This window comes from Cypionkella sp. PAMC25878, assembly GCF_058135695.1.
Map to the genome: position 1 here is coordinate 1603727 of NZ_CM176871.1, position 55078 is coordinate 1658804.

Here is a 55078-nt window from a genome sequence, read left to right on the forward strand (position 1 = left end):
CCTTATCGAAGCCCGACAGCAAGGAGGGCGACAGCATATCGCCGTCAAAAAGGTAAAGCGTGTTGGGGTTGGCGGCGCGCTCGGCCTTTGCCACCGCGTTCAGGCGGGCAAAGCCGCCCCGACCGTCTTCCTCGGTGAAGTTATAGACATCGCCGACACCCAGCAGGGTGAGTTTCACGGTTTCGGCTTGTGCGCTCAGCGGCAACAAGGCGGTGGCGGACAACAGGGCGGCACGGATGCTTTGCGACAGGGGCATGGCGATCTCCACTTCGGGATTGGATGCGGGTACAGTGCAACCTGAGCTTGAGTCTGTCAAAGCCCGGATTTCTGGAGCATTGGGCTTGGCGGTGACGCGCTGATGACAGATGCTTGACCGAAAGCTTAGGGCAGGGCATGAGGCGGTCATGCTGATTTACAAGATATTCCTGCGCGTCGAATGGGACGCTTTTCGCGACGCTGGCGAGACGGCGGGTGCGCCTGTTGATCTGGCGGATGGCTTTGTGCATTTCTCGGCCGCCCCGCAACTGGCCGAGACGGCAGCGAAGTATTTCGCGGATGTGTCTGATCTGGTGCTGGTGGCTTGTGATGCCGACCGGCTGGGGGCGACGCTGAAATGGGAAGCGTCGCGCGGCGGATCGCTGTTTCCGCATCTCTATCGGCATTTGGTTTTGGCCGATGTGGTGTGGGACAAATCGCTGCCTTTGGGGGCGGCGGGGCATATCTTCCCGGAGGGCGTGTTTTGAGCGTGATTGAGGCTTTGGGGCTGGCGGTTTTGCATCGGTTTGACCCCGAGCGCGCGCATGGGTTGTCGTTGAAAGCACTGTCGGCGGGGCTGGTGCCTTTGCCGGGGGTGATTACGTCGGATCGGTTGCGGACGACGGTTGCGGGGTTGGATTTGCCCAATCCGGTCGGGCTGGCGGCGGGGTTTGACAAGAATGCCACGGTGGTGGGGCCTTTGTCCCGCGCGGGGTTCGGCTTTGTCGAGGTGGGGGCTGCGACGCCGCGCCCGCAGCCGGGCAATCCGCAGCCTCGGCTGTTTCGGCTCACGGAAGATCGGGCGGCGATCAATCGGTTTGGCTTTAACAATGAGGGAGCCGAGGCGATTGGGGCGCGGCTTTCCGCAAGGGTGCGGGGGCCGGTTCCGGTGGGGCTGAACCTAGGGGCGAATAAGGATTCGGCGGATAGGGCGCAGGATTTCGCGCGGGTGCTGGCGGTCTGCGGACCGCATGTCGATTTTGCGACGGTGAATGTGAGCTCACCGAATACCGAGAAACTGCGGGATTTGCAGGGGCGGGCGGCCTTGTCGGCGCTGCTGGCGGGTGTGATGCAGACGCGGGCGGAATTGGCGCGGCCAATCCCGGTGTTTTTGAAGATCGCGCCGGATTTGAATGAGGATGAACTGGCCGAGATTGCCGAGGTTGCGCTGGCGTCGGGGGTGGCGGGGATCATTGCCACCAATACGACTTTGTCGCGCGAAGGTTTGGTAAGCGCTGATAAGGCCCAGATGGGCGGACTTTCGGGGGCGCCGTTGTTTGAAAAGTCGACGCGGGTGCTGGCGCAACTCTCGGCTCTGACCGAAGGCAAGCTGCCGCTGATCGGGGTCGGCGGCATTGCCGGCGCCGAGGAGGCGTTTGTGAAGATCCTCGTTGGGGCCTCGGCGGTGCAATTTTATACCGCGATGGTGTATCAGGGGATTTCCTTGGCGGCGAAGATCGCGCGGGGCTTGGATGCGCTGCTGGAACGGGAGGGTTATGCCTCGGTCGCCGATGCGGTGGGCAAGGGGCGGGCGCAATGGCTGTAAGCTTTCGAGACGCTATTCGTGCAGATGTGGCGGCTGTGGTGGCGCTGCTGGCCGATGATCCACTGGGGCAGGCGCGGGAAAGTGGGGATCTTGCGCCCTATCTCGCGGCTTTCGATGAGATCGCGGCCAATCCAATGCATCAGTTGATTGTGGGCGAGAGCGACGGGCGGATTGTCGCGACCTGCCAGTTGACGACTTTGGCGGGCCTGTCACGGCAAGGGGCGAAGCGGGCGCTGGTGGAAGCGGTGCGGGTGGTGGCCGATCTGCGCGGGCAACGCATTGGCGAGGCGTTGATGGCGGAATGTGAGGTGCGGGCACGGGCGGCGGGGGCGAATGTGATCCAGCTGACCACCGACAAAACCCGGCTGCGGGCGCATGCGTTTTATGATCGGCTTGGGTTTTTGCCCTCTCATATCGGCTACAAAAAGACCCTCTAAGCCCATCCTCTGCGCTCAAATATCCTCGGGGGTGAGCCCGATAGGGCGAGGGGGCCGGAAGGCCCCTTTTCCCCGGCGATCAAGGGCGCTACACCCTTTGCAACAAACGGGGAGATCAGCGATGGAAGACGGCATCAACAGCTTTATGACCGGGCCGGATGAACAGGGCCGCTTTGGCAAGTTCGGCGGGCGGTTTGTGTCGGAAACCCTGATGCCGCTGATCCTTGATCTGGAAGAACGCTACGAATTCGCCAAGACCGATCCGACGTTCTGGGCGGAAATGGATGATCTGTGGAAGCATTATGTCGGGCGGCCCTCGCCTTTGTATTTCGCACCCCGGCTGACCGCGCATCTTGGCGGCGCCAAGGTCTATATGAAGCGCGACGAGCTGAACCACACCGGCGCGCATAAGATCAACAACGTGCTGGGGCAGATCATTCTGGCCCGCCGGATGGGGAAAACACGGATCATCGCAGAGACCGGCGCTGGGCAGCATGGCGTGGCGACGGCGACGGTTTGCGCGAAGTTCGGGCTGAAATGCGTGGTCTATATGGGCGCGCATGATGTGGAACGGCAGGCGCCGAACGTGTTTCGGATGCGGCTGCTCGGGGCGGAGGTTATTCCGGTGACTTCGGGCCGTGGCACGCTGAAGGATGCGATGAACGATGCGCTGCGCGATTGGGTGACCAATGTGCGCGACACGTTCTATTGCATCGGCACGGTGGCGGGGCCGCATCCCTATCCGGCGATGGTGCGGGATTTCCAAAGCATCATCGGCAAGGAAGTGCGTTGGCAGTTGGCGGAACAAGAGGGCGAAGGCCGTTTGCCTGATACTTTGGTGGCGGCGATTGGTGGTGGTTCGAACGCGATGGGGCTGTTCTTCCCGTTCTTGGACGATCCGTCGGTGAATATCATTGGCGTCGAGGCGGGCGGCAAAGGGGTTGACGACCGGATGCAGCATTGCGCTTCACTGACGGGCGGTCGCCCCGGTGTGCTGCATGGCAACCGCACCTATCTGTTGCAGGACAATGACGGGCAGATTCTGGAAGGCTTCTCGATCTCGGCGGGGTTGGATTATCCGGGGATCGGGCCGGAGCATTCTTGGCTGCATGACATGGGTCGGGCGCAATATGTCAGCATCACCGATGCCGAGGCTTTGGAGGCGTTTCAGCTGTCTTGCAAGCTGGAGGGGATCATCCCGGCGTTGGAGCCGAGCCATGCCCTCGCGCATGTGATGAAGATCGCGCCGACGCTGCCGAAGGACCATATCATTGTGATGAACATGTGTGGGCGCGGCGACAAGGATATCTTCACCGTCGCCAAGCACCTTGGCTTTGATATGAAGATCTGAAGCCGGATTGAACGTTGAAGGGCCGCGCCGATGCAGATTGGCGCGGCTTTTCGTTGTGCTGCCCGAATCACTCTGCTGCCCGGTCAGACCATGGTCTTAGTATGGGCGCGGAAGCTTCAGACCAATGTCTTAAGCATTTGATATAGGCTTATTTTTCTGGATTTTCGAGGATAGTTTTCCGCTATGCTTCTGGCGCTGCCTTTCGCCATAACCCGCGCTTACGTCGGGTTTTGCCTAAACTGCGGTTTATATCCGCAAACTCTGGGCTGATCTGATCGGGCTAAACTCTGCGCCAATAGGCAGCGGCGGTTTGGGCTGTCATCGCTGAACCTGTCGCCGGATGCGGCTTCGTTTGGCAGTTCAGCAAAGTTAGGAACACAGGATGATACGGACAGCGAAACCCTTGATTTTCACGGTCATACTCGGCTTTTCTGCCAGCATGGCGCATGCGATCACCGTGGCGGATGTGGTGAAAACCTATCAGGACCAAGCCTATTCGGCCATCGAGGTCAAGGAAAGCCCGAACCAGATCAAGGTTGAGGCCGCCAAAGATGGCGTCAAGGTCGAGGTGGTTTATGACAAAGCCACGGGTGAGGTGATCAAACACGAATCCCAAACCGTTGGGGCGGGTGAGACGAATAGCGGTTTGGAAGTATCGAGCACCGATCACGATTTTACGGGTGACGACAGTGCCGATGACAACAGCGCGTCGGATGATGGCCCGGATCATGATGCAGGCGACGACAATGGCGGCACCGGCCACGACGGCACCGGCCACGACGACAGCGGCCATGACGACAGCGGCCATGATGGTGGCGGCGAGGGCAGCTCAGACGATTGAGACCGGTTTTGCATGGACTAAGCCCCCCGGCCTTGCCGGGGGGCTTGGCATGGGTGATAATGTGGGTGCAGCCGGGGCAGGTTTAGGCCTCGAAGGGAAACGGGATGAACCGCAGAGTTTTCTTAGGGCGCAGAGCTTTCTTGGGGCAGTGCGCTGGCGGCGTGCTTGGCGCTGTCTTTATGGCCAGCGCCGCGCGCGCGGACAGCTTTCAAAGCTCGGTGGTGGCGCAGTTGCGCGGCCAAGGCTACCGCGAGATCAATGTGGAAACCACGATGCTGGGGCGGGTGCGGATTGTCGCTGCGCGCGGTGGGGCCTCGCGCGAGATCATCCTGAACCCGCGCACAGGTGAGATTTTGCGCGATGTTTTGCTGGCCGAGGATGGTCGGGTGGTGCCGGAGATTGCGGGCGGCGATAATTCGGGCAAAGGCAGCTCGCAGGGTGATGGGTCGGATAGCAGCGGATCAGGCGATGACGGGTCAGATGATAATGGCTCTGACAGCAGCGGGTCAGGCGATAACGGATCAGGTGATAATGGCTCGGAGGATCATGACTCGGGCGATGATGGTTCGCAGGATCACGGCGATTCCGATAACAGCGGTTCGGGCAAAGGTGGCAACGAGAACTAAGTTGCGCGGGTCGGTGACGGGGCCGCGCAGAATAATTTATCGTGGAAAATTTGGAGCGTAAGTGAGACATCCGGCTTTCGTCTTTGCGATCTTTCTGTTGCAGGCGGCTTGCGCGATTTTTTTCGTGTCAGATATTTTGTCGTCTTTTGTCGGCATCACCACCACGCCGCTGCCGTGGGAGCTGCGCGAGATCATGGAGATCTGGGCGGCGTTTGGGCTGATTGTCGGCGTGGTTTTGGGCGCGATCCTGTTGCGCCGGGCGATTGTGGATCGGCGTGAGGCTGAAACCCGGCTGCGGCGGGCCTCGGGCGCGTTCATGGTGCTGTTGGCCGAGCGGTTTGCCGAATGGGGACTGACCCCGGCGGAAAAGGACGTGGCTTTGTTCGCGATCAAGGGCATGTCTACTGGCGAGATTGCGGCTTTGCGCAGCACGTCTGAGGGCACTGTGAAAGCACAGACCAATGCGATTTACCGCAAGGCGGGGGTCAGCGGGCGCTCGCAACTTCTGTCGCTGTTCATCGAGGATCTGATGCGGGATGAAGATGGCACCTTGCGGCTGCCAGTACCGCAAACCGCTGCGTGATCAGTCGGCAGGCCAATCAGTCGGCGGCGTAGGTTTGCAGGATTTGCAAGGCCACCACATCCAGCGTGCGTTGGTGGGTGGATTTCAGCAAGATTTGCGGGGCGACGCCTTCTTCATGTGCTTGCAGGAAGCGGCCCGCGCACAGGCACCATTGATCGCCCGGCTTGAGGCCCGCAAAGCCGTATTCGGGGCGCGGGGTGGACAGATCATTGCCTAAGTATTTGGAATAGGCCAGAAACTCTGCTGTCATCAGCGCGCAAACGGTGTGCAGGCCTTGGTCCATCGGTCCGGTGTTGCAGCAGCCATCGCGGAAAAACCCGGTGACGGGGGCAGTGGAGCAGCTTTCCAAAACGCTGCCAAGCACGTTGAGAGAGGGGTCACGCATCGGGTTTCCTTTGTCTGTAGCCTAGCGCGCTGGCTGCTGCTGTCCAGCGGTTTGCGGCCAGTGCATCCCGGCGACGGCGGGTAGCATGGTGCCTGAGACCAGCGCCGTCAGCATCCGGTTGATCGGCCACAGCGTCGCCATTGGAGCCAGCAGGTGATCGCGCAGTAGCGGCTGGGTGGTGCTGGCGGATTGATACATCGGCGTGAAGGCGGCGGACATCGCCTGATAGGCGCGGACATGCCAGCGGCGCATTTGGGCGTAGCGGGGCAGGGCCTCGCTCAGCGGCAGGCGCAGGGCTTCGCGCAGCGCGAAGGCATCCAGCAGCGCCATATTGGCCCCTTGGCCAAGTTGAGGGCTGGCGCGGTGGGCGGAATCGCCGATGAACGCCAGCGCTTCGCCGTAGGGGCGGCGCAGGGTGCCGTGGCTGTAGCGGGCGGGGGTGAGGTCGGCGGGGGAGCGCAGGGTGGTGAGGAACGGGGCCATTTGCGGCCAAAGCTGGGTAACTTCGGCTTTCCATTGTCTCAGGTCTTGGCTGGGCCAATCGTCCAGCTTGGCGCGGGGCAGTGACCAGAACACGGCGGCATGCTGCGTCGGGTTGCCGTGAAGTTGGCCGATCGGCAGCACGCCAGCCATGTTGCGGGCGGCTTGGTAGCGTTGCGTCAACTGATCGCGCGGCAGGTCGGTGTCTGTCGGCCAAGGCACGGTGCCCCAGACCGCGCCGAAGCTCAGTGGGCGGGCCTGCATCGGCGAGAGTGTCGAGCCCGCACCTGAGGCGTCGATCACCAGATCGAACGGGCCGAGTGGGTCGGCATTATCCCGCAGGATCAGGCGTTTGCCGTTGGAAAGCGGGGCGTCATGGCAGGCCGCGCCTGTTTCCATGCTGATGCCTGCGGCGGTGGCGGCCTGCCAGAGCAGCGAGAACAGGCTGGCGCGGTGGATGGCAAGGCCGGGGGCATCGGGTTTGTAGGCGACATCGAGGACTTTGCGTTTCCGGCGTGGCCCAGCATTTGGGTGATGGATGCCCCGAACGCGCGGACGTCTGCGCCGATTGTCTCCAGCACCGCAAGGCCTACGGGTTGCAGCACGAGGCCGGAGCCGAGCGGCTGGGGGGTGGCAAAACGCTCCACCAGCGTGACGCGGTGGCCGGATTGGGCGCAAAGGGCGGCTGCGGCCAAACCGCCGATGCCTGCGCCGACGATGCCGATGGTTAGCGGGGGGAATTGGCTGCTCATAGCCGCATTTGTGCGGGTTATTTCAGCGGCGGCAAGGCCTTATCGGGTGGGATATTCCCCACTGTGCAGAGCGGTTGGCTGCGGCTAGTGTACCGAAAACGTGTGGGGGATCGCGGATGGACGGGTTGCTGGTTCTGCTGGCCTTGGTGGCGCTTGCCATTCCGGTGATGATTATCGTGCTGCTGGTGGGGCAAAGCGGCTTGCGCAGGCGGGTTGGTGATTTGGAACGGCAGTTGGCGGCGCAAGGGGCGCGGTTGCAGGCGATGCTGGGCGCGGGGAATGTGGCGCAAGCGCCCGCGCCGGGTGGGGTTGCGGCTGCGGTGATGGCTGAGACGGCAGTAGCTGAGACGGTTGTAGCTGAGACTGTGGCGGTTGATCCGGTTGTGAATGAAGCGGGCTCCGCTGAGGTTGACGCGGCTGCGCCTGTTGTCGAAGGCGAGGCTGCGGGGGTGGATGCCGTGCGCCCGATGACGCCGTGGGAGCGGGCGGCTGCGCGTGGTGTGGCCGCGACACCTGCCGCGCCTGCGCCTGTGGCTGTGCTGTTGCCTGCGGGGCCGAGTGTGTTTTCGCGTCTGGCGGATTGGTTAAAGGCGAATTGGGTTTACGCGATCTCGGCGGCCTCGCTGGCGTTGGCGGGGGTGTTTTTTGTGCAATATGGCATTGAAAACGGGCTGTTGCCGCCGGGGCTGCGGGTATTGGCGGGGATTGCCTTTGGTCTGTGTCTGATCGGCGCGGGCGAGTGGCTGCGGCGCAGGTCGGGCGATGGTGAGGACGTCTCGACCGCCTATCTGCCCTCGGTGTTCGCAGGCGCTGGGCTGGTGTCGGTGTTCGCCGCCGTGCTGTCGGCGCGGCTGATGTATGGGCTGATCGGGCCACAGATGGCCTTTGCGGGGCTGGGGACGACGGCGGTGTTGGCGCTGCTGCTCGGGTGGTTCTATGGGCCGTTGCTGATCGCGGTGGGCCTGCTGGGCGCGTTTGCAGCACCCTTTGTGGTGGCGGGCGGGGCAGAGGCGGGGCCGTGGCTTTATGGTTACTTCGCTTTGATCGCGGCTTTGGGGCTGGGGGTCGATACTTTGCGGCGCTGGGCTTGGGTTTCGGTGCTGGCGCTGGTGCTGGGCTACGCGGGCGGCTGGATGTCGATGGTGGCGGGCGCGGGGGTGCCGGGCTGGGTGGCGCTGCTGCTGGGGCTGGCGCTGCTGGCGGTGGCTATCCCTGAGCGCGGCTTGGTGCCACGGCAAGACGGGCCGTCGGTGCTGCTGGCGGGGATGCTCGGCAAGCTGCGGCCACCGTTCCCGGTGCTGTTGGCGGCGGGGGCGGCTTTGGCCTCGACGGCTGGCTTGGTGCTGCTGGCGGGGGCGACGGGGGCCGAGGCGATGCTGGCTTTGGGCGGGCTTGCGCTGTTGGCGCTGGCTTATGTTGTGTGGGCCGAGAAGGCCGAGGGGCTGGCCGATCTGGGTTTTGTGCCTGCAGTGGGATTCTGGTTGATGCTGGTGCAGATCGGCTCGGCGCGGATGCCGCTGTTTTGGGATTTTCTGGGCGCGGCGGATCGCGGGCCTGAGGTGGCCGCGCCGATGACGATCACTTGGTTGGTGGGGATGGCGGCGCTGATTTCGGGCGCTTTCGCGTGGAGATCGCGGCAGGAGGGGGTGTTGGCCTTGCTGCACGGGGCGGCGGCGGCCTTGGTCGCACCTGTGGCGGTGGCGATTTTGGCTTTGCTGTGGATACCTGAGAGGGTGATTGGGGCCTATCCTTGGGCGCTGCATGTGATGGCGGTGGCGGTGGGCATGGTCGGGCTGGCGGTGCTGTTCGCGCGCGGTGCGGATCGCCGCCGCCCGGCCTATGCCACGTTGTCGGCGCTGTCGCTGATCGCCTTGGCGCTGTTTCTGGTCACCACGCATACCGCGTTGACGCTGGCTTTGGCTTTGCTGGCGCTGGTCGCGGCTGGGTTGGATCGGCGGTTTAAGCTGCCGGAAATGGGCTGGTTCATTCAAGTGGCGGTGGCGGTTTTGGGTTATCGCTTGCTGGCCGATCCGGGCTTGGATTGGGCGTTTGAGGCACCTTTGGGGCAAGTGGTGCTGGCGTTTGGCGGGGTGATTTTGGCGCTGATCGCAGCGTTGCAGATCCTGCCCGAGGGGCGGATTTTGCCGAAGGGTGTGCTGGAATCGGCGGCGGCGGGACTGGCGGCGATCTTGGCCAATGTGTTGATCATGCGGTTTATTTTGCCTTCACAGGCTCCGAGTGATGTGGAAACCCATTGGTCGGCGGGGCTGAATGCGCTGCCGTGGCTGGTGCTGATGCTGATGCAGATCTACCGCGCTCGGCTGGGCGGCGTGCTGGTGCGGTTGCGTCAGGCGATTGCCGTGGTGGCGGGGCTTCTGGCGGTGGCGGCTTTGGCGCTGGCGGTGGGGCCGTTCAACCCGCTGTTCAGCTATTCCGCCGGCGATCCGGGGGCCTTGGTGCTGGGGCCGCTGGTTTTGGATACGCTGCTGCTGGCCTATGGTGTGCCGGGGCTGATCCTGCTGGCGGCGGTGTGGAAGCTGCTGGGGCTGGGGCGGCGCTTGCGGTTGGGATTCTTGGTGGTGGGCTTGGCACTAATCGCGCTTTACCTCGGGCTGGAGATCCGGCGGTTCTGGCAGGGTGATTGGCTGGGTGCCTATGGCACCGTGCAGGGTGAGCTTTACAGCTATACCGTCGCGCTGATGCTGCTGGGGGCCGGATTGTTGTATCAGGCGATTGCGCGGCGCTCGGGTCTGCTGCGGCGGGTGGCGATGGCGGTTATTGGGTTGACGATTGCCAAGGTGTTCCTGCTGGATGCAGCGGGCCTGACGGGCCTGACACGGGTGGTCAGCTTCCTTGGGTTGGGGCTGTGTCTGGCGGGGCTCGCGTGGCTGAACCGCTGGGCGGGCGAGGTTTCAACGCAGAAACGGGACGCCTGAGTCGGTCTTGGCGCTATCGACCAGCCCATAGCGCAGGCCCCGGCCAATGCGATGGGCAAGGGTGGACCATGCTTTGGCGGTTTCGGGCGGCAGTTCGCGCGCAAGGGTGGCATCGAACTGCGCCAGCCAGGGATCGAACATGCCGGGGCGGACGTTGCCTGCGGCCTTATGCACGGCCATTGGGTTGCCGTCATAGCCGCCCTCTAACAGGATGGCGTTGCGCCAAAAACGGGCGATTTTCGCCTCGTGTGCCGGCCAGTCGGTGATGTGAGAGGCAAAAATCGGGGCCAAGGTCGGATGCGTGCGGACGGCTGCATAAAACGCCGATACAACGGCGTCGATCTGGGCGGGCGTGATCGGAAAACGTGCGAGGGGGGACATATCAGGCTCCTATCCGTCTAGGGTGCGGGTTTTCCTGCGGCGCTGCAACAGGGCGCGCTGACGCAGGGGCTTTGACCTTTCCGCGCGAGGTTTCTATAAGGCCCGCATGGACCGCATATTCGTGAGCATAATCCGAATTATCGGCCCGGCGCTCTGACGTTTCAGACGCCGGGATTCTGGTGCATTGCACCCCTCCGATACCCTCCTTCCTAAGGCCTGCGACCAAGGCCCACCTTCCAAGGACTGCCGCGATGTGCGCTGATACGACTGACTATTCCAACACCGTTTTTCTGCCCGAAACCGATTTCCCGATGCGGGCGGGCCTGCCTGCCCGCGAGCCTGATTGGCTGGCGCGTTGGGAGAAGATCGGGGTTTACGACCGCCTGCGCGAAAAGGCCGTGGCGGATGCCCGCACGCCGTTCACCCTGCATGACGGCCCGCCCTACGCCAACGGCCATCTGCACATCGGCCATGCGCTGAACAAAATCCTGAAGGATATGGTGGTGCGCTCGCAGCAGATGATGGGCAAAGACGCCCGTTATGTGCCGGGTTGGGATTGCCACGGCCTGCCGATTGAGTGGAAGATCGAAGAACAATACCGCGCCAAGGGTCTGAACAAGGACGACGTGGATGTGGTGGCCTTCCGTCAGGAATGCCGCAAGTTTGCCGAGGGCTGGATCGACGTGCAACGCTCGGAATTCAAGCGGCTGGGCGTGACGGGGAAGTGGGAAAAGCCATATCTCACGATGGATTACCACGCCGAGGCGGTGATCGCGGATGAGTTTATGAAATTCGTGAGCAACGGGTCTTTGTATCAGGGGTCGAAGCCTGTGATGTGGTCGCCGGTGGAGAAAACGGCCTTGGCCGAGGCGGAGATCGAGTATCACGATCATACCAGCCACACGATCTGGGTGCGGTTTAAGCCGCATTCAGTTCCACAGCACAATGACACCGACTTGCGGACGCACGAAGATTTGCGTCAGGCATCTGTCGTGATCTGGACGACGACACCTTGGACCATCCCTCAGAACCGGGCTATCGCGTTTAATCCTACCATTCAATATGGCCTTTACGAGGTTGCCGAAGTTGCCGAAAACTCGACGGCCAAAGCTGGAGAACTTTTAGTTCTCGCAAATAAACTTGCTGAAGGCGTGATGTCGGCTGCAAAAGTTACGCAATTTGTTAAGCGTCGGGACGTTCCAGCAGTTCAATTGGAGCAGATGGACTTTGCCCATCCCTATCGCGGCATTGAAGGCGGAGATAGCGAGTGGGATTATAATGTCCCGATGATCGCTGGCGATCATGTCACTGACGACGCAGGCACGGGCTTTGTTCACACCGCCCCCAGCCACGGCGATGACGACTATCAGATGGGCCTCAAGTTCCAGCTGCCGATGACCTATAACGTCGAAGCCGATGGATCATATCGCGCCGATCTGCCGCTGTTCGGCGGCCAGTTCATCATCAATGCCGAGGGCAAAGAGGGTGCGGCCAACGTCAGCAATATCAAGGCCCTGCACGCGCAAGGGGCGCTGCTGGCCAAGGGTAAGGTCAAGCACTCCTACCCGCATTCCTGGCGATCGAAGGCTCCGGTGATCTACCGCAACACGCCGCAGTGGTTTGTCGCCATCGATAAGCCGCTGGACGACGGCATGTCGACTTATGGCGATACGATCCGCAAACGGGCGCTGAACTCGATCAATCAGTTGGTGACGTGGACGCCGATTGCGGGGCGGAACCGTTTGCATTCGATGATTGAGGCGCGGCCGGATTGGGTGCTGTCGCGCCAACGTGCTTGGGGCGTGCCGCTGACCTGCTTTACCAAAGTGGGGGCGAAACCGACCGATGCGGACTTCCTGTTGCGCAATCAAGACGTGAATGCGCGGATCAAGGAGGCGTTCGAGGCTGAAGGCGCGGATGTTTGGTATGTGCAAGGATTCAAGGAAAAGATGCTGCATGGCATCGTGGGTCCGTCGCAATATAACCAAGTGTTCGACGTGCTGGACGTGTGGTTTGACAGCGGCTCGACCCATGCTTTCGTGCTGCGCGACCGTGAGGATGGCTCGGCTGACGGCATTGCCGATCTTTACCTTGAGGGCACCGACCAGCACCGCGGCTGGTTCCATAGCTCGATGCTGCAGGCCTGTGGCACCAAGGGCCGCGCGCCGTATCGCGGTGTGCTGACGCATGGGTTTACGCTGGACGAGAAGGGCATGAAAATGTCCAAATCGGTAGGCAATACGGTCGCCCCGCAAGCGGTAATTGATGAGTATGGCGCGGATATTCTGCGGCTTTGGGTGGCGTTGTCGGATTACACCGTCGATCTGCGCATCGGCAAGGAAATCCTGAAAGGCGTCGCCGACAGCTATCGCCGTTTACGCAATACGATGCGGTTTTTGCTGGGGAATTTGGCGGGGTTTACCGAGGCCGAAAAGGTCGCCCATGCCGATATGCCAGAACTGGAGCAGTGGGTTTTGCACCGTCTGGCCGAGTTGGATGCTGAGGTGCGGGCCGGTTATGCGCGCTACGATTTCCAAGGCGTGTTCCAGAAACTGTTCACCTTTGCCACCACCGATCTGTCGGCGATCTACTTCGATATCCGCAAGGATTGCCTCTATTGCGACCCCGCAGACAGCCAACGCCGCCGCGCCGCCCGCACGGTGTTGGACATCGTGTTCCACCGTTTGACCACTTGGCTCGCCCCAGTGCTGGTGTTCACGATGGAGGAGGTTTGGCTTTGCCGCTTCCCCGGGGATCAATCCTCGGTGCATCTGGTGGATATGCCGGAAACTCCCGTCGAATGGCTGAACCCAGCGCTGGCCGCCAAGTGGGAAGGTATCCGCATCGCCCGCCGCGTGGTCACCGGCGCGCTGGAAGTGCAGCGCACGGCGAAGGTGATTGGGGCCAGCCTTGAGGCCGCGCCCGTGGTGCATGTGGCGGATATGGCGATCTTAGCGGCGTTGAAATCGCTGGATTTTGCGGAACTTTGCATCACCTCGGATCTGCAACTGACCGCCGATCCTGAACCGGCTGAGGCGTTCCGGTTGCCGGATACGCCGGGCATCGGCGTGGTGTTTGAGCGGGCGGAGGGTGAGAAATGTCAACGTTGCTGGCGGATTTTGCCAGACGTGGGCAGCCACAAACACCCCGGTACCTGCAAACGGTGCAACGACGCGCTGGGCTAAGCAAACCGCCGCCGCCTTGGACTTGATCCGGGGCGTTGTGGGTTTTGGGGTTGAACACTTGATGCAAAAAAACGGGCAGAGGTGGTGCCTCTGCCCGTTCAAGTTGCCAGGGTTGGGAAATCTTAGGCGTGAAACGGCGCGAAATAGCCGGATTTCGGCTGGGCAGGCGCGCTGCCAGCGATCAAACCCTGCACTTCACAACGGGTCAGTCCGATATCCTCCAGCAAATGATCATCGGCGCGGCGCAGCAGGCTGCCGATGGACTGACGCAAAGCATGGCGCTGGCGCAGGGTGGCGAGGGTGGAACGGATCATGGCGGACTCCTTCATGGCGCGGTTTTGATCGGACGGCTTCGTTTCGGATAAGCCTGTTTTGCCCGAATCCTTGACATAAGACAAACGAATAGAAATGATGCCAGCCATCGGTTTCATAGATGGCGATGCGCAATGGTCCCCCTTGATAGCGATTTGATGCGGGCGTTTCTGGCGGTGGTGGATACGGGCTCGGTGACGGCGGCGGCAGACCGGGTTGGGCGCACGCAATCGGCGGTGTCGATGCAAATTCGCAAGCTGGAGGAGAGCCTTGGTCAGCCGCTGTTCACCCGGCTGCCGCGCGGGGTCGTGCTGACGCCTAGGGGAGCGCAACTGTTGCCTTACGCGCGGCGTGTCACCAGTTTACTGGAGGAAGCGGCGACGGCATTGCGGGAAAAACCGCTGGCGGGGCCGGTGCGGATTGGCATCCCGGATGAGTATGCGGAAACCATCCTGCCGCGCGCTTTGGCTGCGTTTTCCGAGCGTCATCCGGGCGTGGAAGTCACCGTGCGCTGCGATTTCACCGCACCCCAGCAGGCGGCTCTGGACGAGGATCATCTTGATCTGGCAGTGATTTATGACAGCAGCCATACCTCGGGTGATGAGGTGTTGTGTCTGGACCCGACGGTTTGGGTGACTTCCATCGCTCATGCCCAACACCTGCAACAGCCGGTGCCGGTGGGGGTGTATTTCCGCTCTGACTGGTGCCGGGATTTTGCGCTGCGGTCGTTGGATCAGCAAAGCATTCCGTGGCGGGCGGCGTTTGAATGTGACACCTCGGCCAGCCTGCGGGTGGCGGCGCGCACGGGGCTTGCGATCTCACCCCTCTCACGCAGCACGATCCCGCCGGGGTGTCGCGAGTTAACCAATGCAGATGGCTTCCCCATCGTGGATCGGGCGCGTGTGGTGCTGAAACGCAATCCGCGCGGCGGATCGGCGGCGATTGAGGGGCTGGCCGACATGCTGCGCGAGGCGTTTCGGCCTTTGGCTTCAGGGGGGGCGGTGGCGTGATGCAGGCGGGGATGCAAAGCCCGCTGGGGCCGATCAGTGTGACGGAAACGGACGGTGTGATCACGGCACTGCGGTGGCACGCGGGGCCTGCGCCCGAGACGCCGCTGCTGATCGAGGCGATCCATCAACTGACCGCCTATTTTGACCGCCGCCTGACCACGTTTGATCTGCCCTTGGACTTTGGCAGAGGTTTCGCCGAACAGGTGCGCCGCGCGATAGCGGCGATTCCTTATGGCGAGACGCGGCAGTATGGTGATCTTGCGCGGGAAATCGGGGCACCTGCGCCGGCGATTGGGCAGGCTTGCGGGGCAAATCCGGTCCCGGTGCTGATCCCCTGCCACCGGATTCTGGCCGCCAAAGGCTTGGGTGGATTCTCGGCGAAGGGCGGGGTGGAGAGCAAAGTGTTCTTGCTCAAATTGGAAGGCGCGGCCAGTCTTTTAATTTGATCGGGCCTGCTGATTTGAGCGGTCAAATGGCCAGAGGTGTCTGTTGTACAGGGCAAAAATTGCACCTAGTCTCTGGTGAAAGATCAGCTCTGCAGTGGAGAGACGCGACTATGGATGACGAGAAACAGCGCGTCAAACTGTTTGCAAAGCCGGGGCATTACTACAGCCCGGTTGGCAATCAGGCGGAATTGCAGGCCTTTTGGCAGTCAGAGCATCACGCCCGGCAATATGACCGCGTGGATGCGCTGTTGGACTATGACGCAATGCGAGCGCTGTACGAAAAGATTGCGCCGCTAGTCGTGGCGTTTCCCTTTAAACCCACCGAAGGTTTTCGGTACTATGGCCGCAACACACAGTTTATGTATTACGATGCCTCTATCCTGTCCGCGATGCTGCGCTGGCTGAACCCACGCCAGATCATTGAAATCGGTGCGGGCTATTCCTCGGCGGTGATGTTTGACACGCTGGATCGGATGACCGATGCCAAGTTGGAAAAATTCACCACGATCGACATCGACTTGACGCGCATCAAGGGACTGAACCCGCCCGACAGCTCTTGTCTGATCGAAGCGCCTGTTCAATCGTTGCCGCTCGAAACCTTCACGGCATTGGAGGCGGGTGACATCCTGTTCATCGACTCGTCCCATGTTTTGAAGACCGGTAGCGATGTGCATTACGAATACATGCATATCCTGCCGGCGCTGAAATCCGGCGTGATCGTGCATATTCATGATATATTTTACCCGTTCGAGTATCCCGAGCGTTGGGTGTTTAACGACAACAGATCGTGGAACGAGGTCTATCTGGTGGATGCCATGCTGACCCATGGCAACGCTTTTGAGGTGCTGTTCTTCAACGATGCCGTGCTGCAAAAGCTTGGGCCCAGCCTGAAAGCTAAGGGCGACATGTTTGAGCGGTTCGAGCGGATGAAAACCAATCAGATGGAGCGCAACAACGGCTCGATCTGGCTGAGAAAGCGGTAAGTCCAGTTTGCGCCGGACCTTGCCTATTCAAGGCCGCTCTGTAACAGTTTGGTAACACTTACAGGCGGGATTGATCTTGAGCTTTGCTATTCTGCTGGCCGTCCTCGGCTCGGCCTTCCTGCACGCCCTCTGGAACGCGCTGATCAAGACCGGAACCTCTCGGATGGGGGCGATGATCATCCTGTCGATTGGCGAGGTGCCGATTGGCCTTGCGGTTGCCAGTTTCTGCCCGCTGCCCGCGCCCGAGGTGTGGAAATGGGTGCTGATGGCGGGCTGCGCGCATTTCTTCTACAAATCCTTCCTGACCTATGCATATGAGCACGGCGATCTTTCGCGCGTCTACCCGATTGCGCGCGGATCGGCCCCTTTGATCGTGGCGCTGTTGGGGCCGGTACTGGCGATGCTGTGGCCAAGTGCGATGCCAGCGGATGCGCTGAGCTTGCATGAATATGCCGGGATTTTCGTGCTGGGCTGCGGAATTTTGCTGATGGCGCAGGGGATTTTCTCAAATGGTGAAAGCCGCAAGATGCTGCCGTTTGCGCTGGGATCAGCTTGCGCGACGGCGAGCTACACGCTGCTGGACGGTCACGGCGCGCGGGTGGCGGGCGACGCGATTGCCTATGTGGCGTGGGTTTTTGTGGCTGACGGGCTGATGTTTGCGACGGGCATGCTGGCTTATCGGGGCCTTGACGTGCTGCCGCGCGACCGCAAGGCCTGGGGCGTTGGCATGATTGCGGCGGCGGCGTCTTATGGGGCTTATGGCGTGTCGGTCTGGGCGATGACGAAAGCGCCGATTGCGGTGGTGGCGGCGGTGCGCGAAACCTCGATCCTGTTCGCAGTGCTGATCGGCTGGCTGGCGTTTGGCGAGCGGATGACGAAAGGCAAGGCGATAGCCTCGGCGGTGATCGTGGCTGGGGTCATCCTGACACGGCTTTGACCGTTACAATTTGACTAAAATTTGTTTCATCTTGGCAAAAATATCCCGGGGTCCGGGGCTGGCCCCGGCTTGGCCTGCCCAAAACGCCACGCCAGACTTAGTGCGCCGAGCGATCCGGCACGATCTGCTGCACGATCCCGGCCAAACACAGATACAGCGAGGTGATCACCAAGCCCCAATGCGCCAATGATCCTTCGGCGAAGTTCATCCAAGCCGCCCATCCGGCGAAGATCACCCAAGCCAGTGACATCGGCAGGGTGATCCAACGCCAGCGTTTGGTGCGGGTGGGGTGGACGAATTTCAACCGCAGGAACATCGCCACGGTCAGCAGGATCACCGCGATCAGGATCACCCATTGCGAGGGCGCTACGGCGAACAGCACCAGCACCACCATGTTCCAGCAGGCAGGAAAGCCCGAGAACGACTTATCCTTGGTTTTCATCCGGGTATCGGCGAAATAGATCACCGAGCCATAGCAGATCGCGATGATCGCCAGCCAGCCGGTCCAGCCATCCAGCATGCCGGATTTGAACAAAGCATAGGCCGGAATGAACACATAGCTCAGGTAATCGACGATCAGATCCATCAACACGCCGTCGTAGATCGGAAAGTTGTTCGGCGTGTCGTAGCGCCGCGCGAGGGGGCCGTCGATGCCATCGACGAACAACGCCACCACCAACCAGAGGAACATCACGCGCCAGTTGCCTTCAACCGCCGCGAGCATCGCGAACATTGAAAGCACCGCGCCAGAGGCGGTCAGCAGGTGGACGGAAAGGGCTTTAAGGCGAATATCCATGCGTTGTGATCGCTCAAATTGGGATTCGGGGCAAGGCTTGGGGCGGAAATCAGGCGCGGGGATGGGCTTTTTCGTAAACTTCCATCAGGCGGGCGGCATCTACCGCCGTATAGGCTTGGGTTGTCGACAGCGAGGCGTGGCCAAGCAATTCCTGAATGGCGCGCAGATCGCCGCCCGCCGACAGCAGATGGGTGGCAAAGCTGTGGCGCATCGCGTGCGGGGTGGCCGATGACGGCAGGCCAAGTTGCATCCGGGCTTTCTCCATCACCAAGGCGATCAGGCGGGGGTTCAAGGCACCGCCGCGCGCGCCCCGGAACAGCGGTTCGGTGCGGGTCAGATCGTAGGGGCAGAGCCGGGCATATGCGGCCACGGCATCACGCGCGGCGGGGAGGGTCGGGACTAAGCGCTCTTTGCCGCCTTTGCCCAAGATGCGCAGGGTGTCGGACAAAGGGTGTGCGGCTCCGGTCAGGCCCAAAGCCTCGGATATCCGCAAGCCGCAGCCGTAGAGCAACGTCACCACGGCGATATCGCGGGCGGCGATCCAGTCTTCACGGGCTTGCTCGCCGACTTGGGCGATCATATCGCGCGCACCATCGACGCTCAGCGGGCGCGGCAGTTTGCGGCGGAATTTTGGGCCACGCAGGGAGAGGACGGCGGTTGCGTCTATGTTTTCGCGGTCGGCGACCCATGCGATGAAGTTCTTCACCGCAGAGAGTTCGCGGGCCAGACTGCGCGACGAGAGTTTGCGCTCACGCTCATACGCCATCCAGGCGCGCAGGTCGGACTGATCGATCTGCGCGATGACTTTCAGGCCTTCGGATTCGCCGTGATGGATAGCGAGGAAGCCTAGAAATCCTGTCACATCATGCGCGTAGGCGGTGAGGGTGTTCACTGCCACCGCATCCAAAGCCCGCAGATGATCCAGCCAGCGCGCGAGCGCGTCGCGTTGCGCGGGCGGGATGGCGAGGCTGTTCAAGACAGCCAGCGGCGCATCGTCCGCTCAAACACACCTGCGAAGAAGGCCAAAAGGTCGGTGCCATGCGTCGGTTTGAACTGATGCGGGTCTTCAGCGCCCAACACCAACATGCCGGGTAGGCGGCCTTTACCGAAATCGAGTTTCATCAGGGCTTCTGACCTAACCCAGCCCGCGCGTTCGCCATAAAGCGCGTCCGATTGTGGCAGCACCTGCCGCAGCACGACCGGGCGCAGCGGTACATTGCGCCCGCCTGAAATATATTCGCCGACGAAGCCCGGCTCGGCCACATAAAGCACGTCGCCCAGTTTGCGCAGGGCGGGGTCTTCGGCGTCTTGCACCGATTCCAGCACCAAGCGCACGCAATCCACCCGCAAGGTGCCCGCCACGTCCGAAGCCAAAGTCTTGAGAAACTCCTCAAAACTCAGCGGGTCCATCATCTGCAAAATTGCGCGATGCACCTGATTGGTGCCCGCGAGATTTTCATAGGCTGCCGCGATCACGGTGCGATGGGTGTCTTCCAAACGGTCCAGCCGTCCCTCAAGACGCTCCATCGCGATGCCGCGCAGATCGACGATATTGCTGCCCATCAACCGCTCATTCGCGCCGATCAGCGCGTTCATCACATCGCGGTCTTCCAGCAGAACCTCGGGTTCCGCGAGGATTTTGTCGCGCAGCTCTTGGTCGATCATGCTTGGCCTATCTTGGTTTTTTGTAACTATAGCAGATTGGGGTGGGTTGCGGTGGCTTGGGTGGGGGTTTACCTCAAAACCACATAACAAGGAAAGAGTGGATGCTGGTCGAGCGGGTCTATCAGGCAGGGGATTTGGTCGGCGTGCTGACCACCGAGCCTTTGGGCCGCCTGCTGGATTACAAGGCGCCCGAGGGCGGTTGTGGCGATGGCGATTTTGTCGAGGTGCCGTTGGGGCCGCGCAAAGTCATTGGCGTAGTTTGGGGCAAGGGTGAGGGCAAGTTTGATCCGGCGCGTATTCGCAGCGTCTACCGGGTACTGGATGCAGCCCCGATGCGCGCCGAGTTACGCTCGTTCCTGACCCGTGCCGCCGAATACACCCTGACGCCGATGGCTGCGATGCTGCGGCTGGCGACGCGTGCGCCGGGGTTGGGCGATCCGCCGTCGATGAAGAAGACCTATGCTTTGGGTCCGGTGATCCCGAACCAGATGACCGAGGCGCGGTTTCGGGTGGTGGAGGCGTTGCGGCGGTTTGGAAGCGCCCCGGTGACGTTGGGCGAGTTGGCCGAGGAAGCCGCTTGTGGACCTGCGGTGGTGAAGGGCTTGGTGAAGCTGGGCGTGGTGCTGGAGCAAGACGCGCCGCGCGATCTGCCCTATCCAGCCCTGAACCCAGTGACGAACACGCGGCTGGCGGGAGATCAGGTTGTTGCCGGGGATGCGCTGGTCGCTTTGGTCGCCCAAGGGGGGTATTCGGGGACGCTGTTGAAGGGCGTCACGGGGTCGGGAAAGACGGAAGTTTACTTGGAGGCCGTGGCGGAATGTCTGCGCAAGGGGCGGCAGGCGTTGGTTTTGCTGCCTGAAATCTCGCTGACGGCGGATTTCCTGACGCGGGTGCAGGCGCGGTTTGGGGCGCGGCCTGCGGAATGGCATTCGGGCGTGACGATGACAGAGCGGCGTCGATTGTGGCGGATGGTTGGGCAGGGTGAAGCCAGCTTTGTGGTCGGCGCGCGCTCGGCCCTGTTCCTGCCGTTCCGCGATCTGGGGTTGATCGTGGTCGATGAGGAGCACGACACCTCGTACAAGCAAGAGGAGGGCGTGTTCTATAACGCCCGCGATATGGCGGTGCTGCGGGCGGCGATTGTGGGGGCTCCGATTGTTTTGGCTTCGGCTACGCCGTGTCTGGAGACTTGGGCGAATGTCGAGGCGGGGAAGTATGGTCGTCTGGACCTAGGTGCGCGGTTTGGCGCGGCGGAGCTGCCGGATATGCAGGCGATTGACATGCGCAGCCAGAAGCTGGCGTCTAACGCATGGATTTCGCCGAAGCTGGCGGCTGAGATTAAGGTGCGGATCGCGCGCAAAGAGCAATCTTTGCTGTTTCTCAATCGGCGCGGGTTTGCTCCGATTACTTTGTGCCGCGCCTGTGGCCATCAAGTTGGCTGCGACGATTGCGATGCGCGGATGGTCGAGCATCGGTTTCTGAAGCGGCTGGTGTGCCATCAATGCGGCGCGACCAAGCCGATCCCGACCGAATGTCCGGCGTGCAAGGTCGAGGGCAAGATGGCACCGGTTGGTCCCGGCGTTGAAAGGCTGGCCGAGGAAGTGGTGGCTTTGTTCCCGGATGCCCGTGTGGCGGTGCTGTCGTCGGACCTGTTTGGCTCTGCCCGCGCGCTGAAAGAGCAGATCATGGCGATTGCCGAGGGGGCTGCGGATATCATCATCGGCACGCAGATTGTGGCGAAGGGGCATAACTTTCCGCTGCTGACTTTGGTGGGGGTGATTGACGCTGACCTTGGCTTGCAAGGGTCAGACCTGCGCGCCGCCGAGCGGACGTTTCAACTGATGCGGCAGGTTGCGGGGCGTGCGGGGCGTGCGGATAAACCGGGCACCGCGCTGTTGCAGACATTTCAGCCCGAGCATCCGGTGATCCGCGCTATCCTTGGTGGCGATGAGGAAGCCTTCTGGCGGGCCGAGGCCACCGAGCGGCGGATGGCCGGGGTGCCGCCCTATGGCCGGATGGCGGGGATTATTCTATCGTCGCCCGATGTAGCGCAGGTGTTTGATTTCGGCGCTGAACTCGCTCGCCGCGATGGGCCCTTGCGCAAGGTTGGCGCGCAGGTTTACGGGCCGGCGCCTGCACCGGTTGCGCGGGTGCGCGGGCGGCATCGTGTGCGGTTGCTGATCAAGGCCGAGAAAACCGCCCCGCTGCAAGCTGCGATTGCCGAATGGGTGGGCCAGTTCAAACTGCCGAACAATCTGCGGCTTTCCATCGACATTGACCCGCAAAGCTTTTACTAGGCGCGCAACCCTAGAACGGATCATCCCATGCCCACCTACACCGCTTTGACCACCCTGATGGGCGAAGACGCCGCCAATGCGCTCGCCGAGGCCATTGAGAAGATGGAGCCAGAGCCCACCGGGGTTGGCGTCTTTGAGATCGAGGACGACTCGGGTCTGTGGGAGGTTGGCGCTTATTTCCTAGAGGCCCCGTCCGAGGCGGTGCTGGAACTGCTGGCGATGGCGTTTGATGCCAAGCCCTTCGCGCTGTCGGAATTGCCGGAAATCGACTGGGTCGCCAAAGTGCGCCGCGAACTCTCGCCTGTCGAGGCGGGGCGGTTTTTCGTCTTTGGCTCGCACGACGCCGACAAAGTCCCCGCTGACAAGATCGCGCTGCAAATTGAGGCGACCGTCGCCTTTGGCACTGGCCATCACGGCACCACCTTGGGATGTCTGCGGGCCTTTGATCGGCTCTATGGTGAAGGCTTCCGCCCAGCTAAGGTCGCCGATATCGGTTGCGGCACCGCCGTTCTGGCGCTGGCCGCCGCTGCCGTGCTGCCCGATGCCTTGGTCATTGCCAGCGATATTGACGAAGTCGCGGTGGACGTCGCCGAAGCCAATGTTGCCATCAACCATATGGAAGGCCGGATTGAGACGATGGAGGCCGCAGGTTTCGCGCATCCGCGTCTGGCCGAGGCGGCACCCTATGATCTGGTGTTCGCCAATATCCTGAAAGGTCCGCTGGTCGAACTTGCGCCGGATATGGCCAAGCATCTGGCAAAGAACGGACTGATTATCCTGTCCGGTCTGCTGGTGGTGCAGGCCGAGTCGATCACCGCCGCCTATGTCGCCAATGGCTTCACCCCAGAGGCTCGCGAAGATCTGGGTGAGTGGTCCTGTCTGGTGATGCGGCGGAACTAAGACGGTTAGCACAAGATTAACGGCGAAATGACGGCAGCTTTTACACATTGCCCAAATTTTGCCATAATCTGTGGGTAAAAGGTGCGAAGGCGGGGGCCAGTGAATACGGAGTTATTCGGATGGCCGACCCGAATCTGGTAGATTTCTACAACAATGTCGCGCGCTTTGAGAAAAAGCGCGCCAAAGGCTATGGCTTTGATGCCGCCGGAACGCTCGGGCGTTCCTATTTCAACCCTCCTGCCCGCAAACGCCGCTCTTGGCTGGTGCCGATGATCATGGTGTTTTGCGCAGGCATTGGTCTGAAAGGCATGATTTATCAAGCGGTTGGCGCGAAAGCCTATGATCAACGCGTGCAGGCGTTACAGGTCGGCGAAGGCTTTGACCGCTTGGGTGGTTGGCTGATGCAGGCTGATCCGGCGACGGTGTTCGTGGCAGGCAAAATCAGCGAAGGCCTGAAGGCATTCAAATAATCCATTTTCATGTGGACGATTTTTAGCAGAACGCAGGCGGGCCACGGCGGCCTTGCCTGCGTTTCTATTTGTTCAACACCACAAACGCAAAGGGCCGATGCCACGCGGCACCGACCCTTTTTACATCCGATAAGATCAGGCGCCTGCGTATGAACTGATCTGATTTCAGATCAATTCAAAAGCAGTTAGCGACCGATCAATTCCACATCACCACGGCACAGACCGATATCATCAAGCTCACGGTCAGACAGTTTGCCCAGAGCGCGACGCGTGATGCGTGCATCATTCCAAGCAGCGAAGCCGTTCGCGAACGTCGAAACGAACTGAACAGAGCGGAAAATCGAGATGGCACCAAACGGCGCCGCGCGGGACGACTCATAGGCGGCCATAGCGGTTATCCTTTACAAACTTTATCTCCGGCAAGCCCCTTGCTTCCGGTGAGGCCTATCTAGCTATGCTGCAAGTGCGAAGCAATGGGTGCGCTAGCATGTCTGCATTGCGCCCATTGCATAGCCATCCGGCACCGATATTTCTTTAATTTATAGGCGATTTGAAAACAACGACGGGATTGGTCGTTTTTCATGCGCCGGATGTCGCTTTGCTGCGTCTGCATAGTCTCGGGTTGCATCTGCGGCAAGATTTAATTGCCCCTTGGCGGATGTTCTCTTTTCGTGCTAATTCTGGGGGAAGCAGAAAATCTGCGTAAAAACAAAAGAAAAAGGGGCGGGGATGCGGGTTTTGGGAATCGACCCCGGTTTGCGCAACCTCGGCTGGGGGGTGATTGATGTGGTGGGCTCTAAGCTTACCCATGTCGCCAATGGCATTTGCCACTCAGCCCCCGGTGACGGAGAAGGCGATTTGGCGCAAAGATTGTTCTCCTTGCACGGTCAGTTGACGGAAGTTCTGCGACAATATGGCCCCGATGCGGCGGCGGTCGAACATACGTTTGTCAACAAAGACGCGGTGGCGACGCTAAAGCTGGGCCAAGCGCGCGGCATTGCCTTGCTGGTGCCCGCGCAATTTGGCCTGACGGTGGGCGAATATGCCCCGAACGCGGTGAAGAAAACCGTGGTGGGCGTGGGCCATGCCGATAAGGGGCAGGTCGATCATATGGTGCGGGTGCAACTGCCCGGTGTGAAAATCGCAGGCCCCGATGCGGCGGATGCGCTGGCCATCGCGATCTGTCACGCGCATCATCTGCAAAGCGCGGGCCGTTTGCAGGCGGCGATGAAAAGGGCGGTTGGATGATCGGGAAGCTTTCGGGGCGGCTGGATTGGCGCGGGTCGGATCAGGTGCTGATCGACGTGCGCGGCGTGGGCTATATCGTCTATGTCAACGACCGAACCTTGGCCGCGATGCCATCGGTGGGCGAGGCGGTGTCTTTGTATACCGATCTGCTGGTGCGCGAAGATCTGTTGCAACTCTTTGGTTTCGCAACACTTCTGGATAAGGAATGGCACAAGCTGCTGACCACGGTGCAAGGGGTTGGCGCGAAGGCCGCAATGGCCATCATGGGCACTCTGGGTGCCGATGGTGTGGCCCGCACGCTGACTTTGGGCGACCAACGGGCGATACAGGCGGCTCCGGGCGTGGGGCCGAAGCTGGCGCAGCGGATCATTCTGGAGTTGAAATCGAAAGCCCCGACTATCATGGCGATGGGGGCGAATTTGGCGGTCGCGGCTGAGGCGGATGAAAGCGTTTTGGAACCTGTGACGCCGATGGCCCCGCGCAAAGTGGCGGCTCCGACGGCTGCGCAAAATCGCGCCGGGTTTACGGCGGATGCATTGTCGGCGCTGGTCAATCTCGGCTACGCGCATGGTGAGGCGGCGCAGGCGATCTCGACTATTGCCGTTGATCAGCCCGAAGCTGACACCGCCAGCCTGATCCGGGCGGCGTTGAAACTGCTGGCTCCGAAGGCGCGCTGATGCAATCTGACCCTGATCTGCGGCCCGAAGCCTTGCCCGAAGACCTAGACCGCGCCCTGCGTCCGCAGGTGCTGGAGGATTTCGTAGGCCAACAAGAAGCCCGCGCCAATCTTCGGGTGTTTATTGAATCTGCGAAAATCCGTGGCGAGTCGATGGATCACACGCTGTTTCACGGGCCGCCGGGTTTGGGCAAAACCACCCTCGCGCAGATCATGGCGCGCGAATTGGGGGTGGGGTTTCGGATGACCTCCGGCCCGGTTCTGGCGAAACCCGGCGATCTGGCGGCGATCCTGACCAATCTAGAGCCGCGCGATGTGCTGTTCATCGACGAGATTCATCGGCTGTCTCCGGTGGTGGAAGAAGTGTTGTATCCGGCGATGGAAGATTTCGCGCTGGATCTAGTGATAGGCGAAGGCCCTGCGGCGCGGACGGTGCGGATTGAGTTGCAGCCGTTCACGCTGGTGGGGGCGACGACGCGGTTGGGGCTGCTGACCACGCCGCTCAGGGATAGGTTTGGCATTCCCACGCGCTTGCAGTTTTACACCGAGGATGAGCTGGATTTGATCGTCACCCGTGGCGCGCGGCTGATGGGGATACCGTCCGATCCTGAAGGCACCCGAGAGATCGCCAAGCGGGCGCGGGGGACCCCTCGGATCGCGGGGCGGTTGTTGCGGCGGGTGGTGGATTTCGTGACCGTTGAGGGCGATGGGCGGCTGACGCGGGCGATTGCGGATCGGGCGCTGACGCGGCTGGGGGTGGATGAGATCGGGCTGGATGGCGCGGATCGGCGGTATTTGATGCTGCTTGCCGAGCATTACGGCGGCGGGCCTGTGGGGGTTGAGACGATCGCTGCAGCGCTTTCGGAGGCAAGGGATGCGGTGGAGGAGGTGATCGAGCCTTATTTGTTGCAGCAGGGCCTGCTTCAACGGACCCCGAGGGGGCGGATGTTGGCGGCTCGGGCTTGGCGGCATTTGGGGTTGGATGCGCCGAAGCCACCGGGGCAGCAGGATTTGTTTGAGGGCTAGTGTCCACGCGTGGACAGGCTGTTGGTTTATATGAAATCAAGAGGTTATGGGGGCCTTGTTCATAGATTATTAAGGTTTGATGTGGGGCGTTTGTTGATCCCTAAGAGCCTCCGGCGGGGATATTTAGGCCAATGTGAAATGGGCAGGCGGAGGCTCTTAGGTCATCCTCTGCGCTTAAATATCCCCGTCGGAGACGCAGCTTTCCACGGGATCCGCGCCACATGGTTGAGCCTGCACCAAAGCCGCGCTATCGGAGGGGCGCAAGAGGGAGGCCCGCATGACGCCGGAACAGGTTCAGACGTTTTTCACCCGCTCGGATGGCAGCTATCTGTTCGCGCGCTGGGGGCGGCCGATTGTGCCGGTAGTATTTGGGGTCGAGGACGCGACGTTAAGCGTGGTCAAGGGCGCGATTGAGGCGGTTGTGACTCTGGCGGATCACAAGATGGCCGAGCATGACCCGGAACTGGGCGCGAACCTGATGGTGTTTTTCTTCCGCGATTGGGCGGAGTTGCCGCAGGTTCCTAATCTGGAACGCTTGGTGCCGGATTTGGGGCCGCTTTGCGCGCGGCTGGAGCAGGCCGGGGCCAATCAGTATCGGTTTTTCCGCTTTGACCCCGATGGCGCGATCAAGGCGGCGTTTGTGTTCTTGCGCATGGATGATCATTTGCAGGCGATTGCGGCGGCGGATTTGGCGCTTGCGCAGGCGGCTCAGGTGATTTGCTTGTGGTCGGACCTCGCGTTTGCCGAGGTGTCGCCGCTGGCGTTGATCGACGGTCAGGTGATTTTGCGGCCCGATGTGGCGGGGCTGATCCGGGCGGGCTATGCGCGGCATATGCCAGCGGTGGGGCGGGATGCGTCCCACGCGTTCCGTTTGGCGGCGCGGCTGTGAAAGAGGCGGATCTTTACCCGGACCTGAAGGCCTATCTGGAGGCGCAGGGTTATGTGGTGAAGGGTGAGGTTGGCGCTTGCGATATTCTGGCGCGGCGCGGCGATGAGCCTGCGGTGGTGGTCGAGATGAAGCTGTCCTTCAGCCTCGCTTTGGTGATGCAGGGTGTGGCGCGGCAGGCTCTGTTTGACGATGTCTATCTGGCGGTTCCGGTGACGGAAAAAGGTTGGAAGCTGCGCTATAAGGATATTGTGGCTTTGTGTCGGCGCTTGGGGTTGGGGCTGCTCGCGGTGAAGCCGGGGCTGGTTGAGGCGCATCTGGACCCCGGCCCGTATAGCCCGCGCAAGAACACGCTGCGGGCGGGGCGGTTGTTGCGCGAGTTTGAGCGGCGGGTGGGCGATCCGAATTTGGGTGGCACCACTGGGATCAAGCGGGTGACGGCGTATCGGCAGGATGCGTTGCGGTGTTTGCTGGCACTGCAGGCGGGGGCAGTGAAACCCGCCGCCATCGCCAAAGTTGCAGGTGTTGCACGGGCAGGCGATATTTTGCGCGCGGATCATTATGGCTGGTTTGAGCGCGTCTCGGTGGGGATTTACGCTTTGACGCCGCAGGGGCAGGCGGCGATTGTCTCTGAGGCTGCCGAGATTGCGCGGCTTGGGGGGCAAGATGCATCAGTTTGATTTGCGGGTGTATTATGAGGACACCGATCTGGCGGGCATCGTCTATTACGCCAATTATCTGAAATTCATCGAACGCGGGCGCTCAGAATGGGTGCGGGCTTTGGGGGTGGATCAGGTCGCGCTGAAAGCCGCACAGGGCTTGGTGTTTGCGGTGCGCAGGGTCGAGGCCGATTATCTGAGGCCCGCGAAGTTTGACGATGCGTTGCAGGTGACGACGGAATGTTTGGCCGTTTCCGGTGCGCGCATTGAGCTCAGTCAAGCGGTTTTGCGCGCGGGTGAGCGGCTGTTTGTGGCGTTGGTTACATTGGTGTGTCTGACGGAAACGGGCCAGCCTGCGCGGATTCCCGTGGATATCCGCGCTAAGCTATTGCCAGAGCGGCATTAAAGCCGCGCGGCAAATTTAAGTACCTGTTCACGCAATCGAACTTTAGGGGCGGTTTGTTGCTTGGATCGCGCCATTGTGTTGGCAATAGGGTTCAATTCTTGTTAAGATTAGGGCAATAAGCGGCCAAAGAGCCCCGATAACAAGAGCAGGCATAATGAACACGGAAGCCGTCGGCATGGCGCAAGAGATTGATTTCTCTATGCTCGCCCTATTTTTTCGCGCAACCCTCACGGTGAAGCTGGTGATGATGTGCTTGATTATCATGTCGTTTTGGTCATGGTCGATCATCATCCAGAAACACATCCTGTTCCGCAAATCGCGCGGCGAAGCGACGGTGTTTGACCGCGAGTTCTGGTCGGGAGAGCCTTTGGATGGCTTGTTCGAGAAGATCGGCGGCGATCCGCAGGGTCCGTCCGAGAAGATTTTCGCTGCCGGGATGCTGGAGTGGCGACGCTCACACCGGCAGGATGGCGGCTTGATCGCGGGCGCGCAGGCGCGGATTGACCGGGCGATGGATGTGGCGATTGCGCGCGAGGCCGGCGTGTTGAACAAAGGCCTGTCGTTCTTGGCGACCGTGGGGGCGACAGCGCCGTTCATCGGGCTGTTCGGCACGGTGTACGGCATCATGCACGCGTTTACCCAGATTGCGGCGACGAAGAACACTGACCTTGCGACGGTGGCTCCGGGCATTGCCGAGGCTTTGATGGCGACCGGGATTGGTCTGGTTGCGGCTATTCCAGCGGTTATTTTCTACAACAAGCTGAATGCGGATAGCGAGCATATCACCAGTGGATATGAGGCGTTTGCCGACGAGTTTGCGACGATCCTGTCGCGCCAGTTGGACGCTTGATATGGGCGCGGGGGTGGTCAAGAAATCCGGTGGCGGTGGGCGCAGGCGGCGGCGGGGTTCGTCGGCGGCGATGGCCGATATCAATATCACGCCGTTTGTCGATGTGATGCTGGTGCTGCTGATCATCTTCATGGTGACAGCACCAATGCTGACGGTTGGGGTGCCGCTGGAGCTGCCGAAGACGGCGGCGGCCAGCTTGCCGACCGAGCAAGAGGAGCCTCTGACGGTGTCGATCACCAAGGAGGGTGTGTTGATGATCCAGACCTCGGAAGTGGCGGACGCCGATCTGATCGCCAAGCTGCAAGCGATTGCCTCGCAGCGCAAATCCGACAAGATTTTCCTGCGCGCCGATGGGGCGCTGCCTTACACGCGTGTCGCCGAGGTGATGGGCGCGCTTTCAGCGGGCGGGTTTAGCAATATTGGGCTGGTCACCGATGCGGGCGGGCCGAAGATGGACGGCAACTAGGGCGCGATGGACAAGAGCCAGATCCTTTCCGGCATCGGCCATGCGGTCGTCATCACCTGGGTTGTCCTCGGCGATTGGCTGTTTGCGCCGCGTGAGTTACCGCCACCGGATTCGGTGCAGGTCTCGATGGTGTCCGAGTCGGATTTGAAGGCGATGCAGGATGCGGCGGCTAAATCCGTCAAGCCGAAGGCGGATAAGCCTGAAGTGAAGCCTGCCAAGCCTCCGTCCAAACCGCAGGTTGAAGCGCCTGCTCCGGTCGAGCCTGAGGTGGCGGTGGCGGAACCTGCTCCGGTGAAGCCTGCGCAGCCCTCGCCCGATATTCCGGTGGCCGCCGATCCGCAGCCGAATGAAGCGCCGCCGGTGGTGGCCCCGATTGCCGAGGCAGAACAGCCGATCCCGGTGCCGACGGTGAATGAGAAACCGAAGCCCCGGCCTGCGACGCGGATCACCGATACGCCGGTGGTCAGCCCTGAGAAAACCCCGGAAGTGGCCGATACAGCCACGCCGGAGGTGACGGATCAGCCGACCGATCAGCCGGTGGTCGAGGAGCCGAAACCCGCAGCCGCCCCGGAAGAGGCCGCAGCCCAGACTGCACCGGATGCGGTGGTGACGGATGCGCCGGAACTGGCCCCGACCTCCAGCCGTCGCCCGCAGACCCGGCCGGACAAGCCTGTGGTCGAGACGCCTGTGGAAGACCCGCAGGTTGCGCTGGATGCGCAGGCCGAGAAGGATGCCAAGGCCAAGGCTGACGCGCAGGTCAAGGCGGATGAAAAGGCGGCGAAAAAGGCCAAAGAGAAGGCCGATGCGCAAGCCAAGGCTGATGCTGAGGCAGCGGATCAGGCGGCGATTGATGCGGCTTTGGCCGATGCGGCCTCGGATGCTCCGGCGACCGATGGCGGTCAGACCGATATTCCCGAAGGCCCGCCGATGACGGCGGGTGAGAAAGAAGGCTTGCGGGTCTCAATCAACCAATGCTGGAACATCGGCACGCTTTCCACGGCGGCGCAGCGGATCAAGCTGACCTTGCGGGTTGAGATGAAGGAAGACGGCACGCCGGATAGCAATGGCATCACCATGACCACCTTCTCGGGTGGCGATGAGGCGACAGCGAGCCAAGCCTTTGAAGCCGCCCGCCGCGCCGTGATCCGGGGTGTTAAGGGCTGTGGCGGCAAGGCTGGCTACGACCTTGACCCTGCCAAATACGCCGAGTGGAACGTGATGAACCTGAATTTCGACGCTTCGGGCATGAGGTTGAGATGATTTTCTTAACTTTCCCCTGCAAACTCCGCGACAAACCCACAGACTTACAAGGCCAGAGCAGGCCACATAATTCGCCCTTGAAAAACGAGGACAAGATGCGCCCTTTCAAATCCCTGACCGCCGCCCTGCTGATTGGGCTTTCCAGCCTGACCACAACCGCCCATGCCGAGATCACCATCGACATCAACTCTCCGGTGATCGAACCGATGCCCTTCGCGGTGCCGGATTTCATTGATGAGGGCGGCGCGGGGGAACTTGCGGCGAATATCTCGCGGGTGGTGGCGGCGGATCTTGCTGGCACGGGCTTGTTTATTGAGACGCCGAAGGATGCTTATATCAGCCGTGTGACCTCGTTTGATGCGCCGATTTCCTACCCGGATTGGCAGGCAATCAACACGCAGGCGCTGATCACCGGGGCGGTGCAGGCGGGCGGCGACCGCATCGTCGTGAAGTTCCGTTTGTTCGACGTGGCCTCGGGTCAGCCGTTGGGCGAGGGGCTGCAATTTGCGGGCACGCCGGCCAGCTGGCGGCGGATGGCGCATAAGGTCGCGGATGCGGTCTATAGCCGGATCACCGGGGAAGGCCCATATTTCGACAGCCGCGTGGTCTATGTCGCGGAAAGTGGGCCGAAAAACCAACGCCAGAAACGCCTCGGCGTGATGGATTATGACGGCGCGAATGTGAAATATCTGACCGACAGCAGCAGCATCGTACTGGCGCCGCGGTTCTCGCCGAATGGCGACCGGATCCTGTTCACCTCGTATGCCTCGGGCTTTCCGGCGATTTATGTGATGAACGTCGGCAATCTGAAAACCCGCAATCTGGGCGAAGTGCCCGGCACGATGACCTTCGCGCCGCGCTTCAGCCCCGATGGCAATACCGTGGTGTTCAGCCTAGAGAAGGGCGGCAATACCGACATTTACTCGATGGATATCAACTCGGGCGCGATGAGCCAGCTGACCAATGCGCCGTCGATTGAAACCTCGCCCAGCTTCAGCCCGGATGGGTCGCAGATCGTGTTTGAGAGCGACCGTTCCGGCAGTCAGCAAATCTATATGATGCCCGCGGGCGGTGGCGAAGGGGTGCGGATTTCCGGCGGCAAGGGACGGTATTCGACCCCGGTGTGGAGCCCACGCGGCGATATGATCGCGTTCACCAAGCAAAACGAGGGCCGCTTCCACATTGGCGCGATGTTGACCGATGGCACCGAAGAACGTCTGCTGACGGCGTCGTTCCTCGATGAAGGCCCGACCTGGGCGCCGAATGGCCGGGTGATCATGTTCACCCGTGAAGGTGCGGGCGCGGGCGGTCAGGCGGGGTTGATGTCGGTGGATGTCTCGGGACGGAACCTGAAGGCGATCCCGACCGAAGGCCCGGCCTCGGACCCGTCCTGGTCGCCGATGTTGCCATAATTCTTCAAGCGCGGCTGATTCCCTTAGCCGTGCAAAGCTGATATAACGGGCGCAATCGAGCCCATAAGAAAAGGATAACCCCTGATGACCCTGCTTCCGAAAGCCCTTCTGATCGTCGCTGCCCTTGGTTTGGCCGCCTGTAACAACCCCGACCGCTATAAAAATGGCGCTGGTGCCGATGGCATGAACAATGGCGCGGGCTCTGGCATCAACACCAATGGTCTGGGTGATCCGAGCAATCCGCGCTCCATCGCCTATTTCAACCAATCGGTGGGCGACCGGGTGCTGTTCCCGGTGGACACCTCGACCCTGACGCCGGAAGCGCGTGGCGTGCTGGCGGGGCAGGCCGCGTGGCTGGCGACGAACGGCGATTACGCGATCATCATCGAAGGCCATGCCGATGAGCAGGGCACCCGCGAGTATAACCTTGCACTCGGCGCGCGTCGGGCGGCTTCGGTGCAGGATTTCCTGATCAGCCAAGGCGTGAAACCCAGCCGGATGCGGACGATTTCCTACGGCAAGGAACGCCCGATTGAAGTGTGCTCGGAAGAAGCCTGCTATGCCAAGAACCGCCGCGCTGTGACGGTGTTGTCGATGGGAACCGGGGCCTAGTTCCGGCGCTTAAACTGACGACTTGAAATGACGGGGGGCTTGCCACAGGGCGAGCCCCGCTCTGAAACGGAGACTGATCTGATGCGTTGGCTGGTTCTGTGTCTTGCCCTGCTGCCCTTGCCCGCGCTTGCGCAGGACAAGGCGCAGACCCTTGCGGATCTGAAGGCCGAGTTGGGCCAGTTGTCGGCTCAGTTCAATGGCTTGAAGGCCGAGCTGGTGCAATCGGGGGCGGCCTCGACCGGGGCTGCGGGCGGTGACGCGTTGCAGCGGATGGATGCGATGGAAGCCGAGCTGACACGGGTGACCGCGAAGGCCGAGGAAATTGAGCTCAAGCTGAACCGGGTGATCAGCGATGGCACCAACCGGATTGGCGATATCGAGTTCCGGTTGTGCGAGCAGACCGAGGGCTGCGATCCGTCGAATATCCCGGAGACGCCGGTTTTGGGTGGGAATACGGCAGCGGCAGCTCCGGCGGCGACGGCTCCGGCTGCTCCGGCCAGCGATGCGCCGGAATTGGCAATGGGCGAAAAGAACGATTTTGACCGGGCCAAGGGGGTGCTCGGTCAAGGTGACTTTCGCGCCGCCGCGGACCTCTTTGCGACCTTTACGCAATCCTATCCTGGCAGCCCATTAAGCGAGGAAGCCAATTTCAACCGCGGCGAGGCTTTGACCAAGCTGGATGACACCGCCAACGCGGCGCGGGCTTATCTTGAGGCGTTTTCGGGCAAGCCGGATGGGCCGTTTGCTGCCGAGTCGCTGCTGAAGCTGGGGCAGGCCTTGGGCGCATTGGGGCAGGTGCCTGATGCTTGCGTGACCTTGACCGAGGTCGGCAACCGCTTTCCGGGGACGATTCACGCCACCAATGCGCAGGTTTCGATGCAGGGGCTAGGGTGCCAATAGGCGTGCCGGCCTCTGACTTAGAAACGCGCCTGCTGAACGAAGTCGCGCAAAGCTATGCGTGGCGAGACCCTGTGCCGCAGGTGGTGGGGGTGATGGTTTCGGGCGGCGGCGATTCGATGGCGCTGCTGCATTTGATGCACAGGGCAGGGGTCTTGCGCGGCTGGCGAGTGGAAGCGATCACCGTAGATCACGGATTGCGCGCCGAGGCGGCGGCAGAGGCCGCGATGGTGGCGCAAGTTTGCGCAGGTCTTGGGATTGCGCATCAGACAAGCGTTTGGGATCATGGCGATATTCCAGGAAACCTGATGGATCAGGCTCGGCGCGCCCGCTATAAGTTGGTGGCCGATTGGGCGCATCAGCGCGGCATTGCCGATGTGGTTTTGGGTCATACCGCTGACGATCAGGCCGAGACATTTTTGATGGGGCTTGCGCGGAAGGCCGGATTGGACGGGCTTTCCGGGATGCGGGTGGCTTGGCCAGAGCATGAGATTGGCTGGTTGCGTCCGCTGCTGTCGGTGACGCGCGCGGAATTGCGCCAGTATTTACGCACGCAGGGTTTGGCTTGGGTGGAAGACCCCAGCAATGACGATGAGGGCTTTGCCCGCGTGAAGGCGCGCCGTGTGCTACAGGCGCTGCGTCCTTTGGGAATTACTGCGGCCACGTTGGCGGCGGTCAGTGAAAATCTTGCTATGGCGCGCGGGGCGATTGGCTGGCAACTCGCCAAGACGGCGCAGATGGTCACGCAGACGGCGGCGGAATCATTGAGCTTTTCGCGTGACCAATATCTCGCGCTCCCTATGGAAATTCAACGCCGCCTGTTGATTGCCGCGCTGCGCTGGACGTCGGGCGTCGAATATCCGCCGCGCGAAAGTGGGCTGATGGCGGTGCAATGGGCGATTGCTGCGGGGAAAGACGCGACACTCGGCGGTGTGCGCTTTAAGGCCCGCGCCGATACGATCCAGATTTTGCGCGAGGCGAAGGCGGTGCAAAGCCTTGCCTGCCCGACCACACAGCTGTGGGATCATCGCTGGCAACTGATCGGCCCACATACCCCCAATCTGACCATCCGGGCGCTTGGCACCGCAGGTCTGGCCGCCTGCAAAGACTGGCGCAGCCTTGGCCATCCCCGCGATGCGCTGCTGGTGACCCCGGCGATCTGGCAGGGTCAGACGCTTATTGCCGCACCCCTCGCCGGATTTCCGAACGATTGGTGCGCGAATTGCGGCCCCAGCTTCGCTTCCTTTGTCTTATCGCATTGAACCCGGCGGACTTATCTCTATCTTAAGAACAACCGCCGAAACTGGCCCCGTTCGGGCCTCCCGGCCAATCATACGGAGAAGTTCGTGGGTAACGCACGAAACATTGCATTCTGGGTCGTCCTCTTTCTGCTGATCCTTGCGCTATTTCAAATGTTCAACACCGGGGCGGGCACGTCGGGGTCGTCCAACGTGCCTTATTCTGAATTTATTCAGCGGGTTGACGCGGGTGAGGTTGCCTCGGCAACGCTGGATGGTGAAAGCGTGATCGTCAAGGCCAAGGATGGCACCTCTTACGCCACCATCGCGCCAAATGATCCGATGCTGACCGATCGGCTGTTGGCGAAGGGCGTGGAAGTGCGCGCGAAAAGCCAACAGCAGTCGGGAATCCTGTCGCTGATGTCGGTCTGGTTGCCGTTCATCGTGCTGATCGGGGTGTGGATTTTCTTCATGAACCGGATGCAGGGCGGCGGCAAAGGCGGGGCGATGGGCTTTGGCAAATCGCGCGCCAAGCTGCTGACCGAAAAGCAAGGCCGGGTGACGTTTGACGACGTGGCGGGCATTGATGAGGCCAAGGAAGAGTTGGAAGAGATCGTTGAGTTCCTGCGCAATCCGCAGAAATTCTCGCGGCTTGGCGGCAAAATTCCGAAGGGCGCACTGCTGGTCGGCCCTCCGGGCACCGGTAAGACCCTGCTGGCGCGGGCGATTGCGGGCGAGGCGGGGGTGCCGTTCTTCAGCATCTCGGGTTCTGATTTTGTTGAGATGTTTGTGGGTGTGGGTGCAAGCCGTGTCCGCGATATGTTTGAACAGGCAAAGAAAAACGCGCCCTGCATCGTGTTTATCGACGAGATCGACGCCGTGGGCCGCGCGCGTGGTGTCGGTGTCGGCGGAGGCAATGATGAACGCGAGCAGACTCTGAACCAACTGCTGGTCGAGATGGACGGCTTTGACGCCAATGAAGGCGTGATCATTGTGGCCGCGACCAACCGTAAGGATGTTTTGGACCCGGCTTTGCTGCGTCCGGGCCGATTTGACCGCACGATTCATGTGCCGAACCCCGACATCAAAGGCCGTGAGAAAATCCTGTCGGTGCATGCCCGCAAAGTGCCCTCGGGCCCGGATGTGGACCTGCGGGTGATTGCACGCGGCACGCCGGGGTTTTCGGGTGCTGATCTGGCGAATCTGGTGAACGAGGCGGCGCTGTTGGCCGCGCGTGTCGGTCGCCGCTTTGTCACCATGTCGGACTTTGAATCTGCCAAAGACAAGGTGATGATGGGCGCAGAGCGCCGCTCGATGGTGCTGACCGATGAGCAGAAAGAGCATACAGCTTACCATGAGGCCGGCCACGCGATTGTTGGCATGGCTTTGCCGAAATGTGATCCGGTCTATAAGGCCACGATCATCCCGCGCGGTGGTGCTTTGGGCATGGTGGTGTCTTTGCCCGAGATTGATCGGCTGAACTGGCACAAGGATGAGTGCAAGCAGAAGATCGCCATGACGATGGCCGGGAAAGCCGCTGAGATTATGAAATGGGGCGAAGATACCGTCTCAAACGGGCCGTCGGGCGACATTCAGCAAGCCTCGGGCCTTGCCCGCGCGATGGTGATGCGCTGGGGAATGTCGGATGCGGTTGGCAATATCGACTATGCCGAAGCACATGAAGGCTACCAGGGCAAAACCGCCGGGCTTTCGGTGTCGGCTGAGACGAAAATGCTGATCGAGCATGAGGTTAAGGGCCTGATTGATGAGGGCTACGAGACCGCGCGCCGCATCCTGATCGAACAGGCCGAAGGCTTTGAGCGGTTGGCGAAGGGGCTGCTGGAGTATGAAACCCTGACCGGCGAAGAGATTCGCAAAGTGGTCGCGGGCGATACGCCGAGTGCTGTCGATGACGGTATGGGCGATGGGCCAAGCGGCGGTTCGGGGGTGATTGCGATCCCGAAAACCCGGGCGCGCAAGCCGAAAGCGGTGCCTCCGGTGGCACCGGAGCCCTCTGCGTGAGCGCAGACGACAAAGACTGGAGCCCCGAAACCTACGCAAGGTTTCGGGGTTTGCGTTTGCGCCCTGCACTGGATTTGCTGGCGCAGGTGGGGGAATTGCCTAAGGGTGAGGTGGTTGACCTTGGCTGTGGAGACGGGGCGCTTGCGGCGGATCTGACCCTGCGTTTTCCCGAGCACCTCCTTTACGGCGTCGATAATTCGCAAGCAATGCTGGCCAAAGCGTATGACTCGGGTCTCTACGGTCGCCTGACGCGCGCGGACATCGAACTTTGGGCACCTTTCAACGCGCCCGCGCTGATCTTCTCAAACGCCGCGCTGCAATGGCTGCCGGATCACGCCAGTCTGATGCCGCGATTGGCGAGCTATCTGGCCCCCGGTGGCGTGCTGGCGGTGCAGATGCCGCGGCAGTTCAAAGCCGCCTCGCACCGCTTCCTGCGCGATATTGCGGGGTCTATGTTCTCCGACCGCTTTGATTTCTCAAAAGAGCTATCGCCCTGCGCCAAGGCCGAGGACTATCACGCGCTGCTGTCGCCGTTGGGCAGGGTCGAGGCTTGGGAAACCGAATATATCCAACGGCTTGAGCCCACTGCTGCGATGCATCCGGTGCGGGCTTTCACCGAAAGCACCGCGATGCGTCCGATTGCGGAAAAGCTGTCGGAGCAGGAGCTCGCCAGCTTCTGCGCCGCCTATGAAGCCAGCCTTTCTGCCGCTTATCCGCTGCAAAAGGATGGCGCGGTGTTGTTCCCGTTCAAGCGGGTGTTTTTCACGCTAAAGGTTTGAGATGCCAGCACTTATCCCCACCGAATTTTACGGCACAATCACTTGGCTGGGCCGCGTGGCGGACCGCGATGCGGCGCTGGAAAGCGCTGCGCTGACCGAGATTTTCGCAGGTTTCGATGGCCCGGAGGATGAGGCGCATGGTGGCATCAACCGCCCAGCCTGCAGCCGTGTCGCAGCGCTGTACAAGCGCGACCATCCCATCCGCAACACAAGGCAATTCGCGGTGATGGCGGCGGAGGATCTGGCGCAGATCGCGGCGAAGATGGGGCTCGACAGCCTTGACCCCGCGCTGCTCGGCACCAGCCTTGTGATTGCAGGCATCCCGGATTTCAGCCATCTGCCGCCCTCCAGCCGCTTGCAGGCCGAAGGCGGGGCGACGCTTGTGGTCGATATGGAAAACCGCCCCTGCACCTTGCCCGCCCGCCCGATTGAGAGCAATCACCCCGGCTTTGGCAAGCACTTCAAACCAGCCGCGCAGGGCCTGCGCGGCCTTACCGCTTGGGTCGAGGCCGAGGGGATGTTGCGACTGGGGGCCAAGGTGCGGCTGTTCGTGCCCGATCAACCGGCGTGGACGCATCTTGATCAGGCTCGCAGCGGGCACAGTTTGATTTAGAGCAGGAAATCACCCACCTCTAGCCCGCTGACATTCTTGACCAATATCGAGAAATCCGCCGTCAGATCGCCGTTCAGATCGCCACTGACGATCACATCATTGCCCGAAGTGGTGTAATGCAGCAGGCCAAGTCTGTGATCGAAGGCATCGGTGCCGATGAAGGTAAACGCTTGATCGGTGCCACCCGGGATTGCATCTATATCCAGCAGGTCAATGCGGTCAGCCTCGGCGCGATGAAAATCGTGAATGGTATCGCGCCCGGCTACAGCCATCGACGAACTTGACGGCTTTTCAAACACAAACCGATCCGTTCCGGCCCCGCCATAGAGCCGGTCAGCGCCCGCGCCGCCCACCAGCGCATCATTCCCATCGTCGCCGTAAAGCAGATCATTGCCCAACTCGCCGAGTATCGTGTCGTTGCCTGCGCCGCCGTGGCCATCGTCGGCGCCGCCACCAAGGATCAAGCCATCATTGCCCAAGCCACCGTAAAAGCTGTTGGCATTGCCGCCAAAGGCGACCGTGGTCTTGATAGTGTCTGTCAGACGGTCATCAAAGCTGGAGCCTATGATGTCACTGAAGCCGCCGATGACATCCCCCTGAGCATCGCCACCAATGCCGGTGGTGGTGGTGCCAAAGGTCAAGGCCACAACGACACGCGCCGATGATCCCGCATAAGACAGCGTGTCGTTGCCATCCGCGCCGCCAAACATCACGTCCGCGCCTGCGCCGCCGATGATCAGATCGCGGCCGCCGCCGCCGTTGAGGCTGTCGGCCCCGGTGCCGCCATACAGCCGATCATTGCCGAGATCGCCGTTGACCGTATCATCCCCCGCGCCGCCATAGATGCTGTCGTTGCCGTCAAAACCCGAAATCGTATCATTGCCGCCCGGTCCGGTGGCAGCCGCGTCGCCGTAAAGAATGTTCGCAACCTCGTTGCCTTGGATAAAATCGGCGCTGATCGCGCCGCGCACGTTCTCGATCAGCCCATTGACCACCAAGCGGTGGCTGTCGGTGGCCGAGGTGTCAAACCGCGCCGAGGCTTGGGTAGAGATGCCGTCCACCGCCCACCAGCTGAGCCGAACGTCCGTTGCCAAAGCGTAGCTGCCACCCACCACCAGCCAATCCAGCCCGACGTTGTTGGGGTCGTTCACGGTCACCGTTGCGGTGGTTGGTGCCAAAATGTCGGCGTTATAGATGTCGTTGCTCATATGCATGTTCCTGGGAAAAGTGTGTTTAAGTCGGGCGAGAAAGCCAATTTCAAGTCTTTGGGTGCTAAATTGATCTCAGGTTAGGCCAGGTTTTGACTTGGCTCAAGCCTGCAAAGCCGCGTTCAGATGACAACTGCTGTCATGCGCCGTTATGGAATATGTGTTCCAAGCGTGGAATTTTTCCCCCACCCGCCCCGCACTTTCCGATCGGAAACATCGGCTGGCGATTTTGCATGGGAAGAAGTCGGAAAAGCGCGTTTGAATCGTCATTTTCTCCGGTATCACGTCGCCAACGGGACAGTCCGTGCCCCTTGGGAGAATGAAATGGCCTTCAAAACCGACATCGAGATTGCACGCGAAGCCAAGAAAAAGCCGATCATGGAGATTGGCGCGAAGCTGGGCATCCCGGCTGAGCATCTGCTGCCCTACGGCCATGACAAAGCCAAGGTGAGCCAAGAGTTCATCAAATCTTTGGCAGGCCGCCCAGATGGCAAGCTGATTTTGGTGACAGCGATCAACCCGACGCCCGCTGGCGAAGGCAAGACCACCACCACCGTGGGTCTGGGCGATGGTCTGAACCGCATCGGCAAAAAGGCCGTGGTCTGTATTCGTGAGGCGTCCTTGGGCCCGAACTTCGGCATGAAGGGCGGCGCTGCGGGCGGCGGCTACAGCCAAGTCGTGCCGATGGAAGAAATGAACCTGCATTTCACCGGCGACTTCCACGCGATCACCAGCGCCCACAACCTGCTGTCGGCGATGATCGACAACCACATCTACTGGGGCAACAGCCTTGAGATCGACGCCCGCCGCATCGTCTGGCGCCGCGTGATGGACATGAACGACCGCGCCCTGCGCGATATCGTGGTGAACCTGGGCGGCGTGTCGAACGGCTTCCCGCGTCAGACTGGCTTTGACATCACGGTCGCTTCGGAAGTCATGGCGATCCTGTGCCTTTCCAATGACTTGGAAGATCTGGAAAAGCGTTTGGGCGATATCGTCGTGGCCTACACCCGCGCCAAAACCCCGATCTATTGCCGCGACATCAAGGCGGACGGCGCTATGACCGTTCTGCTGAAAGACGCGATGCAGCCGAACATCGTGCAGACGCTGGAAAACAACCCCGCCTTCGTGCATGGCGGCCCGTTTGCCAACATCGCCCACGGCTGCAACTCGGTGATCGCCACCAAGACCGCGCTGAAGCTGGGCGAGTATGTGGTGACCGAAGCTGGTTTCGGTGCTGATTTGGGCGCTGAGAAGTTCTTCGATATCAAGTGCCGCAAGGCTGGCCTGAAGCCTTCCGCTGCTGTCATCGTCGCCACCGTGCGCGCGATGAAGATGAACGGCGGCGTGGCCAAGGCTGACTTGGGTGCGGAAAACGTTGAAGCGGTGAAAAAAGGCTGCCCGAACTTGGGCCGTCACATCGGCAACGTCAAAGGCTTTGGCGTGCCGGTTGTGGTTGCGATCAACCACTTCTTCAGCGACACCGATGCCGAGATTGCAGCCGTGAAAGCTTATGTCGCCGAGCAGGGCGCAGAGGCGATCTTGTGCAAGCACTGGGCTTTGGGGTCGGAAGGCATTGAAGAACTGGCGCATAAGGTCGTTCAAATGGCCGAGTCTGGTGCGGCCAACTTCGCACCGCTGTATCCCGACGAGATGCCTCTGTTCCAAAAGCTGGAAACCATCGCCAAGCGGATCTATCATGCTGACGCTGTGATCGCCGACAAGTCGATCCGTGATCAGTTGCGCGTTTGGGAAGCGGCGGGCTACGGCCATCTGCCGATCTGCGTGGCGAAGACGCAATATAGCTTCACCACCGATCCGACCGTGCGCGGCGCGCCCACCGGCCATACCGTGCCTGTCCGTGAAGTGCGGCTGTCGGCTGGCGCTGGTTTCATCGTCGCGATCTGCGGTGAGATCATGACCATGCCGGGTCTGCCGAAAGTGCCGTCCGCCGAAGTGATCCGCCTGAACGCCGATGGCAACGTCGAAGGGCTGTTCTAAGCCACGATTGAAACAGGCTGGGGCCATTCGTCGCCTTGCCTTTGGACCGCATCGGAATTAACTCCATGCCAGCCCAAAGGAGAGCGCGATGAAGGCCCCCGCCGATTGCCTAACGATGCAAGATTTGCGTGTGCAGATTGATCTTCTGGATGCGGAAATCGTTGCAAAACTGGCAGCGCGGGCGAGCTATATCGACCGCGCTGCTGTGCTCAAACAAACCGAAATGCTGCCCGCGCGGATCAATGACCGGGTGGAGCAAGTGGTAGATCGGGTGCGGGCAGGGGCAGAGGCCGAAGGTCTGGACCCGGCGCTTGCAGAAGATCTCTGGCGGCGGATCATCGAATGGTCGATCGCGCGCGAGGAACAGGTTCTGGGGCCGGACAGCCCCTGAAAGGGCGGTATGACGGCGACGCTGATTGACGGAAAAGCCATTGCGGCGCGGATGCGCGGCGAGACTTTGCTCGAAGCGCAGGCTTTGACGGACGCGGGCTGGACGCCGAAGCTGGTGTCGATCTCGGTCGGTGACGTGGCTGCTGCGGAATTGTATGTGCGCAACCAGCAGCGCCAAGCGCAGGATGCGGGCGTTGGGTTTGAGGCGCGGAATTATCCGGAAAGCATTAGTTTAGAGCAACTTACCGGGGTTTTGGCCGGCCTGAACGCTGATCCTCGGGTGAACGGCATCATCATTCAGCGGCCCTTGCCTGCGCATATCCCGGTGAAGTCGTTGCAAAAGGCGGTGCATCCGTTGAAAGATGTTGAGGGGATGCACCCGGCCTCGATTGGCAATATCGTCTACAACGATCTGGCGCTTGGCCCCTGCACGGCGGTTGCCGCCGTGGAAATCCTGAAAACTCTGCCGTTGAAGCTGGAAGGCCTTGATGTCTGCGTTATCGGCCACTCTGAAATCGTCGGCAAACCGATTGCCTTTCTGATGATGGGTCTGGGGGCAACCGTGACCGTCTGCCACCACATGACCCGTCAGGTTGCCGTGCATAGCCGCGCGGCGGATGCGGTGTTCGTCGCGGTGGGCAAGCCGGGGCTTGTCACCGGAGCGATGCTGAAGCCCGGCTCGGCTTTGATCGACATTGGCATCAACCGCGTCGATGGCAAAACTGTCGGGGATGCGGATTTTGAAAGCTGCTCGAAGGTCGCTGGCTGGATCACCCCGGTTCCCGGCGGTGTTGGCCCGGTGACCGTCGCCACATTGATGAAAAACGCCGTTCTGGCGACCCGGATGCAAATGGACCATTATCGCAGCGCCTTCGCGGCTGCGAGCTAGGAGAATAACATGACCGCTACAGTGATTGACGGCAAAGTTTTCGCGGCAAAAGTGCGCGCGCAGGTGCAGGCACATGTCGCCAAATTGCGCGAAAGCCATGGCATCCAGCCGGGCCTCGCGGTGGTTCTGGTCGGCGAAGACCCGGCGTCACAGGTCTATGTGCGCAACAAACACGCCTCGACCATCGAAGTCGGGATGGCATCTTTCGAACATCGCCTGCCGGTGGACACTTCGGAGGCTGATCTGTTGGCGCTGGTCAACAGCCTGAACGCCGATCCGAAAGTTCACGCCATTCTCGTGCAGTTGCCGCTGCCAGCGCATCTCAATTCTGAACTGATCATCAACACGATTGATCCGGCCAAGGATGTCGATGGCTTTCACATTTCCAATGTTGGCCTGCTGGGCACCGGACAAAAGAGCATGGTCCCTTGCACGCCGCTCGGCTGTCTGATGATGCTGCGCGATCATCATGGCAGCTTGGCGGGCCTCAACGCGGTTGTCGTCGGCCGCTCCAACATCGTTGGCAAACCGATGGCGCAACTGCTGCTGGGCGACAGCTGCACGGTGACGATTGCGCATAGCCGCACCAAGGATCTCGCGGCCGTCTGCCGGGGCGCCGATATCCTCGTCGCCGCCGTCGGTCGCCCGGAAATGATCACCGGAGATTTCGTCAAACCCGGTGCCACGGTGATCGACGTCGGCATCAACCGCATTGAACGCGATGGCAAAAACAAGCTGGTCGGTGATGTACACTACGAATCAGCCGCGAAAGTGGCGGGCGCGATCACCCCGGTTCCGGGCGGCGTCGGCCCGATGACCATCGCTTGCCTGCTGGCCAATGCCCTGACGGCATGCTGCCGCGCCAATGGCCTGCCCGAACCAGAGGGTTTGACGGCCTGAAACCTGTAAAGCGTTGTTAAAACGCAGCAGTTATCCATTTGGATAATTGAAATGATTGCCACAAGGTAAACCAGTCGCTAAGCACCGCCGAAGTAACCAGTAACGCGCCAGAGGCCCATGTCGGCGTTCGCCCAAAGATTTAAGCAGGAAATAAGCTCGGGCGTGTCCATTAGTTTTTGGGCCGTCCTGCTGCTTTTTGTCGCTTTGACGGGCCCGTTTGGCACCTATGCCGCCTATAGTTTTGGCCAGCGTTTGCTGGCGGTCGCCCCCCTACTGGCGGCGATCATGTTGGTGGGCGTGGCGATCCGGGTGCTGGTGTTCAGCACGCTGCCGCCGCGGCGGTTTCGCTGGGCCTCGGCGCTGAATGCGGGCCTTGCCAGCCTGATCATCGCGCCAATGCTGGATCAATTTCTGCACCAGATCCCGCCGACCGACACCGTCAGCTATCCCGGTTTGGGTGAGTTGATGCTGCTGGTGTTTTCGCTGTCATTAGGGCTGTCGTCGTTGCGCCGCACGGTCGCGTTAGACTTTGACCCGCCGCCCGCTGCGCCTGAGCCCGCGCTCGCGCCGGAACCAGAACCCGAAGCGCCGCCTCTGCCCCGGCTGTTGCAACGGCTGGATGTCGTGACCCCCGGCGCTTTGTGGTCGATTTCGGTGCGCGATCACTATGTTGACGTGCAGACCAGTTGTGGCACCACCAGCCTGCTGATGCGGCTCAGCGATGCGATGGTCGAGACGGCTCCGGTTGAGGGTGCGCAAATCCACCGCTCGCATTGGGTGGCATGGGAGGCGGTGAAGGGGGTCGAGCGCGACGGTGCCAAGCTGTTCGTGGCGCTGGAGGGCGGCAATCGTCTGCCGGTGTCGAAAAACCACCGTGAAAAACTGGTGGCGCGCGGCTTGCTGTAGGGCCTAGCGCGTGTCAGGTTTTGATAGAAACATGCTTATCGAAAAACACGTTCGAGCATCTGCGAGAGGCAGCGATTTTCGATTCAATCTAAACCTGTCGCGCTTTAGCGCGGCATTGGCAGGGGCAGGGCGGTTTTGCCAATCGCCACCGCCAAGGCTTGCGGCTGCATCAAGGTGGTCAGCGCCGGATCATGGCTCCACAATCCACCGGTATAGCTGCCATAGGCGGGCAGGATCACCCGCATTTGGTCCAGCAGAAAACAGCGTCGCGTCTGTCCCGCCAGCCGCAGCTTTGGGTGGTAATGGCCGGAAATTTCAGGTGTTTGCGCCGTGGCGATATGGCGAAACGCCAGCGGCCCGATCTGCAGTTCCGCCCGGTGACTGCCGCCCAAAGCAAACGGGCCCGCGTCATGGTTGCCCTCAATCCAGACCCAATCGCACCCCGCCATCAGCCGGGTCAGCCAAAGTTGATCGGCGGGGTCCATCGCTTCGGCGGCGCGCAGATCATCAAAGCTGTCGCCCAAACAGACCACCACCCGCGCGCCCGTCGCCTCCAGATCATCATCCAACCGTTGCAAGGTGTCGCGAGTCTCGAACGGTGGTAGCAGCGCACCACCCCGCCGCGCGAGGCGTTCCGATTTGCCGAAATGCAGGTCCGAGACGACCAACAGCCGTTCGGCAGGCCAGTGCAGCGCGCCTGAGGGCAGGGCGAGCAGGTCAGCCGAGGCAAGTGAAAACCGATACATGGCGAGCAGCTTTGCCCTGTGATGGTCAACTTGACAAGACCTGCCCGCATCCCGTGGCAACGCCGATGAGTGGGGGCTCGATGCCCCCGAAGCGGCATCTGTTGCTAGGTCAACCCGGCATCCCGCATCAGCTGTGCCGCCGCATCTTCCGCCAAACGCTCGCGACCCTTGCCGTCGACTGGAACCTTGCCCATCTCTAAAAACAGCGGCGCCGCGAGGGGCGAGGGGCGCTCCAGCCGGACATGATCCAACCGGTCGCCAATCCGTTGCAACATCGCCTCCAACCGCCCGAAATCAACCAGCCCGCGCATCGCCGCATCCTTGGTGATCGCCAGCATCAGATGGCCCGCATCATATTTGCGCAGCGTGTCATAGAGGATATCGCTGGAGAACGTCGCTTGCCGCCCGGATTTGCGCCGCCCTTGATGACTGCGCTCGATCAGCCCGGCGATGATCGCCACATTGCGGAAGGTGCGCTTCATCACCGCATTGCCGCCCAGCCAGCCCTCCAGATCGGCGCGTAAGCTGGCACGGTCAAGCAACGCCGCCGGATCAAGCACCTCTGTCAGCCCCCAGATCATCGTGGCATAATCGGTGGCGACAAAGCCCAAAGGATGCAGCCCCTGATCCTCCATGCGTTTGGTCAAGAGCAGCCCCAAGGTCTGCTGCGCATTGCGCCCCGCGAAACCATAGAGCACCAGATGCTGCCGCGCCTCATAGCCAAAGGTTTCCACCAGCAGCCGCCCCGGCTGCGGCAGCTGCGAGACTTCACGCTGCAAGCTCAACCACTGCGCGGTGTGGGAGGGCAGGTCGGGCCAGTCCCCCTGCTGGAAAATCTGCAAAATCCGCTCGGACAGCTGGGTCGAGGTGGCGAATTTCGTCCCCGAGAACACCGCCACTTTCGGATCACGTCCGGGCTGGCGCGTCACCTCTACCGTCATCTCGCGCAAGCCATCGTAGCGCACCACCTGCCCGCCGATCAGAAAGGTATCGCCGGGGGTCAGGGTGCTGGCAAACGCCTCCTCCACCTCGCCCAAAGGTGTGCCACCCATGCGACCCTTCAGCCGCACCTTCAGGGTCTCGGTGTCGATGATCGTACCCAAATTCTGCCGGATCACCGCTGCTGTGCGCGGATCGCGCAGCGACCATTTGCCGTCGCGGATCATCAGCCGCTGCCACTTGTCATAGGCGCGCAAAGCGTAGCCGCCCGTGGCGACAAAATCCAGACAGCTGTCGAACTCCGCCCGCGTCAGGCCCGCATAGGGCCCCGCTGTGATCACCTCGCCGTAAAGCACACCCGCGTCAAACGGCGCGGCGCAGGCGGTGGCCAGAATATGCTGGCACAAAACATCTAACGGCCCCGGCCCGCGCGGATCGCCATCGAGCTGATGCGCTTTCACCGCTTGTAGAGCCGCCTGACATTCCACCACTTCAAAGCGATTGGCGGGCACCAGCAGCGCTTTCGACGGCGCGTTATAGCGGTGATTGGCCCGCCCAATGCGCTGCACCAAGCGTTTGACGTTCTTGGGTGCCCCGACCTGTATAACCAGATCGACATCGCCCCAGTCGATGCCCAAATCGAGGCTACCCGTGCAGACAATCGCCCGCAGCCTGCCGTCCACCATCGCCTGCTCGACCCGGTCGCGCTGTTCGCGCGACAGCGAGCCGTGATGGATGCCAATCGGCAAATCCTCGGTATTCAGCAGCCACAAACGGTGAAAGAAAATCTCGGCCTGCGCGCGGGTGTTGTGAAAGATCAGCGTGGTTTTATGCAGCTTCACCTGATCCAAGATCGCGGGTATCGCATAATGCGCACCGTTGCCCGCCCAAGGCGGCGGCTGTTGCGTGATCAGCATTGAAATGTCCGGGTCCGGTCCCGGATCGGCCTGCATCACCTGCGTGCCCGCCCCCAAAAATGCCGCCAGCGCAGGCGGGTCCTCCACCGTCGCCGACAGCCCCACCCGTCGCAGGCCGGGGGCCAGAGTCTCCAACCGCGCCAGCTGCAGCATCAACTGATCGCCACGCTTGCTTTCGGCGAGGGCATGGATTTCATCGAAAATCACCCGCGACAGCCCGGCGAATATCCGTGGCGCATCCTCGTAACTCAGCAGCAGCGCAAGGCTTTCCGGCGTGGTCAGCAGAATATGCGGTGGATCGGCGCGCTGCCTACGGCGCTGGGTGTAAGTGGTATCCCCGGTGCGATCCTCGATGCGAATCGGTAGACCAGCACCTTCGACCGGACGGCGCAAATTCCGTCGAATATCCGCCGTCAGCGCTTTCAGCGGCGAGATATACAGCGTGTGCAGCCCCTTGTGCTTGCCATCCGCCAGTTCTGCCAAACTCGGCAAAAACCCCGCGAGGGTCTTGCCCCCGCCAGTCGGCGCGATCAGCAAAGTCGAAGCATCCCCCGCCCGCTCCAACATCGCCAACTGATGCGGATGCAAGGCCCAGCCTTGGGCGGCAAACCAATCGGCAAGGGCTGCGGGCAATTCCATCCCGCTAACCTAAGCGCAAGCCATGCAAAGAAAACCCCCGCGCAATTTCATCTTGGCCTAAATACTCCCGCCGGAGGCTTCCACCGCCGCCACAATGTCGCGGATGGACTTGCTGCCACCGCGATCACAGCCTAAGCCGATTGCCATGAAAATACTATTTTTAGGCGATGTGATGGGGCGGGCAGGGCGGGCGGCGATTGTGGATCGCCTGCCCACATTGCGCCGCGATTGGGGCCTCGATTTTGTCGTGGTCAATGGCGAGAATGCGTCACAGGGCGCGGGCTTGACGGCGGAGCACGCCCGCGTCTTGCTCGGCGCGGGGGCGGATTGTCTGACCTTGGGCGATCATGCGTTCGACCAAAAAGACATGCTGCAATATATCGAGCAGGAACCCCGGATCATCCGGCCGCTGAACTTCTCCAAGGTCGCTCCGGGGCGGGGCGTGAAGATTTTCGACGCCACGCAGGGGCGCAAAGTTCTGGTGACGCAGGTGCTGGGGCAGGTGTTTATGAAGCGCCCGTTTGACGATCCGTTTTCTGCGGTGGAAACCATCCTGAAAACCCACCGCATGGGCGCAAGCGTTCAGGCGGCGGTGGTGGATGTCCATGCCGAGGCCACGTCCGAGAAGATGGCGATGGGGCATTGGTGCGACGGGCAGGCGTCCTTGGTTGTCGGCACCCACACCCATGTGCCGACCGGAGACGCGCAAATCTTGGCCGGTGGCACGGGCTATATGACCGATGCCGGGATGTGCGGTGATTACAACTCGGTGATCGGCATGGAAAAGCTGGAGCCTTTGCGCCGCTTCATCACCGGCATGTCAAGCGCGCGGTTTACCCCCGCCGAAGGCCCCGCCACTTTGTCAGGCGCCTATGTCGAAACCGATGATCGCACTGGCAAGGCGCTGAAAATCAAGATGATCCGCAATGGTGGCACTTTAGAGCAATCCTCGCCATGATCGCGACCCCACCCCACGCCCAGACTCAAGTCGCGCCAAAACGCCTGCAACTGTTGCTGATCTTACTGTGCCTTGGCCTCGGCTGGGGGTTGACGCAACCGCTTGGCAAGATCGCGGCCTCGACCGGGCATAAGCCGTTCGGGCTGATCTTCTGGCAGTTGATCGTTTGCACGCTTGTCTTGGGCAGCGTAACCTTGCTGCGCGGCAAACGCCTGTCGTTGCGGCCCGAGGCTTTGCGGTTCTACGTCGTCGTCGCCGTGCTTGGCACGCTGGTGCCGAATGCCACCTTCTACATCTCGGTGGCGCGCTTGCCGTCAGGGATCATGTCAATCCTGATCTCGATGGTGCCGCTGTTGGCCTTCCCGATGGCGATGGCCTTGGGGATGGACAATTTCTCGCCCCGCCGTTTGGCGGGTCTGGGCATGGGGCTGGCCGGAGTGCTGCTGATCGCTTTGCCCAATGCCAGCCTGCCTGATCCGGCCATGGCTGCCTTCCTGCCGGTGGCGATGATCGGGCCGCTGTTTTACGCGATGGAAAGCACCTATGTCGCCAAGACCGGCACCGCTGGGATGGACGCGCTGCAAGCGATGTTCGGAGCCTCTCTCGTTGGGTTGATCCTCTGCACGCCGATCATGCTGGCCTTGGGCCACGGCTTTGCGATGCCGCTGCCGCCGGGAAAGGCGGAATGGGCGCTGATCGCCTCATCTGCCCTGCACGCACTGCTCTATTCCGCCTTCGTCTGGCTCGCCGCGAAGGCCGGAGCCGTCTTCGCCTCGCAATCAAGCTACATCGTCACCGCCTCGGGCGTGATCTGGGCGATGCTGCTGTTGGGCGAGCGCTTCAGCCCTTGGGTCTGGGCAGCGGCGGCGGTGATGCTGGCGGGTCTCAGCCTTGTGCAGCCGAAACTGCGGCACCAAACCCTGCAACCGTTGAACGAATAGTGCGGATTTGCGGTCGGGGTTGCAGCCGCACCCTTGGCTGGTGTAAGGCAATCCAACACCTGAATTAGGGATCGGAGACGGGTCATGGCAGGCCATTCAAAATGGGCGAACATCCAGCACCGCAAGGGCAAGCAGGATAAAGCCCGCTCGAAAGTGTTCTCAAAGCTGGCGAAGGAAATCACCGTCGCCGCCAAAATGGGTATGCCCGACGTGGATATGAACCCGCGTCTGCGTCTGGCCGTGAAGGCCGCGAAAGCGGTGTCGATGCCGAAAGACGTGATCGACCGCGCGATCAAGAAATCGCAGATGGGTGATGGTGCCGATTACACCGAAATCCGCTATGAAGGTTACGGCGTCAACGGCATCGCCATCATGGTTGAGGCGATGACCGACAACCTGAACCGCACCGCTTCGAACGTGCGCAGCTATTTCAGCAAATGCGGTGGCAATCTGGGGCAAACCGGGTCGGTTTCGCACGGCTTTGATCGCATGGGCGAGATTTCCTATCCCGCCTCGGCTGGCTCTGCTGATGACGTGATGATGGCGGCTTTGGATGCCGGGGCCGATGATGTCGAATCCGATGAGGATGGCCACTGGATTTATTGCTCGGTCGAAAGCCTGAACGAGGTCTCCGACGCTTTGGAGAAAGCCTTGGGCGAGTCGCTGGAATCCAAGCTGATCTGGAAGGCGCAAGTGCTGACAGAGGTGGATCTGGACACCGCCACCAAACTGATGCGCCTGATCGACATGCTGGAAGAGGATGACGATGTGCAAACCGTCACCCATAACTTCGATATGTCTGAGGAAGTGGCAGCACAGCTGGAGTAGGGTGCGCTTCAGCGCACCACACGCGCCCAAAGCCAAAGCCGCGCACATCCTGCGCGGCTTTTTCAATGCTTTAACCGCCCCGCGTCAGCAATCCGGCGCTATTCGCCTTACGGCTTGACCTGATTTAACGGCGGGGCCACGGCACGGCGGTAGAGATGCCAACTGGCATGGCCCAGCACCGGCAACACGAACATCAGCCCGACGAAGGCTGTAAGCACCCCAAATCCCAGCCCGATCACCACCACCGCCCCCCAAGCCGCTGCCGCCAGCGGAGAGCGCCGCGCCACGCTGAATGAGGTCATCACCGCCCGCACCACGCCGACATGGCGGTCGACCAGCAGCGGGAAAGACACCAGTGACAGCGCAAGCACAACGCAAGCAAACAGAAATCCCACCCCGATGCCCGCGACCGCCATCGTCCTGCCCGCCGAGGTCATCAAAATATCCTGCAGGAACGCCTGCACCGAGGCGGGGGCTGCCGGGCCAAGCGTGGCGTTGTAAATCTCATTCGCGCTGAGCAACCATGCCAGAAAGATCCCGAACAGATAGACCCCCAGCGTCAGGATCGGGAACAGCGATGGTGATCCAAGCACGCCAAATGCATCGGCCCAAGTCGTCGGTAACCCCAACTCGCGCCGTCGGCTCATCTCATAAAGTCCGATGGCGGCGACGGGGCCAACCAAGGCAAAGCCCGAAATCATCGGAAACAGCAGCGGCAACACGCCCCGGTTGAGTGCGAATCCGGCCAGCGCCAGTCCAATGATCGGATACATCAGCACAACAAAGATCACATCGGTGCGCAGGGCCAGAAAATCCTCCACCCCCTTTTTCAGCGCGATGCGCAGATCGGCGATCTGCAAGCCGGTGATGATGATCGGGGCGCGGTCGCTGCCTGCGATTTCCGCCGTGCCGTCCTCGATGCGATGAAAACCCGCACTGAACTGCCGCGCGGCCCATGAGAGCGGGTTGCCGATTGTTTCTGCCATGACGTTTCCTCCACCTGTTTCGGCGGGCACATCGCAAGAATGCGACCGCATCCAAGGACAACAACACTGAGGCCAGTTTAGCACGGATGCGGCCCGCAGTCGCGCCCCATCGTCTGGATCACGCAGGCGTGTCGGTGGATGGCGGTCAGGCGCTGTGCCCGGCGGCGCTTTCGCGCCTTGAAGTCTGGGAGGGTGAGTCATTCTGCACGGTAGAAACGATCTCGCCTTGCAGCCTTCATTTCCGCTTGATACGTTATAGTATAACATAACGGAATCACGCTATGCCCAAACTCCCCGTCACCGTCCTCTCCGGCTTTCTCGGCGCGGGCAAAACCACCTTGCTGAACCATATCCTGAACAACCGCGACGGCCGCCGGGTGGCGGTGATCGTCAACGATATGTCCGAGGTCAATATTGACGCCGACCTGATCCGCGACGGCGCTACCCTGTCGCGATCAGACGAAAAGCTGGTTGAGATGACCAATGGCTGCATCTGCTGCACCCTGCGCGATGATCTGCTGATTGAGGTGCGCAAACTGGCCGCCGCGGGCCGTTTTGACTACCTGCTGATCGAATCCACGGGTATTGCCGAGCCGCTCCCCGTCGCTGCCACCTTCGATTTCCGCGATGAGCATGGCGATAGCCTGTCGGATGTGGCGCGCCTCGACACCATGGTCACTGTCGTCGATGCGCTGAACCTGCTGCGCGATTTCTCCAGCCATGATTTCCTGTCAGATCGCGGCGAGATCACGGGTGAGGGTGATCACCGTAGCCTCGTCAATCTACTGACCGAGCAGATTGAATTTGCCAATGTGATCATCCTGAACAAGATCAGCGATGCCGGGCCTGCGCGCGCCGATGCCGCCCGCAAGATCATCCGGGCGCTGAATCCGGATGCCCGGTTGATTGAAACCGACCACAGCATCGTCAGCCCCGACGCGATCTTTGACACAAACCTGTTCGATTTTGACCGCGCGCAAGAGCATCCTTTGTGGGCGAAAGAACTCTACGGCTTCGCGCATCACACGCCGGAAACCGAGGCATACGGCATCACCTCTTTCGTCCACCGCGCCCGCGCGCCGTTTGATCCCGCCCGCATCCATACCGTGTTGAATGGTGAATTGCCGGGGGTGATCCGCGCCAAGGGGCATTTCTGGATCGCCAGCCGCCCGAATATGGCGCTGGAATTCAGCCTTGCCGGAGCTTTGTCCAGCGTCACTCCTCTGGGTGGCTGGTGGGCCTCGGTGCCGCAAAACCGCTGGCCGACGCATCCCGACGCTTTGACTGAGGTGGCCGCGAAATGGGCCGAGCCTTGGGGTGATCGGCGGCAAGAGTTGGTGTTCATCGGCGCAGACCTCGACCAAGCCGCGATCACCGCCGCCTTGGATGCTGCTTTGCTGCCGGTGCTAAGTTTCACGCCGCAAGCTTGGGCCAAGCTGCCCGATCCGTTCCCGGTCTGGGCGCGGGTGGCCGCGGCATGAGCCCCGGCAACCTCGCCACATCTTTGCGCCGCAGCCCGCGCCCCGACACCATGCAAGCCTATGACGCGCTGCCCGGCGAGGCGCGGCGCTGGCTGGCAGGCGCGCTGCTACCGTGGAGTGCCCGCTCCGTCGCCCGGCTCTGGGCACGGGCATGGCATGAGGCGGGCGGCGATATCGCAGCAGTGCGCGCCCGCATGGATGCAGCACAGGCCCGCAAACTCGCCCGCGATGCGGTGCAGGTTTGGGGCAGGCATTATCCTGCGCCGCCGCTCGGCGCGGTTACGCCCCCACGCCGCAAATCCGTCCCGGCGCTGCCGTTCTGGCAGGTGCTGAACAGCAAGAACGGAACGCAGCGCGTCAGCTGATGAGGGCTTCGCGTTTGATAAGGTAACAACACAGCGCAACGCCTGACCGCCGGGAGGGCGAGCCACGCCAGTTCTAGGCACTTTATAGTTCAGCCAATTCCCCCTAAGTTCTAAGCGGGACAGCGCAGAAGCGCCCGCCCGATGGGGTGGTCAGGCGCTGCCCGGCGGCGCATGCGCGCCTTGATTCCGGGCGGGTTGTTTGCTTGAGAGGGCGAGAAAAGTAGCGCGGATAATCTGGTAGTCGAGAGTCATCTCAGGTGAGCTGTAGTCAATTCTTTCGGCTTCCCATCTCGCGTTCATGTTCTTCCATGACGAACATAATATCGAGAGCGTCAGGGCACACTGATATGTCGTCAGTATCCGAGGGCTCCGCAATATAGTCGAAATTCTTGATCAGCCACTCTCGGGAAATGGTTCCGCGTCGGTCTTCGTAACGTGCTTCTTTGGGCAACTCGCAGCGCCCGTAACCCCATGTGCCACCATCCATTCCGACGAACGAAAGTTCTGATCGGTTGTCGATCATTGTAGCGATGGCGTATTTGTAGCCATTTCCTGCCGTGTGAAATGTTCGGAACCTTACAATCACACCCTTGTAGAAAAACGCGTCAGGGTAGTCTGTCAACTTTACCCAAAGTTGTTCAAAATCTATCGCCATAAAAGAAGCTCACCGTCCGAAGTTGCACTCGGTCAGCCTATTTGGCTCAAGACGAGATGCAAGAGGCTTTCCTTCCATCTAAACGACGGACAAACCATCGCTGGAAGTCAAACCAGCGCGCACTATTGGTGGTCCCAACCCCCCAAACGTTAAAAATCCCTTAAATCACCCACCCCATCCATCTGATATCAAACAACAAAAAAATGTCCCGAGTTGGGACCACCCCTAAACCCCAATCAAAACCCGCCCCGCCGCCGCCCGGATTTCTCGAGTCAGCGGAGCCAAAGCCGGGGCGGTCAGACGACTGAATTGCCAGTGCAGGGCGACATCCAACGGCGTGTCCGCCACCATCTCGATCAACGCGCCCGAGGCGAGGTGGGGGGCCACCAGAGCCTCCGGGTTCAAAGCCCATCCCAAGCCCGCCAAGCAGCCATCGACGAAGCCCTGACTGCTCGCCAGCCGATGGCTTGGAAACGCCTGTTTGGATTGCCGCCCGATCTGCCGCTCCACCCAAATCTCTTGCAGCCGATCATGATCCGAGAAGTTCAGCCCAGGTGCCGCCGCAAGGCTGGCCGCCGTCACCCCCTCGGCCATCCAGCGCGCCATATAGGCGGGCGAGGCCGTGGCCCGGTAGCGCAAAGCTCCCAGTGGGATCGTATCGCAGCCCTGCAACGGGCCGGGATGGGCGGTGATGGCGGCGGCAACCTC

The 55078-nt window shown here is 61.2% G+C and carries 58 protein-coding genes (2 of these 58 cut by a window edge); 42 read left to right on the plus strand and 16 right to left on the minus strand.

Annotated elements, in window-relative coordinates; translation table 11 throughout:
• On the minus strand, positions 1–256 hold the beginning of the coding sequence (locus ACS5RD_RS07530) for a bifunctional metallophosphatase/5'-nucleotidase (RefSeq protein WP_489930662.1). The gene continues 1253 nt to the left of window position 1, outside the view; 256 of the gene's 1509 nt are visible here — the first part of the coding sequence; its start codon is at positions 254–256; its stop codon lies off the left edge, out of view.
• 148 nt (positions 257–404) lie between these two features.
• Here ACS5RD_RS07530 and ACS5RD_RS07535 point away from each other — a divergent pair, with 148 nt between their 5' ends.
• From ACS5RD_RS07535 to ACS5RD_RS07565, 7 genes are all read left to right on the plus strand, one after another.
• Positions 405–743 (plus strand): DUF952 domain-containing protein, encoded by a 339-nt coding sequence (locus tag ACS5RD_RS07535; RefSeq protein WP_489930663.1) that lies wholly within the window; start codon positions 405–407, stop codon positions 741–743.
• A complete protein-coding gene (locus tag ACS5RD_RS07540; protein ID WP_489930664.1) occupies positions 740–1801 on the plus strand; it encodes a quinone-dependent dihydroorotate dehydrogenase in 1062 nt (353 codons plus the stop codon). The genes ACS5RD_RS07535 and ACS5RD_RS07540 overlap by 4 nt, the downstream gene beginning before the upstream one ends.
• Positions 1792–2238 carry a GNAT family N-acetyltransferase gene (locus tag ACS5RD_RS07545; protein WP_489930665.1) on the plus strand — a complete coding sequence of 149 codons (447 nt, stop codon included), beginning with the start codon at positions 1792–1794 and terminating at the stop codon, positions 2236–2238. The genes ACS5RD_RS07540 and ACS5RD_RS07545 overlap by 10 nt, the downstream gene beginning before the upstream one ends.
• Before the next feature lie 121 nt (positions 2239–2359).
• Positions 2360–3589: a tryptophan synthase subunit beta gene (trpB, locus tag ACS5RD_RS07550; protein WP_054005761.1), complete on the plus strand. Its 1230-nt coding sequence runs from the start codon at positions 2360–2362 to the stop codon at positions 3587–3589.
• Between the two features lie 382 nt (positions 3590–3971).
• Entirely contained in the window at positions 3972–4430 is a 459-nt protein-coding gene (locus ACS5RD_RS07555) for a PepSY domain-containing protein (RefSeq protein WP_489930666.1), read from the plus strand.
• A 179-nt stretch (positions 4431–4609) separates the two neighbouring features.
• Positions 4610–5056: a hypothetical protein gene (locus ACS5RD_RS07560; RefSeq protein ID WP_489930667.1), complete on the plus strand. Its 447-nt coding sequence runs from the start codon at positions 4610–4612 to the stop codon at positions 5054–5056.
• Between the two features lie 61 nt (positions 5057–5117).
• On the plus strand, positions 5118–5639 hold the full coding sequence (locus ACS5RD_RS07565) for a helix-turn-helix transcriptional regulator (protein ID WP_082351548.1): 522 nt from the start codon (positions 5118–5120) through the stop codon (positions 5637–5639).
• Positions 5640–5655: 16 nt separating this feature from the next.
• On the opposite strand, the gene ACS5RD_RS07570 is transcribed toward ACS5RD_RS07565, so the two are convergent.
• The 3 genes from ACS5RD_RS07570 to ACS5RD_RS07580 are packed head-to-tail and all read right to left on the minus strand — an operon-like array spanning position 5656 to position 7256.
• The gene (locus ACS5RD_RS07570; protein ID WP_489930668.1) at positions 5656–6024 is read right to left on the minus strand and encodes a DUF2237 family protein; all 369 of its coding nucleotides are present in this window, start codon (positions 6022–6024) and stop codon (positions 5656–5658) included.
• A gap of 21 nt (positions 6025–6045) precedes the next feature.
• Positions 6046–6903, minus strand: coding sequence for an FAD-dependent oxidoreductase (locus tag ACS5RD_RS07575; protein ID WP_489930669.1), 858 nt, complete (start codon positions 6901–6903; stop codon positions 6046–6048).
• On the minus strand, positions 6849–7256 hold the full coding sequence (locus tag ACS5RD_RS07580) for an NAD(P)-binding protein (RefSeq protein WP_489930670.1): 408 nt from the start codon (positions 7254–7256) through the stop codon (positions 6849–6851). The genes ACS5RD_RS07575 and ACS5RD_RS07580 overlap by 55 nt, the downstream gene beginning before the upstream one ends.
• A 116-nt stretch (positions 7257–7372) precedes the next feature.
• Here ACS5RD_RS07580 and ACS5RD_RS07585 point away from each other — a divergent pair, with 116 nt between their 5' ends.
• Positions 7373–10192: a DUF2339 domain-containing protein gene (locus ACS5RD_RS07585; protein WP_489930671.1), complete on the plus strand. Its 2820-nt coding sequence runs from the start codon at positions 7373–7375 to the stop codon at positions 10190–10192.
• Here the strand turns inward: ACS5RD_RS07585 and ACS5RD_RS07590 are convergent.
• Entirely contained in the window at positions 10169–10573 is a 405-nt protein-coding gene (locus ACS5RD_RS07590) for a group III truncated hemoglobin (protein ID WP_489930672.1), read from the minus strand. The two genes, ACS5RD_RS07585 and ACS5RD_RS07590, sit on opposite strands and share 24 nt — an antisense overlap.
• A 251-nt stretch (positions 10574–10824) precedes the next feature.
• Between ACS5RD_RS07590 and ileS the strand changes: the two genes are divergently transcribed.
• Positions 10825–13758: an isoleucine--tRNA ligase gene (gene ileS / locus ACS5RD_RS07595; protein WP_489930673.1), complete on the plus strand. Its 2934-nt coding sequence runs from the start codon at positions 10825–10827 to the stop codon at positions 13756–13758.
• Positions 13759–13880: 122 nt separating this feature from the next.
• Here ileS and ACS5RD_RS07600 read toward each other — a convergent pair whose 3' ends face one another.
• Positions 13881–14072 carry a DUF1127 domain-containing protein gene (locus ACS5RD_RS07600; RefSeq protein ID WP_156317407.1) on the minus strand — a complete coding sequence of 64 codons (192 nt, stop codon included), beginning with the start codon at positions 14070–14072 and terminating at the stop codon, positions 13881–13883.
• Between the two features lie 132 nt (positions 14073–14204).
• On the opposite strand from ACS5RD_RS07600, the gene ACS5RD_RS07605 reads away from it, so the two are divergent.
• The 4 genes from ACS5RD_RS07605 (at position 14205) to ACS5RD_RS07620 (ending at position 17446) form a co-directional block, all read left to right on the plus strand.
• Positions 14205–15080 (plus strand): LysR family transcriptional regulator, encoded by an 876-nt coding sequence (locus tag ACS5RD_RS07605; RefSeq protein WP_489930674.1) that lies wholly within the window; start codon positions 14205–14207, stop codon positions 15078–15080.
• Positions 15080–15526: a methylated-DNA--[protein]-cysteine S-methyltransferase gene (locus ACS5RD_RS07610; RefSeq protein WP_489930675.1), complete on the plus strand. Its 447-nt coding sequence runs from the start codon at positions 15080–15082 to the stop codon at positions 15524–15526. The genes ACS5RD_RS07605 and ACS5RD_RS07610 overlap by 1 nt, the downstream gene beginning before the upstream one ends.
• 110 nt (positions 15527–15636) lie before the next feature.
• Complete coding sequence (locus ACS5RD_RS07615; RefSeq protein WP_489930676.1) at positions 15637–16509, plus strand: class I SAM-dependent methyltransferase; 873 nt, start codon at positions 15637–15639, stop codon at positions 16507–16509.
• 76 nt (positions 16510–16585) lie between these two features.
• Positions 16586–17446: an EamA family transporter gene (locus ACS5RD_RS07620; RefSeq protein ID WP_054005878.1), complete on the plus strand. Its 861-nt coding sequence runs from the start codon at positions 16586–16588 to the stop codon at positions 17444–17446.
• 97 nt (positions 17447–17543) lie between these two features.
• Here the strand turns inward: ACS5RD_RS07620 and ACS5RD_RS07625 are convergent, their stop codons facing one another.
• Genes ACS5RD_RS07625 through ACS5RD_RS07635 form a run of 3 tightly spaced genes read right to left on the minus strand, consistent with a single transcriptional unit; the run spans position 17544 to position 19907 of the window.
• Positions 17544–18242 carry a CDP-alcohol phosphatidyltransferase family protein gene (locus tag ACS5RD_RS07625; protein ID WP_489930677.1) on the minus strand — a complete coding sequence of 233 codons (699 nt, stop codon included), beginning with the start codon at positions 18240–18242 and terminating at the stop codon, positions 17544–17546.
• Between the two features lie 49 nt (positions 18243–18291).
• Entirely contained in the window at positions 18292–19227 is a 936-nt protein-coding gene (locus ACS5RD_RS07630) for a tyrosine recombinase XerC (RefSeq protein ID WP_489931349.1), read from the minus strand.
• Positions 19215–19907, minus strand: a complete 693-nt coding sequence (locus ACS5RD_RS07635; protein WP_054005775.1) for a DUF484 family protein — start codon at positions 19905–19907, stop codon at positions 19215–19217. Before ACS5RD_RS07635 ends, ACS5RD_RS07630 begins: the two co-directional genes overlap by 13 nt.
• 101 nt (positions 19908–20008) lie before the next feature.
• Here ACS5RD_RS07635 and ACS5RD_RS07640 point away from each other — a divergent pair, with 101 nt between their 5' ends.
• From ACS5RD_RS07640 to ACS5RD_RS07650, 3 genes are all read left to right on the plus strand, one after another.
• On the plus strand, positions 20009–22201 hold the full coding sequence (locus tag ACS5RD_RS07640; RefSeq protein WP_489930678.1) for a primosomal protein N': 2193 nt from the start codon (positions 20009–20011) through the stop codon (positions 22199–22201).
• 27 nt (positions 22202–22228) lie between these two features.
• Positions 22229–23101, plus strand: a complete 873-nt coding sequence (locus tag ACS5RD_RS07645; RefSeq protein WP_489930679.1) for a 50S ribosomal protein L11 methyltransferase — start codon at positions 22229–22231, stop codon at positions 23099–23101.
• Between the two features lie 119 nt (positions 23102–23220).
• Positions 23221–23571, plus strand: a complete 351-nt coding sequence (locus ACS5RD_RS07650; RefSeq protein WP_489930680.1) for a hypothetical protein — start codon at positions 23221–23223, stop codon at positions 23569–23571.
• A 185-nt stretch (positions 23572–23756) separates the two neighbouring features.
• On the opposite strand, the gene ACS5RD_RS07655 is transcribed toward ACS5RD_RS07650, so the two are convergent.
• Positions 23757–23960: a DUF1127 domain-containing protein gene (locus ACS5RD_RS07655; RefSeq protein WP_054005779.1), complete on the minus strand. Its 204-nt coding sequence runs from the start codon at positions 23958–23960 to the stop codon at positions 23757–23759.
• A 340-nt stretch (positions 23961–24300) separates the two neighbouring features.
• On the opposite strand from ACS5RD_RS07655, the gene ruvC reads away from it, so the two are divergent.
• The 16 genes from ruvC (at position 24301) to ACS5RD_RS07735 (ending at position 38621) form a co-directional block, all read left to right on the plus strand.
• The gene (ruvC, locus tag ACS5RD_RS07660; protein WP_489930681.1) at positions 24301–24819 is read left to right on the plus strand and encodes a crossover junction endodeoxyribonuclease RuvC; all 519 of its coding nucleotides are present in this window, start codon (positions 24301–24303) and stop codon (positions 24817–24819) included.
• On the plus strand, positions 24816–25496 hold the full coding sequence (gene ruvA / locus ACS5RD_RS07665) for a Holliday junction branch migration protein RuvA (protein ID WP_489930682.1): 681 nt from the start codon (positions 24816–24818) through the stop codon (positions 25494–25496). Before ruvC ends, ruvA begins: the two co-directional genes overlap by 4 nt.
• Positions 25493–26521 carry a Holliday junction branch migration DNA helicase RuvB gene (ruvB, locus tag ACS5RD_RS07670; RefSeq protein ID WP_489931350.1) on the plus strand — a complete coding sequence of 343 codons (1029 nt, stop codon included), beginning with the start codon at positions 25493–25495 and terminating at the stop codon, positions 26519–26521. The genes ruvA and ruvB overlap by 4 nt, the downstream gene beginning before the upstream one ends.
• Positions 26522–26798: 277 nt before the next feature.
• Positions 26799–27410 (plus strand): hypothetical protein, encoded by a 612-nt coding sequence (locus ACS5RD_RS07675; protein ID WP_489930683.1) that lies wholly within the window; start codon positions 26799–26801, stop codon positions 27408–27410.
• Positions 27407–28087 (plus strand): DUF2161 family putative PD-(D/E)XK-type phosphodiesterase, encoded by a 681-nt coding sequence (locus tag ACS5RD_RS07680; protein WP_489930684.1) that lies wholly within the window; start codon positions 27407–27409, stop codon positions 28085–28087. Before ACS5RD_RS07675 ends, ACS5RD_RS07680 begins: the two co-directional genes overlap by 4 nt.
• Positions 28074–28472 carry a tol-pal system-associated acyl-CoA thioesterase gene (ybgC, locus tag ACS5RD_RS07685; protein WP_489930685.1) on the plus strand — a complete coding sequence of 133 codons (399 nt, stop codon included), beginning with the start codon at positions 28074–28076 and terminating at the stop codon, positions 28470–28472. Before ACS5RD_RS07680 ends, ybgC begins: the two co-directional genes overlap by 14 nt.
• A 154-nt stretch (positions 28473–28626) precedes the next feature.
• Complete coding sequence (gene tolQ / locus ACS5RD_RS07690) at positions 28627–29322, plus strand: protein TolQ (RefSeq protein WP_054005786.1); 696 nt, start codon at positions 28627–28629, stop codon at positions 29320–29322.
• Position 29323: 1 nt separating this feature from the next.
• Positions 29324–29788, plus strand: coding sequence for a protein TolR (gene tolR / locus ACS5RD_RS07695; RefSeq protein ID WP_054005787.1), 465 nt, complete (start codon positions 29324–29326; stop codon positions 29786–29788).
• Positions 29789–29794: 6 nt separating this feature from the next.
• Positions 29795–31048: a cell envelope biogenesis protein TolA gene (locus ACS5RD_RS07700; protein ID WP_489930686.1), complete on the plus strand. Its 1254-nt coding sequence runs from the start codon at positions 29795–29797 to the stop codon at positions 31046–31048.
• A 95-nt stretch (positions 31049–31143) separates the two neighbouring features.
• Positions 31144–32460 carry a Tol-Pal system beta propeller repeat protein TolB gene (gene tolB / locus ACS5RD_RS07705; RefSeq protein WP_489930687.1) on the plus strand — a complete coding sequence of 439 codons (1317 nt, stop codon included), beginning with the start codon at positions 31144–31146 and terminating at the stop codon, positions 32458–32460.
• 84 nt (positions 32461–32544) lie between these two features.
• On the plus strand, positions 32545–33072 hold the full coding sequence (gene pal / locus ACS5RD_RS07710) for a peptidoglycan-associated lipoprotein Pal (RefSeq protein WP_054005790.1): 528 nt from the start codon (positions 32545–32547) through the stop codon (positions 33070–33072).
• A gap of 81 nt (positions 33073–33153) precedes the next feature.
• Entirely contained in the window at positions 33154–33972 is an 819-nt protein-coding gene (gene ybgF / locus ACS5RD_RS07715) for a tol-pal system protein YbgF (RefSeq protein ID WP_489930688.1), read from the plus strand.
• A gap of 2 nt (positions 33973–33974) precedes the next feature.
• A complete protein-coding gene (gene tilS / locus ACS5RD_RS07720; RefSeq protein WP_489930689.1) occupies positions 33975–35231 on the plus strand; it encodes a tRNA lysidine(34) synthetase TilS in 1257 nt (418 codons plus the stop codon).
• Between the two features lie 84 nt (positions 35232–35315).
• Positions 35316–37229: an ATP-dependent zinc metalloprotease FtsH gene (gene ftsH, locus ACS5RD_RS07725; RefSeq protein ID WP_489930690.1), complete on the plus strand. Its 1914-nt coding sequence runs from the start codon at positions 35316–35318 to the stop codon at positions 37227–37229.
• Positions 37226–38008, plus strand: coding sequence for a methyltransferase domain-containing protein (locus ACS5RD_RS07730; RefSeq protein WP_489930691.1), 783 nt, complete (start codon positions 37226–37228; stop codon positions 38006–38008). The genes ftsH and ACS5RD_RS07730 overlap by 4 nt, the downstream gene beginning before the upstream one ends.
• 1 nt (position 38009) lies before the next feature.
• The gene (locus ACS5RD_RS07735; protein WP_489930692.1) at positions 38010–38621 is read left to right on the plus strand and encodes an MOSC domain-containing protein; all 612 of its coding nucleotides are present in this window, start codon (positions 38010–38012) and stop codon (positions 38619–38621) included.
• On the opposite strand, the gene ACS5RD_RS07740 is transcribed toward ACS5RD_RS07735, so the two are convergent.
• Positions 38618–39829, minus strand: coding sequence for a calcium-binding protein (locus tag ACS5RD_RS07740; RefSeq protein ID WP_489930693.1), 1212 nt, complete (start codon positions 39827–39829; stop codon positions 38618–38620). The two genes, ACS5RD_RS07735 and ACS5RD_RS07740, sit on opposite strands and share 4 nt — an antisense overlap.
• Before the next feature lie 324 nt (positions 39830–40153).
• On the opposite strand from ACS5RD_RS07740, the gene ACS5RD_RS07745 reads away from it, so the two are divergent.
• The 5 genes from ACS5RD_RS07745 to ACS5RD_RS07765 all read left to right on the plus strand — a co-directional run bounded on the left by ACS5RD_RS07745 (position 40154) and on the right by ACS5RD_RS07765 (position 44915).
• Complete coding sequence (locus ACS5RD_RS07745) at positions 40154–41830, plus strand: formate--tetrahydrofolate ligase (protein ID WP_054005797.1); 1677 nt, start codon at positions 40154–40156, stop codon at positions 41828–41830.
• Positions 41831–41918: 88 nt separating this feature from the next.
• On the plus strand, positions 41919–42221 hold the full coding sequence (locus ACS5RD_RS07750) for a chorismate mutase (RefSeq protein ID WP_054005798.1): 303 nt from the start codon (positions 41919–41921) through the stop codon (positions 42219–42221).
• Between the two features lie 9 nt (positions 42222–42230).
• Positions 42231–43109: a bifunctional 5,10-methylenetetrahydrofolate dehydrogenase/5,10-methenyltetrahydrofolate cyclohydrolase gene (locus tag ACS5RD_RS07755; protein WP_489930694.1), complete on the plus strand. Its 879-nt coding sequence runs from the start codon at positions 42231–42233 to the stop codon at positions 43107–43109.
• A 9-nt stretch (positions 43110–43118) separates the two neighbouring features.
• Entirely contained in the window at positions 43119–44009 is an 891-nt protein-coding gene (gene folD, locus ACS5RD_RS07760; RefSeq protein WP_489930695.1) for a bifunctional methylenetetrahydrofolate dehydrogenase/methenyltetrahydrofolate cyclohydrolase FolD, read from the plus strand.
• A 162-nt stretch (positions 44010–44171) separates the two neighbouring features.
• The gene (locus tag ACS5RD_RS07765) at positions 44172–44915 is read left to right on the plus strand and encodes a LytTR family DNA-binding domain-containing protein (RefSeq protein ID WP_489930696.1); all 744 of its coding nucleotides are present in this window, start codon (positions 44172–44174) and stop codon (positions 44913–44915) included.
• A 104-nt stretch (positions 44916–45019) separates the two neighbouring features.
• Here the strand turns inward: ACS5RD_RS07765 and pdeM are convergent, their stop codons facing one another.
• Positions 45020–45661 carry a ligase-associated DNA damage response endonuclease PdeM gene (pdeM, locus tag ACS5RD_RS07770; RefSeq protein ID WP_489930697.1) on the minus strand — a complete coding sequence of 214 codons (642 nt, stop codon included), beginning with the start codon at positions 45659–45661 and terminating at the stop codon, positions 45020–45022.
• A 104-nt stretch (positions 45662–45765) separates the two neighbouring features.
• Positions 45766–48156: a ligase-associated DNA damage response DEXH box helicase gene (locus ACS5RD_RS07775; RefSeq protein WP_489930698.1), complete on the minus strand. Its 2391-nt coding sequence runs from the start codon at positions 48154–48156 to the stop codon at positions 45766–45768.
• 145 nt (positions 48157–48301) lie between these two features.
• On the opposite strand from ACS5RD_RS07775, the gene ACS5RD_RS07780 reads away from it, so the two are divergent.
• From ACS5RD_RS07780 to ACS5RD_RS07790, 3 genes are all read left to right on the plus strand, one after another.
• On the plus strand, positions 48302–49114 hold the full coding sequence (locus tag ACS5RD_RS07780; protein WP_054005804.1) for a TIGR00282 family metallophosphoesterase: 813 nt from the start codon (positions 48302–48304) through the stop codon (positions 49112–49114).
• Entirely contained in the window at positions 49111–50055 is a 945-nt protein-coding gene (locus ACS5RD_RS07785; RefSeq protein ID WP_054005805.1) for a DMT family transporter, read from the plus strand. The genes ACS5RD_RS07780 and ACS5RD_RS07785 overlap by 4 nt, the downstream gene beginning before the upstream one ends.
• 84 nt (positions 50056–50139) lie before the next feature.
• Entirely contained in the window at positions 50140–50883 is a 744-nt protein-coding gene (locus ACS5RD_RS07790; protein WP_054005806.1) for a YebC/PmpR family DNA-binding transcriptional regulator, read from the plus strand.
• A 107-nt stretch (positions 50884–50990) separates the two neighbouring features.
• On the opposite strand, the gene ACS5RD_RS07795 is transcribed toward ACS5RD_RS07790, so the two are convergent.
• Entirely contained in the window at positions 50991–51869 is an 879-nt protein-coding gene (locus ACS5RD_RS07795; protein WP_489930699.1) for a DUF2189 domain-containing protein, read from the minus strand.
• A 281-nt stretch (positions 51870–52150) separates the two neighbouring features.
• Between ACS5RD_RS07795 and ACS5RD_RS07800 the strand changes: the two genes are divergently transcribed.
• On the plus strand, positions 52151–53350 hold the full coding sequence (locus tag ACS5RD_RS07800) for a GTP-binding protein (protein WP_489930700.1): 1200 nt from the start codon (positions 52151–52153) through the stop codon (positions 53348–53350).
• Positions 53347–53715, plus strand: a complete 369-nt coding sequence (locus tag ACS5RD_RS07805; RefSeq protein WP_489930701.1) for a DUF6525 family protein — start codon at positions 53347–53349, stop codon at positions 53713–53715. The genes ACS5RD_RS07800 and ACS5RD_RS07805 overlap by 4 nt, the downstream gene beginning before the upstream one ends.
• Before the next feature lie 268 nt (positions 53716–53983).
• Here the strand turns inward: ACS5RD_RS07805 and ACS5RD_RS07810 are convergent, their stop codons facing one another.
• A complete protein-coding gene (locus ACS5RD_RS07810; RefSeq protein ID WP_489930702.1) occupies positions 53984–54370 on the minus strand; it encodes a hypothetical protein in 387 nt (128 codons plus the stop codon).
• Positions 54371–54595: 225 nt separating this feature from the next.
• On the minus strand, positions 54596–55078 hold the 3' portion of the coding sequence (locus ACS5RD_RS07815) for a LysR family transcriptional regulator ArgP (RefSeq protein WP_489930703.1). 402 nt of this gene lie beyond the right edge of the window; only the last 483 of its 885 coding nucleotides appear in the window; its start codon lies beyond the right edge, outside the window; its stop codon occupies positions 54596–54598.

Bases quoted from the DNA above. Each gene is read 5' to 3' on its own strand.
- ACS5RD_RS07535 (WP_489930663.1), top strand. From the start codon at position 405: ATGCTGATTTACAAGATATTCCTGCGCGTCGAATGGGACGCTTTTCGC.
- ACS5RD_RS07545 (WP_489930665.1), top strand. From the start codon at position 1,792: ATGGCTGTAAGCTTTCGAGACGCTATTCGTGCAGATGTGGCGGCTGTG.
- trpB (WP_054005761.1), top strand. From the start codon at position 2,360: ATGGAAGACGGCATCAACAGCTTTATGACCGGGCCGGATGAACAGGGC.
- ACS5RD_RS07555 (WP_489930666.1), top strand. From the start codon at position 3,972: ATGATACGGACAGCGAAACCCTTGATTTTCACGGTCATACTCGGCTTT.
- ACS5RD_RS07560 (WP_489930667.1), top strand. From the start codon at position 4,610: ATGGCCAGCGCCGCGCGCGCGGACAGCTTTCAAAGCTCGGTGGTGGCG.
- ACS5RD_RS07570 (WP_489930668.1), bottom strand. From the start codon at position 6,024: ATGCGTGACCCCTCTCTCAACGTGCTTGGCAGCGTTTTGGAAAGCTGC.
- ACS5RD_RS07575 (WP_489930669.1), bottom strand. From the start codon at position 6,903: ATGGAAACAGGCGCGGCCTGCCATGACGCCCCGCTTTCCAACGGCAAA.
- ACS5RD_RS07580 (WP_489930670.1), bottom strand. From the start codon at position 7,256: ATGAGCAGCCAATTCCCCCCGCTAACCATCGGCATCGTCGGCGCAGGC.
- ACS5RD_RS07585 (WP_489930671.1), top strand. From the start codon at position 7,373: ATGGACGGGTTGCTGGTTCTGCTGGCCTTGGTGGCGCTTGCCATTCCG.
- ACS5RD_RS07590 (WP_489930672.1), bottom strand. From the start codon at position 10,573: ATGTCCCCCCTCGCACGTTTTCCGATCACGCCCGCCCAGATCGACGCC.
- ileS (WP_489930673.1), top strand. From the start codon at position 10,825: ATGTGCGCTGATACGACTGACTATTCCAACACCGTTTTTCTGCCCGAA.
- ACS5RD_RS07600 (WP_156317407.1), bottom strand. From the start codon at position 14,072: ATGATCCGTTCCACCCTCGCCACCCTGCGCCAGCGCCATGCTTTGCGT.
- ACS5RD_RS07605 (WP_489930674.1), top strand. From the start codon at position 14,205: ATGGTCCCCCTTGATAGCGATTTGATGCGGGCGTTTCTGGCGGTGGTG.
- ACS5RD_RS07610 (WP_489930675.1), top strand. From the start codon at position 15,080: ATGCAGGCGGGGATGCAAAGCCCGCTGGGGCCGATCAGTGTGACGGAA.
- ACS5RD_RS07615 (WP_489930676.1), top strand. From the start codon at position 15,637: ATGGATGACGAGAAACAGCGCGTCAAACTGTTTGCAAAGCCGGGGCAT.
- ACS5RD_RS07625 (WP_489930677.1), bottom strand. From the start codon at position 18,242: ATGGATATTCGCCTTAAAGCCCTTTCCGTCCACCTGCTGACCGCCTCT.
- ACS5RD_RS07635 (WP_054005775.1), bottom strand. From the start codon at position 19,907: ATGATCGACCAAGAGCTGCGCGACAAAATCCTCGCGGAACCCGAGGTT.
- ACS5RD_RS07640 (WP_489930678.1), top strand. From the start codon at position 20,009: ATGCTGGTCGAGCGGGTCTATCAGGCAGGGGATTTGGTCGGCGTGCTG.
- ACS5RD_RS07645 (WP_489930679.1), top strand. From the start codon at position 22,229: ATGCCCACCTACACCGCTTTGACCACCCTGATGGGCGAAGACGCCGCC.
- ACS5RD_RS07650 (WP_489930680.1), top strand. From the start codon at position 23,221: ATGGCCGACCCGAATCTGGTAGATTTCTACAACAATGTCGCGCGCTTT.
- ACS5RD_RS07655 (WP_054005779.1), bottom strand. From the start codon at position 23,960: ATGGCCGCCTATGAGTCGTCCCGCGCGGCGCCGTTTGGTGCCATCTCG.
- ruvC (WP_489930681.1), top strand. From the start codon at position 24,301: ATGCGGGTTTTGGGAATCGACCCCGGTTTGCGCAACCTCGGCTGGGGG.
- ruvA (WP_489930682.1), top strand. From the start codon at position 24,816: ATGATCGGGAAGCTTTCGGGGCGGCTGGATTGGCGCGGGTCGGATCAG.
- ACS5RD_RS07675 (WP_489930683.1), top strand. From the start codon at position 26,799: ATGACGCCGGAACAGGTTCAGACGTTTTTCACCCGCTCGGATGGCAGC.
- ybgC (WP_489930685.1), top strand. From the start codon at position 28,074: ATGCATCAGTTTGATTTGCGGGTGTATTATGAGGACACCGATCTGGCG.
- tolQ (WP_054005786.1), top strand. From the start codon at position 28,627: ATGAACACGGAAGCCGTCGGCATGGCGCAAGAGATTGATTTCTCTATG.
- tolR (WP_054005787.1), top strand. From the start codon at position 29,324: ATGGGCGCGGGGGTGGTCAAGAAATCCGGTGGCGGTGGGCGCAGGCGG.
- ACS5RD_RS07700 (WP_489930686.1), top strand. From the start codon at position 29,795: ATGGACAAGAGCCAGATCCTTTCCGGCATCGGCCATGCGGTCGTCATC.
- tolB (WP_489930687.1), top strand. From the start codon at position 31,144: ATGCGCCCTTTCAAATCCCTGACCGCCGCCCTGCTGATTGGGCTTTCC.
- pal (WP_054005790.1), top strand. From the start codon at position 32,545: ATGACCCTGCTTCCGAAAGCCCTTCTGATCGTCGCTGCCCTTGGTTTG.
- ybgF (WP_489930688.1), top strand. From the start codon at position 33,154: ATGCGTTGGCTGGTTCTGTGTCTTGCCCTGCTGCCCTTGCCCGCGCTT.
- ACS5RD_RS07735 (WP_489930692.1), top strand. From the start codon at position 38,010: ATGCCAGCACTTATCCCCACCGAATTTTACGGCACAATCACTTGGCTG.
- ACS5RD_RS07740 (WP_489930693.1), bottom strand. From the start codon at position 39,829: ATGAGCAACGACATCTATAACGCCGACATTTTGGCACCAACCACCGCA.
- ACS5RD_RS07745 (WP_054005797.1), top strand. From the start codon at position 40,154: ATGGCCTTCAAAACCGACATCGAGATTGCACGCGAAGCCAAGAAAAAG.
- ACS5RD_RS07750 (WP_054005798.1), top strand. From the start codon at position 41,919: ATGAAGGCCCCCGCCGATTGCCTAACGATGCAAGATTTGCGTGTGCAG.
- ACS5RD_RS07755 (WP_489930694.1), top strand. From the start codon at position 42,231: ATGACGGCGACGCTGATTGACGGAAAAGCCATTGCGGCGCGGATGCGC.
- folD (WP_489930695.1), top strand. From the start codon at position 43,119: ATGACCGCTACAGTGATTGACGGCAAAGTTTTCGCGGCAAAAGTGCGC.
- pdeM (WP_489930697.1), bottom strand. From the start codon at position 45,661: ATGTATCGGTTTTCACTTGCCTCGGCTGACCTGCTCGCCCTGCCCTCA.
- ACS5RD_RS07775 (WP_489930698.1), bottom strand. From the start codon at position 48,156: ATGGAATTGCCCGCAGCCCTTGCCGATTGGTTTGCCGCCCAAGGCTGG.
- ACS5RD_RS07780 (WP_054005804.1), top strand. From the start codon at position 48,302: ATGAAAATACTATTTTTAGGCGATGTGATGGGGCGGGCAGGGCGGGCG.
- ACS5RD_RS07785 (WP_054005805.1), top strand. From the start codon at position 49,111: ATGATCGCGACCCCACCCCACGCCCAGACTCAAGTCGCGCCAAAACGC.
- ACS5RD_RS07790 (WP_054005806.1), top strand. From the start codon at position 50,140: ATGGCAGGCCATTCAAAATGGGCGAACATCCAGCACCGCAAGGGCAAG.
- ACS5RD_RS07795 (WP_489930699.1), bottom strand. From the start codon at position 51,869: ATGGCAGAAACAATCGGCAACCCGCTCTCATGGGCCGCGCGGCAGTTC.
- ACS5RD_RS07800 (WP_489930700.1), top strand. From the start codon at position 52,151: ATGCCCAAACTCCCCGTCACCGTCCTCTCCGGCTTTCTCGGCGCGGGC.
- ACS5RD_RS07805 (WP_489930701.1), top strand. From the start codon at position 53,347: ATGAGCCCCGGCAACCTCGCCACATCTTTGCGCCGCAGCCCGCGCCCC.
- ACS5RD_RS07810 (WP_489930702.1), bottom strand. From the start codon at position 54,370: ATGGCGATAGATTTTGAACAACTTTGGGTAAAGTTGACAGACTACCCT.